The organism is uncultured Gilvimarinus sp. (genome assembly GCF_963975215.1).
Classification (GTDB): Bacteria; Pseudomonadota; Gammaproteobacteria; order Pseudomonadales; family Cellvibrionaceae; genus Gilvimarinus.
In genome coordinates, this window is record NZ_CAXBFW010000012.1 from 56,721 (window position 1) to 103,343 (window position 46,623).

Annotated in this window: 46 protein-coding genes; 27 read left to right on the top strand and 19 right to left on the bottom strand. The window is 54.8% G+C overall.

What is annotated here, in order from left to right:
* Positions 1 to 73: 73 nt before the first annotated feature.
* The 5 genes from AAC019_RS09895 to AAC019_RS09915 all read right to left on the bottom strand — a co-directional run bounded on the left by AAC019_RS09895 (position 74) and on the right by AAC019_RS09915 (position 3,394).
* Complete coding sequence (locus tag AAC019_RS09895; protein WP_339898642.1) at positions 74 to 832, bottom strand: pyridoxine 5'-phosphate synthase; 759 nt, start codon at positions 830 to 832, stop codon at positions 74 to 76.
* Positions 829 to 1,467, bottom strand: coding sequence for a peptidylprolyl isomerase (locus AAC019_RS09900; protein WP_339898644.1), 639 nt, complete (start codon positions 1,465 to 1,467; stop codon positions 829 to 831). Before AAC019_RS09900 ends, AAC019_RS09895 begins: the two co-directional genes overlap by 4 nt.
* A 45-nt stretch (positions 1,468 to 1,512) precedes the next feature.
* Positions 1,513 to 2,214 carry a TIGR04211 family SH3 domain-containing protein gene (locus tag AAC019_RS09905; RefSeq protein ID WP_339898646.1) on the bottom strand — a complete coding sequence of 234 codons (702 nt, stop codon included), beginning with the start codon at positions 2,212 to 2,214 and terminating at the stop codon, positions 1,513 to 1,515.
* Between the two features lie 82 nt (positions 2,215 to 2,296).
* Positions 2,297 to 2,596, bottom strand: coding sequence for a YciI family protein (locus AAC019_RS09910; protein ID WP_339898647.1), 300 nt, complete (start codon positions 2,594 to 2,596; stop codon positions 2,297 to 2,299).
* A 27-nt stretch (positions 2,597 to 2,623) separates the two neighbouring features.
* Positions 2,624 to 3,394, bottom strand: coding sequence for a VC0807 family protein (locus AAC019_RS09915; protein WP_339898648.1), 771 nt, complete (start codon positions 3,392 to 3,394; stop codon positions 2,624 to 2,626).
* Between the two features lie 178 nt (positions 3,395 to 3,572).
* Here AAC019_RS09915 and AAC019_RS09920 point away from each other — a divergent pair, with 178 nt between their 5' ends.
* The 5 genes from AAC019_RS09920 (at position 3,573) to rluB (ending at position 8,009) form a co-directional block, all read left to right on the top strand.
* The gene (locus AAC019_RS09920) at positions 3,573 to 4,409 is read left to right on the top strand and encodes a PHP domain-containing protein (protein WP_339898649.1); all 837 of its coding nucleotides are present in this window, start codon (positions 3,573 to 3,575) and stop codon (positions 4,407 to 4,409) included.
* Positions 4,410 to 4,509: 100 nt separating this feature from the next.
* On the top strand, positions 4,510 to 5,136 hold the full coding sequence (locus AAC019_RS09925; protein WP_339898650.1) for an L-threonylcarbamoyladenylate synthase: 627 nt from the start codon (positions 4,510 to 4,512) through the stop codon (positions 5,134 to 5,136).
* Positions 5,137 to 5,299: 163 nt separating this feature from the next.
* Positions 5,300 to 6,133, top strand: a complete 834-nt coding sequence (locus AAC019_RS09930; protein ID WP_339898694.1) for a ScpA family protein — start codon at positions 5,300 to 5,302, stop codon at positions 6,131 to 6,133.
* Entirely contained in the window at positions 6,133 to 7,053 is a 921-nt protein-coding gene (gene scpB, locus AAC019_RS09935) for an SMC-Scp complex subunit ScpB (RefSeq protein WP_339898651.1), read from the top strand. The genes AAC019_RS09930 and scpB overlap by 1 nt, the downstream gene beginning before the upstream one ends.
* A 29-nt stretch (positions 7,054 to 7,082) precedes the next feature.
* Positions 7,083 to 8,009 carry a 23S rRNA pseudouridine(2605) synthase RluB gene (gene rluB / locus AAC019_RS09940; RefSeq protein WP_339898652.1) on the top strand — a complete coding sequence of 309 codons (927 nt, stop codon included), beginning with the start codon at positions 7,083 to 7,085 and terminating at the stop codon, positions 8,007 to 8,009.
* Between the two features lie 10 nt (positions 8,010 to 8,019).
* Here the strand turns inward: rluB and AAC019_RS09945 are convergent, their stop codons facing one another.
* From AAC019_RS09945 to AAC019_RS09955, 3 genes are all read right to left on the bottom strand, one after another.
* The gene (locus tag AAC019_RS09945; protein ID WP_339898653.1) at positions 8,020 to 8,967 is read right to left on the bottom strand and encodes a GGDEF domain-containing protein; all 948 of its coding nucleotides are present in this window, start codon (positions 8,965 to 8,967) and stop codon (positions 8,020 to 8,022) included.
* Between the two features lie 235 nt (positions 8,968 to 9,202).
* Entirely contained in the window at positions 9,203 to 10,612 is a 1,410-nt protein-coding gene (locus AAC019_RS09950) for an ATP-binding protein (RefSeq protein WP_339898654.1), read from the bottom strand.
* Positions 10,609 to 11,334, bottom strand: coding sequence for a response regulator transcription factor (locus AAC019_RS09955; RefSeq protein WP_339898656.1), 726 nt, complete (start codon positions 11,332 to 11,334; stop codon positions 10,609 to 10,611). The genes AAC019_RS09950 and AAC019_RS09955 overlap by 4 nt, the downstream gene beginning before the upstream one ends.
* 197 nt (positions 11,335 to 11,531) lie before the next feature.
* Between AAC019_RS09955 and AAC019_RS09960 the strand changes: the two genes are divergently transcribed.
* Positions 11,532 to 12,065 (top strand): flavodoxin, encoded by a 534-nt coding sequence (locus AAC019_RS09960; protein WP_339898658.1) that lies wholly within the window; start codon positions 11,532 to 11,534, stop codon positions 12,063 to 12,065.
* Positions 12,066 to 12,081: 16 nt separating this feature from the next.
* Here the strand turns inward: AAC019_RS09960 and cmoB are convergent, their stop codons facing one another.
* Both cmoB and cmoA read right to left on the bottom strand, forming a co-directional pair.
* Complete coding sequence (cmoB, locus tag AAC019_RS09965) at positions 12,082 to 13,050, bottom strand: tRNA 5-methoxyuridine(34)/uridine 5-oxyacetic acid(34) synthase CmoB (RefSeq protein ID WP_339898695.1); 969 nt, start codon at positions 13,048 to 13,050, stop codon at positions 12,082 to 12,084.
* The gene (cmoA, locus tag AAC019_RS09970) at positions 13,050 to 13,784 is read right to left on the bottom strand and encodes a carboxy-S-adenosyl-L-methionine synthase CmoA (RefSeq protein WP_339898696.1); all 735 of its coding nucleotides are present in this window, start codon (positions 13,782 to 13,784) and stop codon (positions 13,050 to 13,052) included. The genes cmoB and cmoA overlap by 1 nt, the downstream gene beginning before the upstream one ends.
* 214 nt (positions 13,785 to 13,998) lie before the next feature.
* Here cmoA and AAC019_RS09975 point away from each other — a divergent pair, with 214 nt between their 5' ends.
* The 3 genes from AAC019_RS09975 (at position 13,999) to AAC019_RS09985 (ending at position 16,952) form a co-directional block, all read left to right on the top strand.
* Positions 13,999 to 15,738: an EAL domain-containing protein gene (locus AAC019_RS09975; protein WP_339898659.1), complete on the top strand. Its 1,740-nt coding sequence runs from the start codon at positions 13,999 to 14,001 to the stop codon at positions 15,736 to 15,738.
* 61 nt (positions 15,739 to 15,799) lie between these two features.
* Positions 15,800 to 16,669 carry an FHA domain-containing protein gene (locus AAC019_RS09980; RefSeq protein WP_339898660.1) on the top strand — a complete coding sequence of 290 codons (870 nt, stop codon included), beginning with the start codon at positions 15,800 to 15,802 and terminating at the stop codon, positions 16,667 to 16,669.
* 43 nt (positions 16,670 to 16,712) lie between these two features.
* Entirely contained in the window at positions 16,713 to 16,952 is a 240-nt protein-coding gene (locus AAC019_RS09985) for a glutaredoxin family protein (protein ID WP_339898661.1), read from the top strand.
* Positions 16,953 to 16,957: 5 nt separating this feature from the next.
* Here the strand turns inward: AAC019_RS09985 and AAC019_RS09990 are convergent, their stop codons facing one another.
* Together AAC019_RS09990 and AAC019_RS09995 are read right to left on the bottom strand one after the other, a co-directional pair.
* Positions 16,958 to 18,190, bottom strand: a complete 1,233-nt coding sequence (locus tag AAC019_RS09990) for an HDOD domain-containing protein (RefSeq protein WP_339898662.1) — start codon at positions 18,188 to 18,190, stop codon at positions 16,958 to 16,960.
* A 269-nt stretch (positions 18,191 to 18,459) separates the two neighbouring features.
* Positions 18,460 to 20,460, bottom strand: a complete 2,001-nt coding sequence (locus tag AAC019_RS09995; protein ID WP_339898663.1) for a transglycosylase SLT domain-containing protein — start codon at positions 20,458 to 20,460, stop codon at positions 18,460 to 18,462.
* Positions 20,461 to 20,806: 346 nt separating this feature from the next.
* Here AAC019_RS09995 and AAC019_RS10000 point away from each other — a divergent pair, with 346 nt between their 5' ends.
* Positions 20,807 to 22,753, top strand: coding sequence for an ATP-binding cassette domain-containing protein (locus AAC019_RS10000; protein ID WP_339898664.1), 1,947 nt, complete (start codon positions 20,807 to 20,809; stop codon positions 22,751 to 22,753).
* 52 nt (positions 22,754 to 22,805) lie between these two features.
* Here AAC019_RS10000 and AAC019_RS10005 read toward each other — a convergent pair whose 3' ends face one another.
* On the bottom strand, positions 22,806 to 23,249 hold the full coding sequence (locus tag AAC019_RS10005) for a universal stress protein (protein ID WP_339898665.1): 444 nt from the start codon (positions 23,247 to 23,249) through the stop codon (positions 22,806 to 22,808).
* Between the two features lie 91 nt (positions 23,250 to 23,340).
* On the opposite strand from AAC019_RS10005, the gene AAC019_RS10010 reads away from it, so the two are divergent.
* The 4 genes from AAC019_RS10010 (at position 23,341) to AAC019_RS10025 (ending at position 27,842) form a co-directional block, all read left to right on the top strand.
* Entirely contained in the window at positions 23,341 to 23,799 is a 459-nt protein-coding gene (locus AAC019_RS10010; RefSeq protein ID WP_339898666.1) for a hypothetical protein, read from the top strand.
* Between the two features lie 463 nt (positions 23,800 to 24,262).
* A complete protein-coding gene (gene topA, locus AAC019_RS10015; RefSeq protein ID WP_339898667.1) occupies positions 24,263 to 26,887 on the top strand; it encodes a type I DNA topoisomerase in 2,625 nt (874 codons plus the stop codon).
* A 23-nt stretch (positions 26,888 to 26,910) separates the two neighbouring features.
* Complete coding sequence (locus AAC019_RS10020) at positions 26,911 to 27,405, top strand: DUF6586 family protein (RefSeq protein WP_339898669.1); 495 nt, start codon at positions 26,911 to 26,913, stop codon at positions 27,403 to 27,405.
* 176 nt (positions 27,406 to 27,581) lie between these two features.
* The gene (locus tag AAC019_RS10025; RefSeq protein WP_339898670.1) at positions 27,582 to 27,842 is read left to right on the top strand and encodes a hypothetical protein; all 261 of its coding nucleotides are present in this window, start codon (positions 27,582 to 27,584) and stop codon (positions 27,840 to 27,842) included.
* A gap of 251 nt (positions 27,843 to 28,093) precedes the next feature.
* Here the strand turns inward: AAC019_RS10025 and AAC019_RS10030 are convergent, their stop codons facing one another.
* On the bottom strand, positions 28,094 to 28,504 hold the full coding sequence (locus AAC019_RS10030; protein WP_339898671.1) for a hypothetical protein: 411 nt from the start codon (positions 28,502 to 28,504) through the stop codon (positions 28,094 to 28,096).
* Positions 28,497 to 29,099: a transcriptional repressor LexA gene (gene lexA, locus AAC019_RS10035; protein WP_339898673.1), complete on the bottom strand. Its 603-nt coding sequence runs from the start codon at positions 29,097 to 29,099 to the stop codon at positions 28,497 to 28,499. Before lexA ends, AAC019_RS10030 begins: the two co-directional genes overlap by 8 nt.
* A 240-nt stretch (positions 29,100 to 29,339) precedes the next feature.
* Here lexA and AAC019_RS10040 point away from each other — a divergent pair, with 240 nt between their 5' ends.
* From AAC019_RS10040 to AAC019_RS10050, 3 genes are all read left to right on the top strand, one after another.
* Positions 29,340 to 30,470, top strand: coding sequence for a mechanosensitive ion channel family protein (locus tag AAC019_RS10040; protein WP_339898674.1), 1,131 nt, complete (start codon positions 29,340 to 29,342; stop codon positions 30,468 to 30,470).
* Positions 30,467 to 31,021, top strand: coding sequence for a hypoxanthine-guanine phosphoribosyltransferase (locus tag AAC019_RS10045; RefSeq protein WP_339898675.1), 555 nt, complete (start codon positions 30,467 to 30,469; stop codon positions 31,019 to 31,021). The genes AAC019_RS10040 and AAC019_RS10045 overlap by 4 nt, the downstream gene beginning before the upstream one ends.
* Before the next feature lie 193 nt (positions 31,022 to 31,214).
* Positions 31,215 to 31,427: a cold-shock protein gene (locus AAC019_RS10050; RefSeq protein WP_339898676.1), complete on the top strand. Its 213-nt coding sequence runs from the start codon at positions 31,215 to 31,217 to the stop codon at positions 31,425 to 31,427.
* Positions 31,428 to 31,481: 54 nt separating this feature from the next.
* Here the strand turns inward: AAC019_RS10050 and AAC019_RS10055 are convergent, their stop codons facing one another.
* Positions 31,482 to 32,357, bottom strand: a complete 876-nt coding sequence (locus AAC019_RS10055; RefSeq protein WP_339898678.1) for a CsiV family protein — start codon at positions 32,355 to 32,357, stop codon at positions 31,482 to 31,484.
* Between the two features lie 81 nt (positions 32,358 to 32,438).
* The gene (gene mfd, locus AAC019_RS10060; RefSeq protein ID WP_339898679.1) at positions 32,439 to 35,903 is read right to left on the bottom strand and encodes a transcription-repair coupling factor; all 3,465 of its coding nucleotides are present in this window, start codon (positions 35,901 to 35,903) and stop codon (positions 32,439 to 32,441) included.
* Between the two features lie 470 nt (positions 35,904 to 36,373).
* Here mfd and AAC019_RS10065 point away from each other — a divergent pair, with 470 nt between their 5' ends.
* From AAC019_RS10065 to sthA, 9 genes are all read left to right on the top strand, one after another.
* Positions 36,374 to 37,717 carry a Na(+)-translocating NADH-quinone reductase subunit A gene (locus AAC019_RS10065; RefSeq protein ID WP_339898680.1) on the top strand — a complete coding sequence of 448 codons (1,344 nt, stop codon included), beginning with the start codon at positions 36,374 to 36,376 and terminating at the stop codon, positions 37,715 to 37,717.
* A gap of 3 nt (positions 37,718 to 37,720) precedes the next feature.
* Complete coding sequence (locus AAC019_RS10070) at positions 37,721 to 38,926, top strand: NADH:ubiquinone reductase (Na(+)-transporting) subunit B (RefSeq protein ID WP_339898681.1); 1,206 nt, start codon at positions 37,721 to 37,723, stop codon at positions 38,924 to 38,926.
* Positions 38,919 to 39,701, top strand: a complete 783-nt coding sequence (locus tag AAC019_RS10075; protein WP_339898682.1) for a Na(+)-translocating NADH-quinone reductase subunit C — start codon at positions 38,919 to 38,921, stop codon at positions 39,699 to 39,701. Before AAC019_RS10070 ends, AAC019_RS10075 begins: the two co-directional genes overlap by 8 nt.
* Positions 39,702 to 39,705: 4 nt before the next feature.
* Positions 39,706 to 40,368 carry an NADH:ubiquinone reductase (Na(+)-transporting) subunit D gene (locus AAC019_RS10080; RefSeq protein WP_339898683.1) on the top strand — a complete coding sequence of 221 codons (663 nt, stop codon included), beginning with the start codon at positions 39,706 to 39,708 and terminating at the stop codon, positions 40,366 to 40,368.
* Positions 40,369 to 40,370: 2 nt separating this feature from the next.
* The gene (nqrE, locus tag AAC019_RS10085; protein WP_041523456.1) at positions 40,371 to 40,979 is read left to right on the top strand and encodes an NADH:ubiquinone reductase (Na(+)-transporting) subunit E; all 609 of its coding nucleotides are present in this window, start codon (positions 40,371 to 40,373) and stop codon (positions 40,977 to 40,979) included.
* Between the two features lie 15 nt (positions 40,980 to 40,994).
* Positions 40,995 to 42,215: an NADH:ubiquinone reductase (Na(+)-transporting) subunit F gene (nqrF, locus tag AAC019_RS10090; RefSeq protein WP_339898684.1), complete on the top strand. Its 1,221-nt coding sequence runs from the start codon at positions 40,995 to 40,997 to the stop codon at positions 42,213 to 42,215.
* Positions 42,216 to 42,360: 145 nt separating this feature from the next.
* Complete coding sequence (locus AAC019_RS10095; protein WP_339898685.1) at positions 42,361 to 43,278, top strand: FAD:protein FMN transferase; 918 nt, start codon at positions 42,361 to 42,363, stop codon at positions 43,276 to 43,278.
* Positions 43,279 to 43,311: 33 nt separating this feature from the next.
* Positions 43,312 to 43,563 carry a (Na+)-NQR maturation NqrM gene (nqrM, locus tag AAC019_RS10100; protein ID WP_339898686.1) on the top strand — a complete coding sequence of 84 codons (252 nt, stop codon included), beginning with the start codon at positions 43,312 to 43,314 and terminating at the stop codon, positions 43,561 to 43,563.
* A gap of 66 nt (positions 43,564 to 43,629) precedes the next feature.
* Positions 43,630 to 45,027, top strand: a complete 1,398-nt coding sequence (gene sthA / locus AAC019_RS10105; protein ID WP_339898687.1) for a Si-specific NAD(P)(+) transhydrogenase — start codon at positions 43,630 to 43,632, stop codon at positions 45,025 to 45,027.
* Between the two features lie 90 nt (positions 45,028 to 45,117).
* On the opposite strand, the gene AAC019_RS10110 is transcribed toward sthA, so the two are convergent.
* Both AAC019_RS10110 and AAC019_RS10115 read right to left on the bottom strand, forming a co-directional pair.
* Positions 45,118 to 45,423: a hypothetical protein gene (locus AAC019_RS10110; protein WP_339898688.1), complete on the bottom strand. Its 306-nt coding sequence runs from the start codon at positions 45,421 to 45,423 to the stop codon at positions 45,118 to 45,120.
* A 29-nt stretch (positions 45,424 to 45,452) separates the two neighbouring features.
* On the bottom strand, positions 45,453 to 46,022 hold the full coding sequence (locus AAC019_RS10115) for a PilZ domain-containing protein (protein ID WP_339898689.1): 570 nt from the start codon (positions 46,020 to 46,022) through the stop codon (positions 45,453 to 45,455).
* Positions 46,023 to 46,187: 165 nt separating this feature from the next.
* Between AAC019_RS10115 and AAC019_RS10120 the strand changes: the two genes are divergently transcribed.
* On the top strand, positions 46,188 to 46,623 hold a 436-nt coding region (locus tag AAC019_RS10120; protein ID WP_339898690.1), incomplete at its 3' end, for an ABC transporter permease.

The window sequence follows — 46,623 nt, forward strand, 5'->3', positions numbered from 1 at the left end:
TAGTGCCACGCAGATGAGCGTGGCACACCGGGCAATGCCCGGCGCTTACCCTAAGTGTAGTTCAGGTTGCAGGCTATTGCTGGCAGATGGTCCGGTAGGCGGCAACGGCTTTAGAGAGGCCCATATTAAGTGCATCGACGGTTAGCGCATGGCCGATGGAAACCTCGGCAATGTTGGGGATGGCGAGAAACGCGGGCAGGTTGTGTAGGTTTAGATCGTGCCCGGCGTTCACCTCAAGGCCGCATTGCGTGGCTATGTCGACGGCGGCGCGGTAGCGTTTAAGGTCTGCCTCGGTTTGCTTGCTATTTGGGCTGAAGCGCTCGGCGTAAGGGCCGGTATAGAGCTCAATGCGTTCCACCCCAAGGGCACTGGCAAGGCGTATTTGCTCGGGCTCCGGATCCATAAACAAGCTAATACGCACCCCTAGCTGATGCAGCCTGGCGATGATGGGTTCGAGCTCTTTGGTGCTGGCCGTTAAATCAAAGCCGTGGTCTGATGTCAGTTGATCGTTAGAGTCGGGCACCAGTGTGCACTGGTGGGGACGGGTTTCTTCAACCAACTGTAACAAGCCCGGGTAGCTGCCTTGGGCGGCGGCAAAAGGGTTGCCCTCGATATTAAATTCGATGCGGTCATGCTGCGCGACTAGATCGGCGAGTTGGTAAACATCTGAGGGACGAATATGACGCTGATCGGGTCTGGGGTGCACTGTTAGTCCGTCAGCGCCGGCATCAAGGCATATTTTTCCATGCTCAAGCACGCTCGGGAAGTCCCCTTCGCGAGAGTTGCGCAGTAAAGCGATTTTGTTGAGGTTAACACTCAGTGCGGTGCTCACTGGGCAATCATCTCCTTCAGCTTAGAGCTCGAATTGGCCGGAGCTTTAACTTTGCCGCGGCTGGATTTTAAGATACGCACGGCCGCGTTAGGTGCATCGGGATAAGAGCGGAATACACCGCGAGGTTCGGCGACAATTTTTTCTACCACTGACTCGCCATCAATCACTTTGCCAAATACCGCATAACCGGCTTTGTCTTCGGTGGCATCGAGCGAGGGGTTGTGTTTTAGGTTGATAAAGAATTGGCTGGTGGCACTGTCGACCCGACTGGTGCGCGCCATCGAGAGGGTCAGGTATTGGTTTTCCAGGCCGTTGTCGGACTCGTTCACAATCGGCGGCTGGGTTTCTTTTTGTTTAAAGTCAAAGGTAAAACCGCCACCTTGAACCACAAATCCCGGAATAACCCGGTGAAAAATAGTGCCGTCGTAAAAGCCGCTGTCGACATACGCTAAAAAGTTGGCGACGGTTACCGGGGCCTGCTCGGGGTACAACTCGATAATCAGTGTGCCTAGGTCAGTTTCAAAGGTGACGTACTTGTCTTCGGCTTTGCCGGCCGCCACACTGACACTGCTGTATAAAGCGCAAAGCGTTAGGGTTGCCCAAAATGCCAGCACTTTTGATGGAAATTTTATCATGATATGGACTCGTATTAACGGTGTGTTTGGTGACTTGCGGGGCGCTTAACCCCACTCCGAGCGGCGCTTGCGACGACCAAAAGATTGCAAGATAAGCGATAAAATAACCCCGCCCAGTAGGATGCCCGCTCCGACAATCCACTCCTGGTAGCGCTGGCTGTTTTTTAATCGCTCGTTGTCGGTTTTTAAGACTTCGGCGCGAGTTTGCAGCAGCTGGTAGTTTTCGTTGAGCTTTTTGTACTGTTCGTTAAGGGCTACAGTACTCGCCGATAGCTTGCGCAACTCGGCAAATTCACTGTTGGTTTGTTGGTAGTCGTCCTGCAGCTGCGCGAGCTGTTCTTCAAGCTGGTTGTTTTTGCTCTCAAGTGCCTCGTTAGTATCCAATAGCTCGGTTTGGTCGCCGTCTAGCTGGCTCATTTTTTGTTCGAGGTTGGCAAGCTTGATCGCCGCGGTGGGCTCGTTTAATAAATACTGGGTGCGAATCCAGCCCTCAAGCCCACCGCTGGTGCGAACCTGAGCCCACTCGACATCAGAGTCGTCAGAGGCGGTTTTAATCAGCTCAAGCTTTGTGCCGCTGGGTAAGCCTCGGTGCACGATGCGGTATTGGTTTCCCATCCCGCTGCGCAGGGGCACTTGCAGTGTGTCGGCCACGTATTGTGTTTCGGCGTGAGCTTGGATGCTAAAAATGCTGACGCTGAGTACGGCGGCGCTCACCAGAGTCTTGAAGTAAGTCGTTGGTTTTATCACTGGAGTACCTATTGGATCTGAGTTGCAAAAGCGGATTATTGTACCCTAAGACGATCACCCTACCTGTCAACCGGATCACGGGTTAGGGCAGCACCCTCTTAAAGGGCTTGACGGTTACTTTAGCGTAAACACCCGCGGCAATGTAGGGATCGGCATCGGCCCACTGTTGCGCCTCGGCCAGTGAGTCGAATTCTGCGACGACCAGCGAACCGGTAAACCCGGCATCACCGGGCTCGTTGCTGTCGACGGCCGGGTGAGGGCCGGCGATGATAAGGCGCCCGGCGTCGTGCAGCGCATTGAGGCGCGCAATATGATCGGCGCGTGCGGGTTTGCGCTTGGCGAGGCTGTCGGTAACGTCTTCGCTGATGATGGCGTAAAACATAGGCTAGGGTCCTTTATCTGTCACGGTTTAACTGTTTACAACTTCTTCAAAGTCGAGCTGAGTTAACTGTTTGATGCGTTTAAATAAATACATTAAAGCGCCGGCCATGACGATCGTCGCCGGCAGGGCGATAACCGGAAAGCTCAGGGCGGTCATCTTGCCCAGCTCTTCGTTAAAGGCGACGGTGCCCGGGTCACTTACCAGTAGCCATTTGGCCAGCGCGTAATTGAGAAAAGACGATAAAAAGAACGACAGCGCTACCAAATAAGAGGCGTTGCGCAGAGCTTGGTTAAAGTGTGCGGTGTTTTGCTGTTGCTCAAGCCGCTCGGCGATTAAGTCCACTTTAAGCACTTTGTCGTTGTACAAAAACGTTTTTACCAGAGGGAAGCGGGTTTTCATCGAGAGCAGGGTAGCAAGACCAATTAGGCCCGGAATGGCGGCCTCTTTGATGGCAATATACTGCGGATCGAGCTCTAACAGGCTGATTCCACCGGTCAGTAAGATACTGATCGCCCCCAGTGCCGAAAACACGTTAAACTCACGTCTTACCAGAAAATCCCGTAAACCGTAGGCCAGCGGAAAAGCTAAAGCCACCACCAGCGCCCAGCGGGTGCCTAAATATTCGTCGCCACTGAGCTTGGTTAAAATCAGCGTTGGGATCACGATGTTGAGCAGGATATTGCCCAGCAGGCTTTCGCGCTTTTTAGGGGCCGGTTTGGTCAGCTCGCTATTGCCCGGAGCCACAGGGGTAGTTTGAGAGCGGCTTTGCTCACCATTTGATGGAGCTGAATCATTCATACGAAAGGTGTCCGCCTTACCAATTAATGTTGTACGCCATCGAGGTACGCTTTGGCTGCAATGCTCCGTTGCAGGAGCTGGCCGGGCAGTGCACGATGGCGTATTAGAAAAACTGCGATTATACGGTATTCAACCCGCTTAATGTTATTCGAGGTTCGGCTTGAAGATTGATTTGCATATGCACAGTACTTGCTCCGACGGGGAGTTAACCCCCGAGGCGCTGGTGATGCGGGCCAAAGAGGCGGGCCTCGATGTTATCGCGCTGACCGACCACGACACTGTCGAGGGGTTGGCCCGGGCCCGCTCTGCCGCCGAGCGTGAAGGTATGACACTTATCAATGGCATCGAGTTCTCTAGCCGCTGGGGTAAAATTGGTGTGCACGTGGTGGGATTGGGCCTGGATACGGCTAATGAGGCCTTAAAAGAGGCGGTTGCCGCCCAGCAAGCGGCGCGCGTCGAGCGCAATTTAACCATTGCTGCCCGGCTGGAGAAGCTCGGTGCTCGCAATATTTATCAGCGAGCCGTGGATCTTGCCGGAGGCACCCAAATTGGTCGCCCGCATTTTGCTCAGCTGTTGGTGGATGATGGCTTGGTGAAATCGGTGGCGAGTGCGTTTAAAAAGTATCTGGGGGCGGGAAAAGTTGGCGATATTCGGCAGCAGTGGCCGCCGTTGCCCGAGATTATTGCTGTGATCCGCGCCGCCGGCGGCGTGGCGGTACTTGCGCATCCGGCAAAGTATCGCTTAACCCGCACTAAATTAAGGGCTTTAATTACCGATTTTGCCGAGGCCGGTGGCGGAGCGCTGGAGGTGATTAGCGGCTATCAGCCCAGTGGGCTTGCCCGCGACTTGGCGGGAATGGCTAATGAGGCTGGCCTTGCCAGCTCCTGTGGCAGTGATTTTCATCGCCCCGGCGGTATCTGGCAAGAGTTGGGGAGGTTTGAGGCTATGCCCACGAACGCGCGCCCGGTATGGTCTTTGTGGCCCGAACTGGCCGCAGTGGGCGACCATAAATAGGCGATCATCGTTGAAGGTGTTTGTATCTCGCTTACGTGAAAATTATAATGGCGATTCATCGGGCCGCGAGGCCCCATAGCTGGCAACAAAGGAAGGCTCAGTGGCACAGTTTTTTCAGATACACCCCGAAACGCCCCAGGCGCGTTTAATCTCGCAGGCGGTTGATATTATCCGGCGCGGCGGCATTGTCGCGTACCCCACTGACTCCGCCTACGCGCTCGGTTGCCACATCGGCGATAAAATGGCGCTCGATCGCATCCGTTTGATGCGCAAGCTCGATAAGCACCATAATTTCACCCTGATGTGCCGCGATCTGTCTGAGATTGCGACCTACGCCCGTGTGGATAATCAAGTGTTCCGCTTGCTAAAAGCTCATACGCCGGGCCCCTATACCTTTATTTTGGAGGGTACCTCGGAGGTGCCGCGCCGGTTGCGCCACCCCAAGCGTAAAACCATCGGGTTGCGCGTACCCGACAACCCCATTGCGCTGGCGCTGCTGGAAGAGCTTAACGAGCCTCTGATGAGCAGTACCTTGCTGTTGCCCGGCGATGAGTATCCGCTAACCGACCCCTACGACATTCGCGATCTGCTTGAGCATCAGGTCGAGCTGATTATCGACGGCGGTTACTGCGGCCTGGAGCCCACTACCGTGGTCGACTTAACCGAGGGCGTGCCAGAGCTTATTCGGCAAGGTAAGGGCGATTTTTCTGTCCTGCTGGCCGATTGAGCACCCTGATGGCGCTGTTCCCGAGCTTGGTTCCTCTTTATAATGCGGCAAACATTGCTGCATGGCCGCTTGCCATTAGCGTCATCGATGACCGGACACAGGGGAGGCTTGTGTGAATAACCAAAACCTAGACCCTGAGATAGCCGCCGATAACGCCGGTGAGCTGGCCGAGCTGGAACTTCCCGCGGCGCCGGCGGAAACCAAAGCAGCACCCAGCCAGGGCGAAATGCCGTTTGCGATGGTGCAGGGCAAAGCCTATACCGAGCTGCCCAAAGATCTGTACATTCCGCCGGATGCTCTCGAGGTGTTTCTTGAGGCCTTCGAGGGGCCGCTTGACCTGCTTTTGTATTTAATTCGCAAGCAAAATCTGGATATTCTCGATATCGATGTGTCTGAGATTACCTCTCAGTACATGTCTTACGTAGAGTTGATGGACGCCGCCCATTTTGAGCTGGCCGCCGAGTATTTGGTGATGGCCGCGATGCTGGCCGAGATCAAATCACGCATGTTACTGCCGCGCAGCGTCGAGGAAGAAGAGGAGGGTGAAGACCCGCGCGCCTCGCTGATTCGCCGCTTGCAAGAGTACGAGCGCTTTAAAATGGCGGCCGAGGACATAGACGAGCTGCCGCGTGTGGGGCGCGACGTGTTTGCCGCCAGCGCCGAGCCGCCGGATCGCAACCTGACGCGCCCGGACCCGGACGTAGAGCTGCAAGAATTGCTATTGGCTTTATCTGAGGTGTTGCGCCGCGCCGATATGTTCGAAAGTCACCACGTCGAAAAAGAGCGGCTCTCCACCCGCGAGCGTATGGCTCAAGTGCTGGATAAGCTCGCCGGGCGCAACTTTATGCCCTTTGTGAGCCTGTTTACCGTCGAGGAGGGGCGGCTGGGTGTGGTGGTCACCTTTTTGGCCATTATGGAGCTGATCAAAGAATCTTTGGTAGAGATCGTCCAGAGCGACAACTTTGGCCCGATCCACGTTAAGGCAAGAACACAATAATGATAGCGAACGAGCAACTGCAAGCGATCGTAGAGGGCGCCTTAATGGCTTCCAGCGAGCCGCTCTCCGTCAAGCGTTTGATGAACCTGTTTGAAGAGGACAACACGCCAGATAGCGCGGCCTTTGATGCGGCGCTGAGTGCGATAGCCGACTCCTGTGAAGGCCGCGGCTTCGAGCTCAAGCAAGTGGCCAGTGGTTGGCGGATACAGGTGCGCGAGGAATTAGCCCCCTGGATCAATCGCCTGTGGGAAGAAAAACCGCAAAAATACTCCCGCGCACTGCTTGAGACTTTGGCTCTGATCGCTTACCGCCAGCCAATTACTCGCGGTGATATCGAAGAAATACGCGGCGTTGCCGTTAGCTCGCACATTATTAAAACCCTGGTTGAGCGCGACTGGGTAAAGGTGGTGGGGCAGCGGGATGTGCCAGGGCGGCCTTCGCTGTATGCCACCACCCGGGATTTTCTCGATTACTTTAACTTAAAAAGCTTAGATGAGCTGCCCACCTTAAGTGAGATACGCGATCTGGACGAACTGAACGCCGAGCTCGATTTAGGCGCCGCTCTGGCAGCCACCACCGGTGGTGATGATGCCGAGCCCACATCGGGCGCCGACGAGACTGTGTCAGAGGGCGGTGATCATCCGCAAGCGGCGAGCGACGAAGCCGATAACCTCACCGGGGCGGTGGTGTATGAGTCGGATGCCTATGAGCAAGATGACGCCGAGTCACACACTGGCGTCTGGCCGGATGATGAAACTGAGCCGGTTCACGAGACTGAGACTGAAGCATCCGAACCGCACGAATCGAGCGTAGGGGAGACCCCTCACACGTCTGCGGCGGAGGCTGCCGGCACCGATGATAGCGACGGTGATGACGTGGCGGAACTTATTGACAATCAAGAGTGCGACCGCCAGGACTAACCCGGCGGCGCCCACCCAGCGAATTATTTATGGCAAAACGAACACCAGATCAAGCCCCTCCTGAGGCGGACAAAACGGCCGAGGCAGTAGCGCCGGCGACGGATGAAAAGCTGCAAAAAGTCCTCGCGCGCGCCGGTTGTGGTTCGCGGCGGGAGATGGAGCGCGCTATCTCGGCAGGTGAGGTCAGTGTCAATGATCGCGTTGCCACTTTAGGCGATCGCGTCACCGAAAGCGATAAAATCACGTTGCGGGGCAAGCCGGTATCCGCGCAAAAAGATACCTCTAAACGGCGTGTTATTTTGTATAACAAGCCCGAGGGTGAAATTTGCTCCCGCCACGACCCCGAAGGCCGGCGTACCGTTTATCAGGCGCTGCCTAAAATCTCTGGCGAGCGCTGGATCTCGGTGGGGCGGCTGGACTTCAACACCAGCGGGTTGCTGCTTTTTACCAACGACGGTGATTTGGCCAATAAGCTGATGCACCCGTCGTCGGTTATCGACCGTGAGTATCTGGTGCGCATCCAGGGTGACGTCGACGACGATATGCGCAAACGCTTACTGGATGGCGTTATGCTGGACGACGGTGTTGCCCGCTTTACCGATATCGTCGACGGCGCCGGCGAATCCCGTAACCGCTGGTTTTATTGCGTGGTAATGGAGGGGCGCAACCGTGAAGTTCGACGCCTGTGGGAGAGCCAGGGAGTACGTGTAAGCCGCCTCAAGCGGGTGCGTTACGGTAATATTTTTATTCCTTCTCACGTGCGCGTGGGCCAGTGGCTTGAACTCGACTACCGCGAGATCGCCGATCTTTGTCAAACGGCCGGGCTCGAGGTGGAGCGGGTTGCCAAGCCTAAGACGAGCCGCGAGGCGACGACTCAACGCGAGCGGCACGAGCGCAAGCTGCGCGCCGGCAAAGGGCGCAAGCCACCACGCCTGAAAAAAGGCCCGCGTCGCTAATAGGCTAACGTTAGAGGCGCTGCTGTGTGTCGCTGTGCACCAAGCGCGCCAGCTCTGGCACCGGTGGTTCACAGCTGCTGCGGTTGCGGCCAGATTTTTTGGCGCGGTAAAGCGCTCGGTCGGCGCGGTCAATCAGTGCGCCGGCTGTCTCTTTGGCGTCAAGACAGGCGCTGATTCCCAAGCTGATGGTGGGCCGAATGATCGCCTCGTCGTGGGTGATGTGCAGCGCCTCGACGGCGCTCCTTAAGCGCTCGGCGGTAATGAGCGCGCCCGCCGCTCCTGTCCCGCTCAGCAACAGGGCAAACTCCTCTCCGCCGTAGCGAAACGTCATATCGGTGCCGCGGCTTACGTGATCGATGGTATCGGCAACAACGCGAATAACCTTGTCGCCGCGGCGGTGGCCGTGCTGGTCATTAATCTGCTTAAAATGATCAATGTCGATCAAAATCAAGGCAAAAGGCTCGCCTTTACGCATCAATAATTGCCGCTCGCGCTCTAGCGCATTATCGAGTGCTGTACGGTTACCCACCCGGGTGAGTGGGTCGATAAGCGCTAGCTGCAGTGCCTCTTGATACTGTTGCGCATTGCGCAGCGGAAAGGCAAGTGATGCCAGTAACGTCTCAAGGGTTTGCTGCTCCGACTCGCTAAAACGCTGGCGGCGGTAAAAGGTGAGCTCGCCTAAGCGGTGGTCGGCCAGGCGCATGGTGTAGTGGCACTGATGGGTCGCCTGCCTGCCCAGTTGCAGGGGCTGCTCACTGCCGGCGGTACTGGCGCAATAGCGTAAGCCGTTAAAGCCAATCAGCGGCTGGGCGTGCTCAAAAAACAGTCGAATAATGGTGTTGCTATCCAGCGAGGTTTGCAATGCGTGAGCGAGCTTAGTGCGCAACTGCAGCAGCTCGGTGGCTGCCGGGCTGCTGGCCAGCGCTGCTACACCGCTTGTGGATGACAAATCTCGCATAATAGTGCGCCCAATTCACGCTCGGGCGACAGGCCCGGCTTACCAATGTATTCGTTGGCTTGGGTTGTTGCGATTTTTGTGCCAAATTAATGGGCTGTTAAACTTCTTGTTATATAACAAAGAGTTGCGTGCTTTCTTGGGCTGCCGGCAACACCCGGCGTGTCATGTTTTTGTCGGTTTTTGGCCGCGGTGGCGGAAGCGTGTTGCCGCCAGTCAAAGTGTTGTCGCGAGGGTTTTATGCCTCGCGGGTGTTGCCATTGGCCTCATAGGGGAGGCAGATAGTCACGCACAGTCCGCCCTCGGGACGGTTCTCGGCCACGATGTGGCCGCCGTGTAAGGCGGTGGTGCGCTGCGCTATGGCCAGCCCCAGGCCGTAGCCACCGCTCTCACGGTCGCGCGCTTGGTCGGTGCGATAAAAGGGCTGAAATATATCGCTCAGTTGATCGGCCGGAACACCGGGGCCGGTATCTTTTATCTGTATTTGATATTCCGCGTCGGTCAGGGTGAGCTCGGTAGTAATACTGCCCCCGGCTGGTGTGTAGCGCAGCGCGTTGCGGGTGACGTTATCAAAAACGCCGTACAGCATATTGCCATGGGTAGCCAAAAGCGCCTCTTCGACCGGCAGTTGCAGTAACAGCGCAATATGACTGCGGGCCGCTTCTGGCTGCAAGTTTTCGTCCAGGGCTCTGAGTAGGGCGACCACATCGGTGGTGTCATCAAGCGTCCAGCCGCCGTCGTCCAGCACCGGCAGGGCCAGAATATCGGTAATGACATCATTGAGGTAGTCCGCCGCCTGTTTAATGCGGGCCAGCTCGCGGTCCACTTCACCGGCGCTGCGCTGCTGGGCTAGCGCCAGTGCCACCTGCAGGCGGGCCAGTGGGGTGCGCAGCTCGTGGGATACGTCTTTTATCAGGCGCTTTTGCTCGGCCATGGCCCGCTGTAAGCGCTCGGTCATATGATCGAAATCGTGGGCGAGCGAGGCGATCTCGTCGCGGCGATTGTTAAAGCGCTGGCTGATGCGCACGCTCAAGTCGCCTTTGGCGATGCTGCGAGTGGCTTTTTGTAGGGCAGATAGCCCGTGGGCAAAGTGTCGCGCGAGAAAAAAGCAAGCGGTACCGCTGACCAGAATGGATGCCAGTAGTAGGGGCCAGATGTTGTTGATAAACAGTTGCCAGACAATGTCGCCGGAGGATTTAGCGCCTTGGCCGGACGAAATGGTAAACACTTTTAGGCTTTTGCCGTCGTTTAGTGTGACGTGTCGGCCCCAGGTTTTATGATTGTCGCCCACGACCTTATTAAACGGGTGACTGGGGGAAATCTTGGGAATTAAGTACTGCACGCCTTCGGGCAGTGGGCGCCCGAGCAGGTCTTCGTTGTGGGAGTCGACGATATAAAAGTACTGCCGGCTCCACTCGGGCATGGCGCGCATGTCCGCCAGTACCTGAGCTGAATTGCGGTTGACGATGGAGCCGGCCATCTGAAACAAAAAGCGTTGCGCCGGCTCGTACTCCTGGCCGCCGCGCAGCTGTTGCAGGGTGTTGTCGGGGTTGTCGCCGCGCCAGTGAACAATCACGTTGGTGGTGACAATAATCACCGCGGTGATACACCAGAAGGTGAGGAAGACCCGGAGGTAAAGTCGAGTCATCCGCGTTGCTGGGTTTCACTCGCACGGGTCAGCATATAGCCGGCACCGCGTACGTTGATGATTTGGTCTTTGCCGGCACCGGCGCTGGCAAGCTTTTTACGGATGTTGCTTACGTGCACATCAATGCTGCGATCGTAGGGGGTAAGTTTTCGCCCCAGTGCCTGCTCGGTGAGCTCGTCTTTACTGATCACCTGGCCCGCCTGGCGTACCAGTAGCTCCAGCACGCTGAACTCGGTGCCCGTTAGGGGCAGTAACGTGTCTTGCCAATAAGCGGCGCGGCTGCCGATTTGTAGCAGCAGTTTGTCGACTTCGAGATCGCTGGTTTCGGGCAGTGTTTGCGCGCTGTTTGCGGTGCGTCGCAGTACCGCACGCAAACGGGCGACCAGTTCGCGGGGGTCACAGGGTTTGGGTAAGTAGTCATCGGCGCCAATCTCCAGGCCAATAACCCGGTCGATGGTATCGCCCTTAGCGGTCAGCATAATGACCGGGGTATTTTGCTGCCCCAGATCGGCCTGCTGGCGCAGTTTTTTCAGGACGTCAAAACCACTGTGGCGCGGCAACATAACGTCGAGGATCATGGCGGAGTATTGGTTTTCACCAGCCATTTGCAGCGCCTGGTCACCATCGTAGGCGGCGGTGACCGTAAAACCTTCCGAGCTGAGGTACTCCTGGAGCAGTTCTGAGAGTTCTTTATCGTCGTCAATCAGTAGAATATCTGTCATTGGAACCTCTTACTGGTTATTCTGGCGCGCTGGCCGCCGCAAGTGTGCAACAGTGGGCGGTTGCTGTCATGGGCCCCTCTCACTTATTAACCTTTCTTAACTTCAGGTGCAAGTTTGCGTGCTGCTTGCACCACCTTGAAATAGCTGGGAAAATTCGCGCGCTGTTTTATTCACTTGTTAGTTATAAAGGTACTTCTGTGGCCATTATAGGGCTTTTTTTCGGCAGTGATGAAGGTAATACCGAAGCCGTAGCGCGGCGTATTCAAAAGCGCCTGGGCGCTGACGTTGTGGACGTGCATGATATCGCTGACGTTACCCAGCTAGAGTTTACCCAATATGAGCGGATTATTCTCGGCATTCCCACCTGGGATTTTGGCCAGATTCAGTCCGACTGGGAAGAGTTTTGGGACGATCTGGGTGATATTGATTTTAGCGATAAAACCATTGCGCTGTTCGGTTTGGGAGATCAGTTTGGCTATGGCGATTACTTTCTCGATGCGATGGGTATGATGCACGAGGTAATCGCGCAGCATAACCCGATACGCATTGGCTATTGGCCCACCGATGGGTACGAGTACGACGCCTCCAAAGCCGAGTACGATGGGCAGTTTGTCGGCTTGGCTATCGATGAAGATCAGCAAGAAGATCTAACCGCCGAACGCCTCGATCGCTGGTGCGAGCAAATTCACCGTGAGTTTGGTTTGGATACGCCCCTGACGCCGGGAGATTAACACTGGTTTGCGCCCCTTAGGGCGCTTCCGCCAAAAACACCGCCCGTACCGGAGCGGGGTGTCCCTCAACCGTTAGGGCGGGGTTGTCGGCGTCGAGAAACTTGTCCAGCGAGTGAAAGTGCATCCAGTCGGTGCTGCGTTGCTCGTCCAGTGTTGTCGTGCAAACATCTACCACGCGTGGGTTTTGCAAGCCGCATTTGCGCATCCAGCTGAGCATGGTGGGTACGCTGGGCAAAAACCACACGTTGCGCATCATCGCGTAGCGATCTTCGGGTACCAGCACCTCGCCCTCGCCACCCTCAATAATCAAGGTTTCTAACACCAGCTGCCCACCGGGACGCAAAGTTGCCCTCAGCTCACGCAAGTGGTCCATAGGTGAGCGGCGATGGTAGAACACTCCCATAGAGAAGGTCGTGTCAAAGGCGCCGAGCTCGGTGGGTAAGTGCTCGATACCCAGTGGCAGCACATCAATCGGGTGGTGCTGGCCAAAAAAATGTTTAATGGCCTGAAACTGCACCACAAAACGCGGGGAAGGGTCGATGCCGATCACCCGCTGGGCGCCGTCGCCCAGCATGCGCCAGCCGTGGTAGCCATTGCCACAGCCCACATCCAGCACCAGGCGGTGTTTGAGCGGGGCGATTTTGTCGCGAATACGCTGCCACTTCCAGTCAGAGCGCCACTCGGTGTCAATGTCGATGCCGTGTATCGAATAGGGCCCTTTGCGCCAGGGGATAAGCGCGCGCAAGCCTTCGCGGGCCTCGCTCACGAGGTGAGGGTCGGCCCCGCCGCTGACGGTCACGCTATCGCTTAAGTCAATTGCGCCGGGCTCGATGCGGGGCAGATTGTCTAACGTGGTAAGCCAGCCGGGTAAATCGCCAAAGCGCTTGGTATCGAGGCCACGCTCAATATCCAGCGCCAGGGTGTCGGCCCAGGTATGGAGAGTCTCATGGTTTTTTACATACTCTAACAGCGTCGTAAAAGTCATCATTTAATGGCGATAATGGAGGCAAAGTTAAGGCACTGAAACCAAACGTCGACGCTCGAAAAGCCCGCAGCGCGCAAGCGTTGGCGGTGTACGGTGAGCGATTCGGGCAACAGCACATTCTCGATGGCGGCACGTTTTTGCGCGATCTCCAGATCGCTGTAACCGTTGGCGCGCTTAAAGTTGTGATGCAGTTCGATCATTAGCTCTTGGTGGGGTTGGTCATCAAAGGCGACTTTTTCAGACAAGATCAAGACCCCGCCGGGGTTGAGCCCGCGGCCTATTTTTTTAAGCAGCGCCGGGCGCTCGGCCACGTCGATAAACTGTAAGGTAAAGTTCAGCACGGCTAATGAGCCGTTCTCGATGGCGACATCCTGAATCCGTCCCTCGACAAACTCCACCGGAATCTCGTCCTGCCCGTCGGCGGCAATAACTTGTCTGGCGCGCCGGATCATCGCCGGTGAGTTATCTACCGCGATAATTTTACAGTTGGCATTTTGGATGCGGTGACGCATGGCCAGTGTCGCCGCCCCCAGTGAGCAGCCCAAATCGTAGCAGCGGCTGCCGGCAGTGACATAGCGCTCGGCTAGCGAGCCGATCATATTGACAATGGTGGGGTAGCCAGGCACCGAGCGCTTGATCATATCGGGAAAGACATCGACCACTTGCTGATCAAAACTAAAACTGTCGACCTGCGCTAGCGGGTTGGCGTATAGGGTGTCTTTTGGCTCGGTCATCGGTGCTGCGTCTCGGGCGAAGGCGATAAAGGCGTTTGCATCCCACGGGGGCGCAGGCATTCTAGCTTGCTCAGCGATTTGGCTCAATTGCCAGGGCTTGCGTTGTCACAAATTTGTCACCTGCGGTGCCGATAATGCCGCAATGCAAAATCCGCCAAAATCATTTTCAACGCTCGCAGCTTTGCCCGGCAATTTGTCCCGGGCCGAGGCACTATTGCAAGCGATTATTGTAGATAAACAGATAAGCGTTGTGTTTCAGCCGGTCATCAATATTAATAGTCACAGTATTATTGGCTATGAGGCCCTGGCCCGCGGCCCACAAGGCACTGAGTTGGAGCGGCCGGATCAGCTGTTTAGCGTGGCCGCCGAGTTAGGTGTGCTGGCGCGTTTAGAGTATGCCTGTCGCGAGGTGGCCTGCCAAAGTTTTGTACAGCAGCAGTTGCCGGGTAAGTTGTTTTTAAATATGTCGCCGCTGTCGTTTACCGATAGCCATTACCGCGATGGTGTGACATTGGCGATTTTACAGCGCCTGAACTTAAGCCCTGAGCGGGTTGTGTTTGAACTTACCGAAAAACAACCCATGGATGATTGCGATTTGCTGCGCGATGCCTGTGAGCACTTTCAGCGCCAGGGTTTTGCCGTGGCGATTGACGATTTAGGGGCGGGTTACGCCGGGTTGCGAATTTGGAGTGAGATCAACCCCGACTATGTCAAAATTGACCGACATTTTATCAGCGGGGTAGAGCGCAGTGCGGTAAAGCGCGAGTTTGTCCGGTTTATGCTGGATATTGCCCAGCGAATTGGCAATAAAGTGATTGCCGAGGGCATCGAAACTGAGCAGGAATTTACCACTCTGGCGGCACTGGGTGTGGAGTATATGCAGGGCTACTATCTGGCCCGGCCGGCTCGCAAGCCGCCGCTCGAGGTGCCAGTACACATTACCACGGCACCCACCGCGCCGCGCTGGCACGATCCGTTTCGGCAGACGCTGCGCGAGGTGACCGTATATGAAGCCGCAATAAGCCCCGGTTTATCGGCGGCCGAGGTGGTAAATATGCTGCGCTCTGATGTGCGTATCAGTTGTTTGCCGGTGGTGAGTGACAGTGGCGCACCGGTGGGTATGATCAGTCGCGCCGAGTTGCTCAACACCTTCTCTTGGCGCTATTCCTACGAGCTGCACGCCAATAAGCCCATCGCTGAGTTTATTAGTCCGCGCACGCTAACGATGGAGATTGATGCCGAGTTACATGCCGCCGGGCGGCTGGTTACGGAAGATCCGGCGCAAAATTTGAGTGTGGATATTTTGGTGCAAGAGCAGGGGCGCTATGTCGGGGTGGTTAAGGTACGCCGCTTGCTGCGCAGCATTGCCGATGAAAAGTTACGTGCCGCGCGGCACTCCAATCCGCTTTCGGGGTTGCCGGGCAATGTGCCTCTGTACGAGTGGATTGACCGGTTGCTGGATCAGCGCGCTGATTTTGCCGTGGCTTACTGTGATATTAATCACTTTAAGCCTTTTAACGACGCTTTTGGTTACAGTTGTGGCGATGATGTGATCATTATGTTGGGCCAGCTGCTGTGCGATGTAGTAGACCCGGACTGTGATTTTGTCGGTCATGTGGGGGGCGATGATTTTGTCGTGGTGCTGCAAAGCGCCGATTGGCGCGAGCGCTGTCAGCGGTTGCTTGACGGTTTTGCGCGAGAGGTTGCGCAGCGGCTTTCGGCGGCTCAGCGAGATTACTGGACGCCCGATCGCGAGGGCCGCCGACGCCGGTATGGCCCGCTGACGTTGGCCATTGGTTGCGTCCTGCCGGACTCGACGCAAAACATGACACATCATCATGTCGCGGTGATGTTGGCTGATGCCAAACACCGGGCCAAAGAGCTGGGAGGATCGCAGTTGTTTGTGTCTCGTCGCCGGGTTCCGGTTACTTTGATGGGAAGTGACACGGCTTGAAAACTTTTTGTCTGTGTAGCATTATCAAACCCCGTTGATAAGCAGGCAAAAGGATCTATGAATGCTGAAAATCCGCTTTAAAAATAAAAAATACAGTGCGGTATGGCTTGTAGAGCCCAGCGTAGTGATCGGACGTGATAAGTCGAGCCAGTTGGTTGTCAGTGCCCCTAACGTTGCCGATCATCATCTAAAAATCAATGTTAATCACGAGCAGTTAGAGCTGGTTAATCTGGTGCCTGAGAGCGAGGTCCTGCTTAATGGCGCGCCAGTTAAGGCGCCGCGCCCGTTAAAGGCACGCGATACCATACTGTTGGCGGGTATCGAACTTGAAGTGATCGACCCCAAGGCCGATCCGATAGCGGCGCCCGAAGTGGCTACCGTTAAAACCGGCACCACTAACCCCCGAGTCCCTAAATCGACCGGTTGGGCGCTAAAGGCGAATCATTCGGCGCTGAAGAGCCGGGTGTTTCCACTGCGTCAGGCCAATACCGTGGGCCGCTCCAGTGAGTGTGATATATCGCTGGCGGCGGCTCATCTGTCCCGTCGGCACGCCGAGCTTAATATCGTCGATGGTGTCTTGTACGTGAAGGACTTAGGCTCTGCCAACGGCACCTTTGTCAACGGGCGCCAGGTGAGCGAGGCGCGGGTGAAGCGCGGCGATGAGCTGCGCTTTGACACCTTAAGCTTTGGCGTGATTGGTCCGGCCGATGATATGTCTCAAACCACGGTGCGGCAACCGGGCAAACCACCGCTTAACAGTGCCAAAAGCAAACCGCGCACCGCACGCCCGGCGCCAGCAGCCTCCCCCCGGCAGGCGCGCAGCGAATCCCCCGCGGTAGAAACTAAACCGCGTTATGGGGCGGCGGGCCTGTTGGTGCTGGCGGTACTGACGGCAATTGTGGTGGCGGCCTTATACCTAACCCGGGGTTAAGTTTAACGAGCGTTGTATTGTCTGTCCGGTGTATCGAAACGTCATGACCGAATCGATTATTTTATTTACCACCGCTGGTTGTCATCTGTGTGATGAGGCCAGCGCACTGCTGTCGCAATACCCTAGCGTACGGGTGAATAAGGTGGATATCGCTATCGATGATGCCTTGATTGAGCGCTACGGTGTGCTTATTCCGGTGTTGCGCGCCGCTGATGGGCGCGAGCTCAATTGGCCCTTTGATGCCGGGCAGCTACAACGCTGGCTGGCCGATGAAGACAGTTAAGCCGGTTAACTGATCTCGGACTGTAGCGTCAGCATCGTTTCATCGACCCACGCCAGAGTTTGTAAGTACAGCGATGTTAAGGTGTGTGGGTCGAGTTGTTGCCCGGCTAAAAACGCCCAGTCTATGTCTTGCCACTGACCGTGTTCATAGTGCATAACCACTTTAAGAACTTGCCCTTCACTACCGGTGAGCTCGAGCAGGGCGTTGCGCAGCGCGGGGCTTAACTGAATATCCTCAAGAACCTTGGGCAGTGGAGCGTCCATAAATGCCCCCAGAGTTGAGAGCAGACCGGCGGTAAAAAAAGTATCGCATTGCGTGTGAGGCCGGGTTTGGCTGGCGATTAATTCGCACAGCTTAGCCCGTGTCAGTGCTTTTACCGACAACTCGGCCGGCTTGTCTCCGAGCTTTGCCATCGCCAGCAGGCCAATCCAGTTACGGATGATTTTCAGGCCAAGTAACGTCAAAGCCTGACGCAGTGACTCAATAGTACGTGGCAACGCAAAGGCGGCGGAGTTAACCAACCTTAATAATTTGTAACTCAGTACCGGGTCGCGGGCAATAATAGTTTCGATGTCTTCGAAGGCCGCATTGGGGTCGTTGAGCCTGGCAAGTAATTGCAATACGGCTTGTTTGCTTTCGTTTAGTCTTTGGCCTTTTAGTACCTGAGGTTTTTCTAAAAAATAACCCTGAAACATGTCGCACCCCAGCTTGCGGCAGTGTTCGAGCATTTCAAAGGTTTCGATTTTTTCGGCGATTAACTGCACGCCCAGAGGCTTTAAGTACTTAATGTGTGCGGTTAGCTGGCTATCACTGAGGGCTAATACATCAAGCTTGACGATATCCGCGTAGGGAATCAACGCGGCGCTTTCTTTGGTTAACACAAAGTCATCGAGTGCTATGGCAAACCCGTCTTCGCGTAATCTTTTTAATTGATGCAGTAAGTTGGCGTTAATGGCCTCGCTTTCTAACACCTCAATAACAAGCTGAGAGGTATCAAAGGGAAAGCGGGTTTCCATCAGTGCGGCGGTAAAATTAATAAAGGCGCGGTGGTTGCCCACCACCTTTTCGATGGACAGTTCGGCAAAGGTGTTGAGTAAAACTTGAGTGCTGGCCGAATTCCCGTCGGTGAATTGCGCTCGGTTTCCATGGTCGGCGCGATACAGTAGCTCATAGGCGACAACCTCCATGGTGCGATTGAAAATAGGTTGCCGTGCCAGCAGCGGAAATTCTTGGGGCATTAATACGACCGTATAGTCCGTGGTGCCTTGTTTTAGCGTTTAGCTGTGCCACTCCATTGTGGCCTTGCTGCGCAGCGATTGCGAGTCGCGAACGAGGGACCTCCGGAGCGACTCATTGAGCTCGTTATCGTTTTTCACTCGCCATCGCAGAGTGCTCGGCCAAGTAATTCTCTACAAACTCTATTGTAAGGTAAATTGAAGTTCTTTGGCATATAAAATTGTATTCACCACTGAGACGCCCGGCGCTAGAGCGCCGGTAGGAGCAGCCACTATAGTGAACTGCGCGCTTCGCTTGGGGTAATAAACGGCTTTTCTTCACCGAGGCGATAGCCGTAAATTACGGAGTACGACAGCACATTTTGCACGTAGCCGCGAGTTTCGCGGTAGGGGATGGTTTCGATCCACACATCGTAGGGCAGGCTGGTACTTTTGCTTTTACTTAGCCACTGCTTAACACGATTGGGGCCGGCATTGTAGGCGGCGGCGGCCAAAATGCGGTTGCCGTCAAATTGAGTCAGCAGTTGGTTGAGGTAGCGCCCGCCCAGAGCGATATTGGTGGCCGGCTCTAACAGATCGTAGGTTGAGAAGCTCATGCCCGAGCGGTGCGCCGTTTGTTTCGCAGTGGAGGGCAACAGTTGCATTAAGCCCAGTGCCCCGGCCGATGAGCGGGCATCGGCGGTAAACGCACTTTCTTGGCGGGCGATGGCAAATAGCAAGTGCGGCGCCACCGATAAATCTTTAGCCGTGGTGTTGACGTGCTCTTGGTAGGCGAGCGGAAAGCGCAGCTCCAGATCGTCCCAATAGCGCACCTGAATCATGGCCTGGATGCCGTTGCGGTGCCAGCCCCAGCTCTCGGCGAGCTTGCCGGCGGCGATGATTTGTGTCTCGTCCAGCTGCTTGGTGGTGTGATACCACTCGCGGCGGGCATCCAGAGCCTTACCTAGAATAAAGAGTTCGCGGGCGCGCTGTACGCCTCCAAGAGTCGCGACCTGATCCCGTGTTACCGAGTTTACGGTGACCGGCTTATCGACCAGCTCATAGGGTATGTTTAGATGGTCGGCCGACAAAAAACCGTAAAAACTGCGGGTTTGCGCCACCAGTTGATAAAGCGCCTTAATTTGTTCGGCGCTGCCGCCGGTGTGTTCCAGGGCGCGAGCCTGCCAATAGCGCCAGCGCTCGGAGGCGCGCGCCTCGGTTGGCAGCATGGCGATCCACTTATTGACCCGGTGCCAATCCAAATTGCGCAGCGCATCGCGTACCAACCACTCCGTTAAATCCTCTGAGCTCAGCGCGGGCGTCGCTTTAATCAGGGCTTCGGTTTCGCTGGTGTGCCCTTGGCGCAAAAGGCGAACGGCAATGTAGCGCTGTGTCTCCAGGCGGGCTTTGTCGGCAAACAGCTGTTGCGCGTCGTAGCGCTGCCACAGTTTGTGGGCAAGCTCAGCGTCGCGCAGCGAGAGGCGCTGCAGGCCGTGCAAAATGATCTGCTGCATATCGGCGCTTTGCTCGCCAAAGCGTGACATATCACTTAATACTCGCGGGTTGCTGTCTACTTCATCGTAGAGCTCGGCGAGCTTTTTCTTTTCGGGTGACATCTTCTTGGCGGCGTAACGTGCCAGCGAGCGCTGGCGCGAGTCCATCGCTTTTACAAATCGCTGCCATGCGATGGCGTCGGTCATGCCGCCACGATCCATCCAATTAGCAAACAACGGATCACAGGCCTTGGGTTGTGAGTGGCCCACGGACCATAGCTCTGGCACCTCTTTATAGGCGCTTTGGTCGCCTTCGATGATTCGGCCGCGAAGGTAGTAACAGGTAAGCTCGGTAGTGGCGTTGTCGGCCCGGTATTGCGTTACCACATCGGCCCATTTACCTTGCTGGGCTAACTTTTCGACCCAGCGGCGATTGAGTTTATCGGCCAGATACGAGCGCGGGTAATCGCGCTCGAACTCGGCGATGTCCTCGGCGGGTAAGGTGGAAAAGCGGCGATTAATGTAGTTGTACTCGAGGTAGGGCTTAAGCGGGTAGTGCTCAAGCTCGGCGAGTAGCTCGCGGTACTCGGTATAGCGGCCACTGCGGATTGCCTGTTGCGCGTCATTGTAGAGTTTGCGCTGTTCGGTTTTGTCGGCAATTGACGGTGGCGCCGCAATACTGGTGGGTGCGGCGTGCGCCTGTGTCAAGGCGATCAAAAGCCCCAGAGCAGTTGCTCCGGCCAGACGTCCGGCTCTGCGTGCGCCGGTGTAGGGAGTCATTGCAGATCGCAAAAACCGCATTGCGGTACCTCTTAAAATTAAATCGCTGCGATTGATACCGTCCTGTGGCAGGGGTTGTGACAACATCCGTTGCCGGGCGGCGCTGGCGTCAACGTCATCTGCGTCGCCTAAGATCCCCCAACAAGGCTTACGATTGGTGTTCGATCGTTTATTATTGTGTTGTTTTTGCCGACAGAAGCCTGTCTGTCGGTAGTATTTACAGGTATCATGCTGCCACTTTTTTGATCTCGAATGCAACTATTTCTGTCCTTATTCCCTACGTTAATTGCTTTTCGTAAGAGTTTGTTTTTTTAGCTATAAGTTGCAATGAGCGACACGCACACAATACACAGGTAATGGAACCTATATGGCACTGTTAACAGTAGATGGCGCCCAGTTGAATTACGGCTTACAGATTCTGCTTGATAAAGTCGATTTTGTCGTCGAGCGAGGCCAGCGCTGGTGTCTTATTGGGCGCAACGGCGCCGGTAAGTCCAGCTTACTTAAAGTACTGGCAGGAGACGTCACCCTAGATGGGGGCAGTGTCACGGTCGATCGCGGGGTGCGGGTAGCACGCCTCGCGCAGGATCTGCCCGAAGCCGATGGCCGCAGTGTGTTTGATGTGGTCGCTGAAGGCTTGCCGGGAGTGGGGCAGTTGTTGGCGCGCTACTATCAGTTAACTGAGGGGGCCGGGCAGCTTGCCGAGGGCGCCGATACGGTCGCCTCAGAGGCTTGGGTTGAAGAGTTAACGCGCATTCAGGGTAAATTAGAGGCGCTGGACGGTTGGGCGCTGCAGCAAAAGGTCGATGCAATTTTAACCCGTCTGGAGCTTACCGGCAGCGCCCCTATGGCATCCTTGTCGGGTGGTTGGCGCCGCCGGGTGGCGCTAGCGCAGGCGCTGGTGGTAGAGCCCGATATCCTGTTGATGGACGAGCCGACCAACCATTTGGATATCGCCGCAATTGAATGGCTTGAAAAAGAGCTTAAGGCGTTTACCGGTGCGCTGATTTTTATCACGCACGACCGCGCTCTGTTGCGCTCGGTAGCCACGCATATTGCCGAGCTCGACCGTGGTCATCTGCGTACCTGGTCGGGTAATTATCAAAGCTATCTGGAGTACCGCGAGCGCGCGCTGGCCGAAGAGGCGCGTCACAACGAGCTGTTTGATAAAAAACTGGCGCAAGAGGAAGTGTGGATACGTCAGGGTATTAAAGCCCGTCGCACCCGCAACGAGGGCCGCGTGCGCGCCCTAAAAGATATGCGTGAAGAGCGTCGTGCGCGCCGTGAACAGCAAGGTAACGCTACTTTCGACCTGGGTAAGGCAGGGTTATCGGGCAAGCTGGTGGCAGAGCTCGATAATGTCAGCTTCCGCTATGGCGAGCGCACAATTATTGACTCGTTTTCCACGCGAATCATTCGCGGTGATCGTATCGGCTTAGTGGGCCCCAATGGTGCGGGTAAAAGTACCCTGCTCAAGTTGGTATTGGGGGAGTTAAACCCCGATAGCGGTAAAGTGAAGCTCGGCACCAATTTAAGTGTGGCTTACTTCGATCAGTTGCGCGACCAGCTCGATCTGGATAAAAGCGCCGTCGATAACGTCTCTGAAGGGCGCGATAGCATTGAGATTAATGGTAAATCGAAACACGTTATCTCCTATTTAAGCGACTTTTTGTTTTCCGGCGAGCGCGCCCGAACGCCGGTGCGGGCTCTGTCGGGCGGCGAGCGCAATCGGGTGCTATTGGCTAAGCTGTTCAGTAAAAGTGCCAATATTTTGGTGCTTGATGAACCGACCAACGATCTCGACGTGGAGACGCTGGAGCTGCTGGAAGAGGTGCTAGGGCAGTTTAATGGCACCGTGCTGCTGGTTAGCCACGACCGGGCATTTTTGAACAATCTGGTCAGCAGTGTATTCGCCTTTGAAGGGCAAGGTCAGGTGCGTGAGTATATTGGCGGCTACGATGACTGGCTGCGTCAGGGCGGGCGTTGGGTCGAGCCGGGTGCCGCGGCTGGCGGGGCTCCGGCGCCACAGCAAACAGCGACAAAACCCGCTGGGTCAACGCCAGAGCCAAGTGCACCTGCGGCCAAAGCCAAAAAGCTATCGTATAAGTTACAGCGCGAGTTTGACGCACTGCCGCAAAAGATAGAAAAACTCGAAGCTGAGATCGAGCGGTTACAACTGCAAATGGCAGAGCCTGACTTTTATAGTTTGCCCGCCGATCAGGTCGACGAGCACTTAAAGCAGGTGGCCGAGGTACAGCAGCAGTTGGATGACTGTTTTGAGCGCTGGGCTGAGCTTGAAGATCTGGGGGGCTAACCCCCGCGTTCATCTGCATGCTGGAGCGCGGGGTGAGCTAAGCTAAGCGGTGTTATTCCTCCTGACGCTCGACCCGAATTGCCAGTACATCGCAGCTGGCGCCGTGTAATACGCTGTTGGAGGTAGAGCCCAACAGCAGTGCAAAGCCTTTGCGGCCGTGGCTACCCACGGCGATTAAATCGGCGCTTATTTGCTTGGCCAGGTGGTGCAGCTCGGTGGCGGGCTGCCCGACCAATACGTGCTCTTGCTCAATAGGGCAGTCGGCATTTTTAATCAACCGCAGTAGCTCTTGCTCGGCTTTGATTTGCAGTTGATCCTGAACCTCGGATAAATCAATCGGCATGTCGCCGCCGTAGGCAAACGTTAATGGCTCAATAACGTGGGCGACGGACAGCCTGGCGCCGCAGGCCTGGGCCAAAATCGCGGCTTTGTGCAAGATGTCCGGGCACTCTGGGGTTAAATCCAGGCCCACCAGTATATGTTGATATGAAGTCATACAGGCTCCTTGCGGCTGCGCTTGCGTCTGATCCCCTAAGCATGGATGATTTCCCCAAATTTCGCCAGTGAGTAATTCTATGAGCGCTACCGTGATCATATTGATCGTACTTGTGGCTGCCATGGTGGTCGGACCGGTGGCCATGATGCAGCCAAACCGCGGCCAGCGGCGGCGTGAACGGCTGCGTCAATATGCCCGCGAAGTCGGTATATCGGTGCGATTGTTGCCGCCGCCGCGGCTGCCAACCGATACCGCAGCACCCTCTGCGATGCCGGTTTACTCGCTTATTGCCGATACTCTGCAACCGGCTTGGTCACTGATGCGTGCGCCCTATGCGCACGAGAGCCATGTGCAGGGCTGGTGGCAGTTTCTTGGGCCCAAGCCGACCGAGGCGCGGCGCCAACAAATTGAAGCGGTGCTGGATGAGCTACCAGAGGGCGTGGTCGGGCTGCGCTCTGGTGCGCGACAACTGGATATTTTTTGGCGAGAAAACGGCGACGAACAAGATATTGATCAACTTCTTGTGTGTTTGCAAAAGCTCGCCGCTTAGGCGCGGGCACAGAGGTGGTTGTCCCGTGTCTTTGTGTTGTGCAGCGCTGGCAACCCGGGCGAAAAAGGTGCCGCTGGCTTTAAGCGAAAGAAAATTTCATTTTTTTCGATTTATTTTATGCGGTATTTAAAGGACGCTTAGTCGGCACTGCCGCCGGGCGTTAAGAGTTTGAAAAATATCTCGTAAAAACAAATGCTTGCGCCTGTAGGTGGGCCTGCTCTGCAATGTGTCTGCGAACTTGAAATTGACACTTAGAACCTATATTAACTACGCCCAGTGGTGGACGGTCGAGTCGATCCGCGCTTGACCGACGTGCGTACAGGACTTATATATGCCCACCTTGATGGCGTCGTTTGCACTTAATCTTGCACTGATAAAGTGCGCCTGCGCCCCGTACTCCAACACTGTCACTGGGCTGGATTACACACAGTTGCCGATGTAACAAAAGGAAAGAAGAGCGCTTATGGGTAAATCGTTGGTTATTGTAGAGTCACCTGCAAAAGCGAAGACCATTAATAAATATCTGGGTCGCGACTATATTGTGAAGTCCAGTGTTGGTCATATCCGCGATTTGCCTACCAGTGGCAGTGGCAAAAAAGTTGACCCTAAAGAGCGCGCTAAGCAGGCTGCAATCACCCGGAAGATGTCGCCCGAGCAAAAGGCGCGGCATAAGGCCGAGAAAAGCCAGCAACAGTTAATCAGCCGTATGGGAATCGACCCGACTCACGATTGGGCGGCTCATTACGAAATATTGCCCGGTAAAGAAAAGGTTGTGGCCGAGCTAAAACAACTGGCTGCCGATGCCGACACTATCTATCTCGCGACGGATTTGGATCGCGAGGGAGAGGCCATTGCCTGGCATTTACGCGAAGCGATTGGTGGCGACGACGAGCGCTACCGCCGTGTGGTGTTTAACGAGATTACCAAAACCGCGATTCAAAACGCGTTTGAAAAACCCGGCCCGATTGATATTGATCGGGTCAACGCTCAGCAGGCGCGCCGGTTTCTCGACCGGGTGGTGGGCTATATGGTGTCGCCGCTGTTGTGGGCCAAAATCGCCCGCGGTTTGTCCGCCGGGCGAGTACAATCGGTAGCGGTTAAGCTGGTGGTCGAGCGCGAGCGTGAAATTCGCGCCTTTGTACCCGAGGAGTACTGGAACCTATTTGCCGATTTAGTGGCAAAAGGCGGAGATCAGATCCGCTTTGAGGTTAAAAAGCAGGCGGGCAAAGCGTTTAAGCCAAACAACGAAGCGGATGCGATGGCCGCTGTTGCCAAGCTTAAAGATGCCAGCTTTGCCGTTGCCCAGCGCGAAGACAAGCCGACCCAATCGAAGCCTTCGGCGCCGTTTATTACCTCGACGCTGCAGCAAGCGGCCAGTACCCGGCTGGGTTTTGGCGTTAAAAAGACCATGATGCTGGCGCAGCGTTTGTACGAAGCGGGCTACATCACCTACATGCGTACCGACTCGACCAATCTGAGCAAAGAGGCGGTAGAGTCCTGTCGCGACTATGTGCAGGAAACCTACGGTGAGCGTTATTTGCCATCGAGCCCCAATAGCTACTCCAGTAAAGAGGGGGCACAAGAGGCGCACGAGGCGATACGTCCCTCCAGCGTTTCGGTGCTTACCGCTCACTTAAAAGGTATGGAGCGCGACGCCGAGCGCTTGTACACGTTAATTTGGTCGCAGTTTGTGGCCTGTCAGATGAGTAACGCCGAGTACACCAGCACCTCTATTACGGTTGAGGCCGGCGACTTTGAGTTGCGCACCCGCGGGCGAGTGATTCGTTTTGATGGTTTTACCCGGGTCATGCCGCAGATCAGCAAAAAAGACGAAGACGTGGTACTGCCGGAAGTCAGTGTGGGCGATCAGTTACCGTTAGAGAAGCTCGATCCGTCACAACACTTCACCAAGCCGCCGGCGCGTTTCTCCGAGGCGAGCTTAGTTAAGGAGCTTGAAAAGCAGGGTATTGGCCGCCCTTCGACCTATGCCTCGATTATCTCAACCATTCAGGATCGCGGCTATGTACGCCTGGAGAATCGTCGCTTTTACGCCGAAAAAATGGGCGATATTGTTACCGAGCGCTTGAGCGAAAGCTTCTCGGATTTAATGAGTTACAGCTTTACGGCCAACATGGAGCAGTCGCTGGATGTGGTCGCCGAAGGCGGTAAAAACTGGCGTGTGTTGCTCGATGAATTCTACGCGGACTTTATCGGTCAGTTGCAAAAGGCGCAGGGTGAAGAGTCGGGTGGTATGCGCCACAATGATCCGACCAACACCGATATTGAGTGTGAAAAGTGCGGTCGCCCAATGCAGATTCGCACCGGCTCCACCGGGGTGTTTTTGGGTTGCTCAGGTTACGGCTTGCCTCCCAAAGAGCGCTGCAAGCACACCATGAATCTGGTCTCGGGGGACGAGGCGGTCGATGTCGAGGCCGATGAAGAAGCCGAATCACGACAGTTACGCTCTAAGCGCCGCTGCAAAATTTGTAACACGGCCATGGATAATTATCTGCTGGACGAAAAGCGCAAACTGCACATTTGTGGCAACAATCCTGACTGTCCGGGCTATGAGGTGGAGCTGGGCACCTTTAAGCTCAAAGGCTATGAAGGCCCCACGCTGGAGTGCGACAAATGCGGCAGCGAGATGCAGCTAAAAACAGGCCGCTTTGGCAAGTATTTTGGTTGCACCAACGAGGACTGTAAAAACACCCGCAAGCTGCTTAAAAGCGGTGAGGCGGCACCGCCGAAGATGGACCCGGTGCCTATGCCGGAGCTTGCCTGCGAAAAAGTTGATGACACTTATGTGTTGCGCGATGGCGCGTCCGGGCTGTTTTTGGCCGCCAGTGGCTTCCCTAAAAACCGCGAGACACGCGCGCCTTTGGTCGCAGAGATCCTGCCCCATAAAAAAGAGATCGACCCGAAGTATACGTTTTTGTTCTCGGCGCCCGTGGCTGACCCGGATGGCGTGCCCACCGTAATTCGTTTTTCGCGCAAAACCAAAGAGCAGTATGTGCAATCGGAGGTTGACGGTAAGGCGAGCGGCTGGAAGGCGTTTTATCAGGGTGGCAAATGGGTGCCAAATAAGTAAGTTGCAGCGCTAGGAGAAGGGCAATGGCATCGTTAGCTGCGCAGGTAAATCGCCGAATCGCCAGTGCGCGCGTTATTTTGGCGGAGCTGGCTGGGGCAGAGCGGACTCCGTTCGCCCGGCAGGCTCTATTGGAGGCGGCACTGTTCCACCTTTACTGTGGCTATAATCATTATCTTCGCGAACTGTGTGCTTATTACGGGGTTAAGTCTGTTGCGTCCATCAAGAGTGCGTCGGACGCGGCTCTGGCGCTTAAACGTCTGGATAAGCAGCCCGCCGAAATGAGTGAAATTAGCGAGCTGGCAGCTCGCCCGGACTCTTGGCTGAGCCAGTTGGCGGCGGGCTATCAGGCCTGCTGGGCTTCAGACTCCGGGGCGGATGCCGCCGCTGACAACTTGATTCAGGTCCACCATCTGGATGATCAGGTGCTGGAAGCGCTTGATGAGTCACTACTGGTACAGTGGCTGGCTCAGATGCAAGCGCTGGTTGAGAGGCACCGACAGTCGACGACCGAGTATTAACGCTTTAAACGGGCTTTTAGGGCTTGTCAGGCGCCGCTCAGAGTGTGTCTGGCCGTTATGGCGTGCCCTGCGCGTTTAATGCGCAGACCAAAAGTGTTAAGATAGCGGCTGAACATAGGGTTTAGAGCCCACGTTGATCACTTAAGTACCTGCGCCGTAGCTCAGGTGGAGACTCCATGTCAGCCTCTTTGTATGAAATTGTCGAGCTATCCAATGGCGATGTTGTACTGCAGCGCGCCGATGAGAACGGTGAGCCTCTGGTTAGCATTCGTTTCTCAGCTGAGTCTTTATCGTTTATGCGTGACGGTAAATTTGACGTCGCCAAAGCCATGATCGAGGCGGGAATGGAGGTAGCCGGAGATTTGGCCGATATGCCGCCCGAAGATTGGTCCGAGGAGGGCGAGTCAGAGCTTTACGATAAGCGCACCTTGCACTAAAGCAGTCTCTGCTACGTTAGCCACATACTCTCGAATGCCACCTGACCTCAGTTTGACCTGATCTTATCGCTGTACCCTCGTCAGGAGCGACACTTTTCGCTTTGCTCTCAAACGGTATCGATGACAGCCGTATTAGGCATGAGCTTTCTGCCCGTAAGAGTTGTCGCCTCCGTTTCTTCTCGATATTTTACCACCTCTCTTAGTGCCTGAAGCGATATTTACGCCTCGCATTGCAAGTGGCCGTGTGTTGTTTATCGATAGCGCAATATCAAGGCCTGACAGTTGCCGGCGTAAGCCGCTTGCTCCAGGTAGTGCTCCTGTCCCTGGCTTAGCAGGCCCGGGCTGGCAATCACGGTGTGGCTGTTGCCCATCTCTAGCGCATCCCAGGTCACCCAAAGCTGTTGGTCGGCATCGCGGCAATGTATTTGCCGCAGTTGCAGCGGATTGATGCCAAAGCTTATCAGCAGGGCCGCGGGTAACGGCTCGGAGGTGATCCAGGTAAGCCAGCGTTGAGTGTCTTGCCGGCACAGGTGGGCAACCATAGGCAGTATCATGCTCCAGCTGCTCGAGGCTCCCTGGGCAAGTACCAGTTCGGTTAGGCCCACATTGCTATTGTTTGCGGCGGTGTTGTGTGCCTGGGGCAAACTCTGAAAATTATTCACGGCGTATGACTCCTACACTTAAACCTTCGATGCTAAAGCTTTGGTCCCGCAGGTCGACGTGAATAACGTCAAAGTCGGGGTTTTCGGGCCAGAGCTCAACCTGGGCGCGGTTGCCTTCGCGCTTAAAGCGCTTAACGGTGACTTCATCCTCGATACGAGCCACTACAATTTGGCCGTTGTGTGCTTGATCTGTGCGGTGTACCGCCAGCAGGTCGCCATCGAGAATGCCGGCGTCCTTCATGCTCATGCCTTGTACGCTTAGTAAATAGTGGGCTTGAGGGCTGAAAAAGCTGGGGGGGATATCACAGTAGTTTTCGATGTGTTCCTGCGCCAATATCGGGCTGCCCGCCGCTACACGGCCAACAATAGGCAGGCCCTCTTGTCCCTCGGGAAGCTTAATACCGCGCGAGGCGCCAGGAATCAGCTCGATAGCACCTTTGCGCGCCAGTGCTTTAATGTGCTCTTCCGCCGCATTAGCCGACTTGTAGCCCAGCATGCGCGCAATTTCGGCGCGGGTGGGAGGGTAGCCGGTCTCGTCGGAGTAGCTTTTTATAAGCTCCAGAACCTGTTGCTGGCGTGCCGTTAGGTTTTGCATATCCCTTACCTTTGTGTTGGATGGCTGTGTACGCTAAAGCCGTAACCATTTATAGCCATAACCATCGCAAATGAGTGTTGTCGTCTCATGCACTGTTTGGCTGTACAGTATCTGTGATTATATACAGTTATAATCACTGTGCAAGTATCCAGTTGTCGGCAATAACATTTATTTCATCGGTTGGTTATACTTGCGGCCCAGTAATGGTCTTACAGGGCAGGGTAATCAGGAGTGTTTTGGATGGAGCAATTGCAAGGTTGGTATAACGAGCTAGTCGATCATGAGCGCCTATGGGTGTTTGAGGTCTTTTTCGTCGTATTAATTACGTTAATTTTGGCATCGCTGGCGCGGGTTATTTTAAATTACCTAATGCGCCATGCTCATAAAACCCGTAACCGCTGGGACGATACCTTAGTTGAGGCCGGAATCCCGCCGTTGCGCTGCTTAATTTGGTTGGTGGGGTTGTGCCTGGCCGCGCAAATGGCGCAAAGCGCTACGCAGGAATCGGTATTGGACTTTGCTGATACCGTGTTGCGGGTGGGTGTGGTGGTACTGTTGACCTGGTTTTTGGTGCGCTTGGTGAAATATGGTGAGCGCAATTTTCTCGAGCCGCCCGACGGTAAGCCGGCCGATCCGACCACCGTTATGGCGGTGGGTAAGCTTATGCGGATTGCGATTGTTATTACCTCCGCGTTAGTGCTGTTGCAGTCATTGGGTTACAGTATTTCAGGTGTCTTGGCGTTTGGTGGTATCGGCGGTATAGCCGTGGGTTTTGCGGCAAAAGATTTGTTGGCTAATTTTTTTGGCGGACTGATGATCTACATGGACCGCCCCTTTAAGGTGGGCGACTGGGTACGCTCACCGGATCAAAATATTGAAGGCACGGTCGAGGAAATCGGCCTGCGCTTAACCCGTATTCGCACTTTCGATAAGCGCCCACTGTATGTGCCCAACCAAACCTTTACGCAAATCTCGGTGGAAAACCCCTCGCGCATGTTTAACCGCCGGATATACGAAACGATTGGCGTGCGGTACGAAGATGGCGACAAAGTGGCGGCGATTGTCGCCGATGTGAAGGCGATGCTGGAGTCTCACGACGAGATCGACGCCAGTCAAACCCTGATTGTTAATTTTAATGAATTTGCCAATTCATCGCTTAATTTCTTTGTCTACACCTTTACCAAGACGGTTAACTGGGTGCATTTTCACTCGGTTAAGCAAGATGTCTTGCTAAAAATAATGGCGATTGTCGAGCAGCACGGTGCGGAATGTGCCTTCCCGACCCGCACCTTGCATATCCCCGATCAACTGCAAATGGTATCGGCCGAGGCCGCCGCAGAAGCATTGCCGGCGGCGGGGGAGCAGCGGTGAGCCCGTTAGACACGGACGCTCAGCACTGGCATGTTGATGGCGCTGAATGCCTACTAGACGCCAGCACGATACGCGCCGCGACGGCCGAGCTCGGCGCCCGAATCAGCGCCGATTACAGCGATTTGTCACAGCCGTTGGTGGTGCTGCTGATTATGAATGGCGCGGTAGTGTTTGGCGGTGGTTTGCTGCCGGCGCTGGCACTTGATGTCGAGCTGGATTATGTCCACGCCAGCCGCTATCGGGGCGATGAGGCAACCGATACGCTTGCCTGGCAACGCCAGCCGCCAGAGTGGGTGCGCGGCCGGGAGGTATTGTTAGTGGATGATATCTTAGACGCTGGCGCCACGCTTGCGGCTGTCACCGAGCGCTGTCTTGCGCTGGGCGCTACCGGAGTTCGATCGGCGGTATTGTTACACAAGCGCACGCCCCTGCCGGCCGTTATTGCGGCGGATTATGTCGCCTTTGAAATTGCCGACCGGTATGTTTACGGTTGGGGGATGGACTATCGCGGGCGAATGCGCAATGCTCCGGGAGTTTTTGCGTTGCCATAAAACCGGCGTTGCACTGATTCACAACATTTGCCGTCGCATGTGGACAAAAACCATTCAATCGCGTAAAAAAGGCTGGGGCGTTTACGCTTACTGCTCAATCGTAATGGCAGCTGTTGGGGGCTGCCGCTGTGGTTGTGCGCTAGGCGCCCGTTTGTATTGGAATACAAGTACATAAAAATAAGAGAGGTTAGGTATGTCAGAACGATTGTCAGGCACGGTCAAGTGGTTTAATAACGCTCGCGGTTATGGCTTTATCACTCAGGGTGAAGGTAGTGAAGATGTGTTTGTCCACTATCGCAGCATTCGGGGTGAGGGTTACCGCTCGCTGACAGAGGGGCAGAGCGTACTATTTGCTGTGCAACAGGGCGAGAAAGGTTTGCAGGCTGACGACGTCGAAGTGTGCTAACACTGAGTGCGGTATCTGAACGGCAGATACCGCACACCTCACGGGTAAGGTCGTTTAGTTGGGTTGCGCAGGTGCCTTATTTGGCGCCGCCTGCGGCGGTGTATAAGGCAGTATTTTAATCAGTACGCCCATTCTGGGGTGGTCTAAAAAGTGCAGTTCGTCACTGCGCATCCGGCGGGTTTGCGCCATGGTAATAATCTCACTGGGCACGTAAGGTGCCGCCAAAAAATCCCCTAGGGCTGCATTTAAATCGCTGTTTTTAAAGCCCAGCGAGTTTGTGTCTGTGCCCGCGCCCGAGAACGAGCCGCTGTTGCTGCCGAATAAATTGTCGTTTTGCCCTGAGCTGGCTTGTTGGGCAATGCGCTTTTGCGGTTGCTGCGGTAATAGCGGCCACTGCTTGCGGCTCTGCCCGGCGTTGGTTTGGAACTGGCTTAGCCACAGGTTGGTTTTGATGTGCAGGTAGCGCGAGACGTTAATGTTGACGCTGCCTTCCAGTTCATTGTGTTCGCCGTAGGTTTCTCCGCCGTAAATCAGAATGGATGGTGCGCGATCTTCGCTCACCACAATTTGTCGCCATGCTTCGTGAAACAGCACGTTAAATCCCGGTTGCGCATCCAGCCGATCACTTACGGCATTCAGGTTGCGGGCGTCTCTGGGAAGGCGGTAAAACGGTGTGCGCGCTAAATCGATGGCGGTTTCATTCGGGGTTGCAGTGCCGTCTTGCGCCGTTGGCGGCTCCGGGCGCTGAAGCTGCTGCCAGTTGAGCGGATAACTAAGCTCGATATTTTTAGGCCACAGTTCAACACTGTTTTGTTGGGGGCGGCTGTAGACGATCATTTCGATCTGATACCAGCCCTCAAAGGTTCCTTGGGCCGCACAGAGGTTACCAGTCAGTAGTAGGGCGATAAAAAAGGCGGCGCGTACTTTCATAATGTTATCGGATTCCGGTTGGTCGGGCCGTCGTTAGTTGCGGACAGCCCGGAGTGTCTCTGGCCTGAGTCTAGCGTTTTTTTACGCCTCAGTGTTAGCCGGCTTTAGCAATCGCAGTAAATCGTTTATGTGCTCCAGGCGAGATTCGGCGTCGGGCATGGGCAGCGTAAACTTTAAAAGGTTGGCGCCTTCCAGGCGAAATACCTGCGGTTGTGTTTGTACCAGTTGAACAATGTTGTAGGGGTCGACCGTGGTGTCGGCACTAAACTCGAGTTTACCGCCGGTGGCAGAGGCCTCGAGCTTTTTGATGCCGAGTTCGGCGGCGGTTAGTTTAATTTGCGTTACGTTTACCAAATTCTTAACGGGCTCTGGCAGCAGGCCAAAGCGGTCGATCATTTCTACTTGCAGCTCGCGCAGCGCCTCGGCACTGCTGGCTCCGGCGAGGCGCTTATACATCACCAGCCGCGAGTGCACGTCGGGTAAATAATCGTCGGGAATGAGCGCCGGGATGCGCAGGTTGACGTCAGTATTGTCCTCTAGCGGCTGATTGATATTGGGCTCTTTGCCGGCGCGCATGGCTTTTACCGCGCGATCGAGCATATCCATATAAAGCGAGAAACCAATGGTGTGGATCTGGCCGCTTTGCTCATCGCCCAATAGCTCGCCAGCGCCGCGAATTTCCATATCGTGCGTGGCCAGTGTAAAGCCGGCTCCCAGGTCTTCGGCGGCGGAGATCGCCTCAAGCCGCTTGAGCGAGTCGGCGGTCATGGCGCGTCGCTCGGGCGTGAGCAAATAGGCATACGCCTGGTGGTGCGAGCGACCGACACGGCCACGCAGCTGGTGCAGTTGTGCCAGGCCGAACTTGTCGGCCCGGTGGATAATAATGGTGTTGGCGCTGGGGATATCGATACCGGTTTCGATGATTGTCGAGCACACCATGACGTTAAAGCGCTTGTGGTAAAAGTCGGACATGACTTTCTCCAGTTCGCGCTCGCGCATCTGCCCGTGGCCTATGCCAATACGTGCCTCGGGCACCAGCTCCTGCAGGGCGCGGGCGGTGCGCTCGATGCTTTTTACCTCGTTGTGTAGGTAGTACACCTGGCCGCCGCGCAAAATCTCGCGCAGTATGGCCTCTTTGATGGTGGCGTTGTCGTGCTGGCGAACAAAGGTTTTTACCGATAGGCGCCTGGCGGGCGGTGTGGCGATAATCGATAAATCGCGAATACCGGCCATGGACATATTTAAGGTCCGCGGGATCGGGGTGGCGGTCAGGGTTAGGATGTCAATTTCAGCGCGGAGCTTTTTTAGCTGCTCTTTTTGGCGTACGCCAAAGCGGTGTTCTTCGTCGATGATTAACAGCCCGATGTCTTTATACTTAATATCCGGCTGAATTAATTTGTGGGTGCCCACTACGATGTCGACTTTGCCCTCGGTGAGGCGCTCTTTTACTGTCTCGACTTCTTTATTGGTGCGAAACCGGCTCATTACCTCGATAACAAACGGCCAGCTGGCAAAGCGATCTTTTAAGGACTCGTAGTGCTGTTGGGCGAGCAGGGTGGTCGGGGCCAATATCGCCACCTGTTTGCCGGCGTGGGCGGCAACAAACGCCGCGCGCATAGCGACCTCGGTTTTGCCAAAGCCCACGTCGCCGCACACCAGACGGTCCATGGGCTGTGGCGATAGCATGTCTTTAACCACCGCCTCGATCGCCAGCTGCTGGTCGGGGGTTTCTTCAAACGGAAAGCCGGCCGCAAACGAGAGGTAGTCGGCCTTGGGGTCGGCAAAGGCCAGGCCCTTGCGCGCGGCCCGCCGGGCGTAAATGTCGAGCAGCTCGGCGGCGGTGTCACGCACTTGCTCGGCGGCTTTGCGCTTGGCTTTTTGCCAGACTTCGGAGCCGAGCCGGTGCAAAGGTGCCATCTCTTCATCGGCGCCACTGTAGCGGCTAATAAGGTGCAGGCTGGTCACCGGCACGTACAGCTTGGCCTCGTCGGCGTATTCCAACATTAAAAATTCGCTGGTGTCGCCCTCGATGCTAATGGTTTCCAGGCCGCGGTAGCGCCCGACGCCGTGATCGATATGGACGACAGGTGCCCCGACTTTAAGCTCGGTCAGGTTTTTAACGACGTTTTCGGCGTTATCCTGCCCCTGGCGGCGCCGGCGTGTTTGCTGGATGCGCTCGCCAAACAGCTGCGACTCGGCAATCAGGGCGAGTGCCCCATCGGCGATAATCAGCCCCTGATCAATGCCGCCGACGGTTATGCCAATTCGCTCATCCGAGTCGATAAACGCCTGCCAGCTACTGAATGTGGTGGGTTTTACCCGGATGCGCCCAAGTAGCTCGAGCAGGGTTTCGCGGCGTCCGGCGGACTCGGCGCAGAAGAGGGCCCGACCGTCAAATTCCAGTAAAAAAGCCTCGATACTGGTCAGGGGGTTCTCGGCGTGGGCGTGAATGGGCAGCGATGGCGGCAGGCTGGTGTTGAAGTTAAGCTGACCGGCCTTGCCCTCGAGTTGCTCGGCGCCGATTTGGGTGCGGCTCATTCCCTTCAGGCCGGCAAATAGCTCTTCTTCTCGCAAGTAAATTTCGGGTGGTGCCAACAGTGGCCGGGTTGGGTCGACGCCACGGGATTCGTAGCGGGCCCATAGCTCTTGCAAAAAGTGGCTGGCAGCACCTTGTATGTCGCCCAGGGTGTAGGCGATGGTGTTGCCCGGCAAAAAGTCGAACAGTGTGCTGCTGTGAGCAAAAAACAGCGGCAAATAGTATTCGATGCCGGGCGGGGCGATACCGTCGCTCACATCGCGATATAATGAGCAGGCGCTAGGATCTACGTCAAAGCGCTGGTGCCACTGATTTTTAAAGTGGCTGATACCGCTTTTATCCAGTGGGTACTCGCGCGCCGGCAGCAGCTCTAATGCGTCGATTTTGTCTTGGGTAAGCTGGGTGTCCGGGTCAAATGTTCGCAGTGTGTCGATTTCGTCATCAAACAGGTCGATACGCAGGGGCAAATCGCTGCCCATGGGGAAGATGTCGATCAGCGCGCCGCGCACGGCAAATTCACCGTGTTCGTAGACGGTGTCAACGACCCTATAGCCGGCTTGAATCAGGTTGTCGCGCAGGGTGGCAAGGTCGAGCGTCTCTCCGATCTTTAACAGCAGGCTGTTTTGCACCAGGTAATCTTTTGGCATTAGGCGCTGTAATAGGCTGGTGACGGGCAGTACCAGTATCCCGTGGTGGGTGTTAGGTAGGTGGTACAGGGTGCGCAGCCGTTCAGAGATAATATCCTGGTGGGGCGAGATGCTATCGTAGGGTAGTGTCTCCCAGTCTGCCAGGTGCAGGATGTTAAGCTCGTGGCCGGCAAAAAAGCGCAGTTCAATCTCAAGCCGCTGGGCGCTGGCGGTATCGCTGGTGATGGCGAGGGTTAAGCCCGGGTGTTTTTGGGCTGCGTTGGCCAGCGCCAGCGCCTGCGCCGAGCCGTATAGTTGTCCCCAGTGACGGCGCTCTCCGGGCCGGTCGGTGACATCGGGTTGGCGAGGGTCAAATATAGTCATAGCGATCGGTAGCGTGTTGTTGGGCGTTGCCGGTTTTACGGTTGCTGCGCGCACGTAGCAATATGAGGCGGCATTGTACCCGCTTTTATCCCTTTTGTAGGTGGTGGTTATCCCCCGCCAGAGGGTGAATACGGTGATTTAGGCAAAGATGCGCTAAAATTGTGCCACGACACTGGTCATTGGCAGCCCTGATCTTTATAATTGCCGCGATTTTTTAGTAGGTTCTGGTTTGTTATTTTGCGCTCAGACTCGCTGTTGGCCGCAAGGCTCAGGCTAAGTTTGAGCGGTATTGCCTCAAAACTGCGCCGATGTGGATAGATTCTGCATTACCGGATGCGTCAGACCAGACTGAAACAATCAATAAACTTCAACTAATAGAAGTGGTTGGCGCACAGTCAACACAGCGACATTGCGGCTCAGCGATTGAGTCGTGCTACTTATTAATCCAACGAGTGATTAGGCAGAGACGTATGATAAAGATTCGTCGGGGATTGGATTTACCTATATCCGGTGCACCCGAGCAGACGATCGCCGATGGGCCAGAAGCCCGCTCTGTGGCAGTCATCGGCCCAGATTATCACGGCATGAAGCCGACTATGGCCGTGGCCGTAGGCGATAAAGTCAAGCTCGGACAGCTGTTATTTACCGATAAAAAAACCGAAGGCGTGCGTTATACCGCGCCAGCTGCGGGTACAGTCGCGGCGATTCATCGCGGCGAGCGCCGGATGTTGCAGTCGGTTGTGATTGACGTCGAGGGCGATGAGTCTGAGACTTTTACCGCGTTAGGCGAGTCTGAGCTTGGCAGTGCCAGCGCCGAGAGTGTGCGCGAGTTGCTAAACGAGGCCGGCTTGTGGACCGCTTTGCGCACTCGCCCTTACAGTAAGGTTCCGGCTATTGATTCCGCGCCACATGCGATTTTTGTGGCGGCGATGGATACCAACCCGCTGGCCGCTGACCCTCAGGTTGTGCTGCGCGAACGCGCGGATGACTTTATTAACGGCTTGAAGGTGTTGGCTCGCCTGACCGAGGGTAAAGTCTATGTCTCTAAGGCGCCCGGCGCTGATATCCCGGTAGCGAGCGGCGATCAGTTCTCTGTCAATGAATTTGCCGGTGTACACCCGGCCGGTAATGTCGGCACTCATATCCATCATCTGGATGCCGTGAGTGCGACCAAAACCGTGTGGACGATCAACTATCAGGATGTCGTTGCCTTTGGTGCGTTTGCCACTACCGGCCGTATTGATACCCGCCGCGTCGTAGCGCTGGCAGGCCCTGGCGTAACGGAGCCTCGCTTGGTGCGTACCCGTGTGGGTGCCAGCCTGGAAGAATTAACCGCCGGCCAATTGAATGGCACGGGTAACCGTATCGTGTCGGGCTCGGTATTTGGCGGTCGCACGGCTCGTGGCCCCTACGCGTTCCTCGGCCGTTACCACACCCAAGTCAGTGTTTTGCCCGAGGGTGACGATCGCCCGATGCTGCACTACTTGCGCGCCGGTATCAATCTCTTCTCGGTGTTGAATATCTATCTGTCTAAGTTGACCCCCTCTAAGCGCTTTGCGTTTACCACCAGTACGAATGGTAGTGAGCGTGCGATGGTTCCCGTCGGTGCTTATGAAAAGGTAATGCCACTTGATATTTTACCTACCCAGTTGCTGCGTGCGCTGGTGGTGGGTGATAGCGAGTCGGCGCAACAGCTTGGCTGTCTTGAGCTTGATGAAGAAGATTTGGCTCTGTGTACGTTTGTCTGCCCGGGTAAGTACGAGTACGGCCCAATCTTGCGCGACAATCTCACCTTGATCGAGCGGGAGGGTTAAGACATGAAAGCACTGCGTAATTTCCTCGATAAAATCGAGCCCAACTTTCACAAAGGCGGCAAGCACGAAAAATGGTACGCGCTGTACGAAGCCGTCGATACCATTTTTTACCGCCCGGCGGATGTTGCTAAAACCACCTCTCATGTGCGCGACGGTATCGACCTGAAGCGTATTATGATCACTGTGTGGATGTGTACCTTCCCCGCAATGTTCTTTGGTATGTATAACGTCGGTCATAACGCCAATGTTATTTTGGCCGATATGGGCATGGCCGGTGTCGAAGGCTGGCGCATCGCGCTGATCTCATCGATTGCCGGCTTTGACCCCAATAGTGTTTGGGACTGCCTGGTTCACGGCGCCGCTTACTTTCTGCCTATATACGCCGTTGTCTTTATTGTGGGCGGCTTTTGGGAAGTATTGTTTGCCATGGTGCGCGGTCACGAAGTTAACGAAGGCTTCTTTGTTACCTCGGTACTGTTTGCGCTTATCTGCCCTCCCGATCTACCGTTGCTGTACGCCGCACTGGGTATCAGCTTTGGTGTGGTGCTGGGTAAAGAGGTGTTTGGTGGTACGGGTAAAAACTTCTTAAACCCCGCCTTAACCGGTCGTGCATTTTTGTTCTTTGCTTACCCCGCCAGTATGTCGGGCGATACCGTCTGGACCGCTGTTGATGGCTACACGGGTGCAACCGCGCTGTCAGTGGTGGCGCAAAACGGTGTCGAAGCACTTGAGGCACAACTGAGCTGGATGGATGCCTTTTTAGGGTTTATGCAGGGCAGTATTGGTGAAACCTCCACCTTGGCTATCTTTATTGGCGGTGCTGTGCTGCTGGTAATGGGTATTGCATCGTGGCGTATTGTGGCCGGCGTTATGCTGGGCATGATCGCAACCAGTTTGCTGTTTAACTTAACCGGTGACGCGAGCTCGAACCCGTCCATGGCAATGCCCTGGTACTGGCACATGGTTGTGGGTGGTTTTGCGTTCGGTATGATCTTTATGGCGACCGATCCGGTTTCGGCCTCTATGACTGATACCGGTAAATACTGGTTTGGTGCTTTGATTGGCTTTATGGTGATTATTATTCGTGTGGTAAACCCTGCCTTCCCGGAAGGCATGATGTTGGCGATCTTGTTTGCTAACCTGTTTGCTCCGCTGATTGATTACCTTGTAGTTCGCGCAAATATCAAGCGGAGGTTGGCACGTGGCTAGTAATGATTCCATTAAGAAAACAGTCACAGTAACGCTGTTACTGTGTATTGTCTGCTCAGTGGTAGTGTCCACAGCAGCCGTACTTTTGCGTCCGGTGCAGGAAGTAAACAAGTCGCTGGATTTTAAGCGCAATATTCTGTCGGCTGCCGGCCTGCTCGAGAAATCGGACAAGGCAAGCGTCGAAAGCCTGTTTGCTGAGCGCGTGACCACGCAAGTGGTTGATTTGGCGTCTGGCACATTCACCGATGCGGTTGACCCTGCCAATTACGATCAGCGCAAGGCCAGCAAAGATCCGGCTCGCTCAACCGATTTGAGCCCCGATGAAGACATCGCAAAAATCTCTCGTCGTGAAGAGTATGCCGTGGTGTATTTAATTGAGGGTGATTCGGGCCTTGAGACACTGGTATTGCCGGTGCGTGGGTATGGTCTTTGGTCGACTTTGTATGGCTTTTTGGCGTTGAAGTCTGACTTAAATACCGTTGAAGGCTTTGGTTTTTACGAGCACGGTGAAACCCCTGGGCTTGGTGGTGAAGTTGATAATCCATCGTGGAAAGCTCAGTGGGAAGGCAAAGAAGTTTACGACGAAGACGGCAATGTTGAGCTGACTGTTATTAAAGGTACAGTTGACCCCCAGTCTAAAAATGCTGATCACCAGATTGATGGCTTGTCAGGTGCGACACTGACCAGCCGTGGAGTGACGAACTTGGTTCAGTTTTGGCTGGGTGAGGATGGCTACAAGTCCTTCATCACCAACCTAAAGAACGGGGAGGCCTAAGATCATGAAAATCAAAGAACTCTTATTTGCGCCGATTTTCTCCAATAACCCGATTGCCCTGCAGATCCTGGGGATTTGTTCGGCACTGGCGGTTACTAGCAGCTTGGCGGTTACCGTGGTTATGTGTATTGCACTGACCTCGGTGGTGGCCTTCTCAAACCTGTTTGTCTCTTTGGTACGTAATCACGCCCCGGGCAGTATTCGTATCATTATTCAGATGACTATTATTGCCTCGCTGGTAATTGTGGTTGATCAGGTTCTGAAAGCGTACGCGTTTGAAATCAGTAAGCAGCTCTCTGTGTTTGTTGGTCTGATCATTACTAACTGTATCGTGATGGGCCGGGCCGAAGCATTCGCCATGAAAAACCCGCCACTGCCAAGCTTTTTAGATGGTGTGGGTAACGGCTTGGGCTACAGCGCTATGCTGTTGGGCTTGGCGTTTATTCGTGAGCTGTTTGGTTCCGGTAGCCTGTTTGGTACTCAGGTGTTGCCACTTGCCACTGAAGGCGGCTGGTATATTCCTAATGGTCTGTTGCTGTTGCCACCCAGTGCGTTCTTCCTGATTGGTTTGTTTATCTGGGCGATTCGCGTTTGGAAGAAAGATCAAATTGAACAGCCCGATTATAAAATTGCGCCTAACACCAAGCCGCTAGCGAAGGAGGCCTGATCATGGAAGCGTATTTGAGCTTATTTGTTCGGTCGATTTTTATCGACAACATGGCCCTGGCGTTCTTCCTGGGCATGTGTACCTTGCTGGCTGTATCGAAAAAAATTGGTGCGGCGTTTGGTTTGGGTATTGCTGTTATTGTGGTGCAAACCATTACCGTACCGGTGAACAACTTGTTGTACACCTACGTACTGGCCGATGGTGCGCTGGCCTGGGCGGGTTTACCCGATGTTAACTTAAGCTTTTTGGGGCTTATTTCTTACATCGGTGTTATTGCCGCCTTGGTACAGATCCTTGAAATGGTACTGGATAAATATGTGCCTGCACTGTACAACGCGCTGGGCGTGTTTTTGCCTCTTATTACCGTAAACTGCGCCATTTTAGGTGGCTCGCTGTTTATGGTAGAGCGCGATTACAACTTTGGCGAGAGTGTTGTTTTTGGTGTTGGCTCTGGTGTGGGTTGGGCGTTGGCCATTACCGCACTGGCCGGTATCCGCGAGAAGATGAAGTACAGTGATGTGCCCGAAGGGCTTCGCGGCCTGGGTATTACTTTTATTACCGTGGGCTTAATGTCGCTTGGCTTTATGTCATTCGGCGGCATTGATCTGTAATCAGCGAGGATTCACATGAACGAAATTATACTTGGCGTAGCCATGTTCACGATCATCGTGCTTGTGCTGGTGATTGTGATTTTGAGCGCGCGTGCACAATTGGTATCGACGGGTGATGTCACCATTGATATCAACGGCGAGAAAAAACTCACCGTTCCTGCGGGTGGTAAACTGTTGCAGACGCTGTCTGGAGCGGGCTTGTTCTTGCCGTCAGCCTGTGGCGGCGGCGGTACCTGTGCCCAGTGTGCCTGTGTTGTGACCGATGGCGGTGGCTCTATGCTGCCTACCGAAGAGAGCCACTTTACCAAGCGTCAAGCGGCAGAGGGCTGGCGCTTATCCTGTCAAACCCCGGTTAAACAGGATATGGTGGTTGAAGTTCCGGAAGACGTATTTGGTGTTAAGCAGTGGGAGTGTACCGTTGAGTCCAACCCCAATGTGGCAACCTTTATTAAAGAGCTGACCCTAAAGTTACCCGAGGGAGAGAACGTAGACTTCCGCGCCGGTGGTTATGTCCAGCTTGAGTGCCCCGCTTACCATATTAAGTTCTCTGATTTTGATATCGAAGAGCAATTCCGTGGTGACTGGGAGCGTTTTGGCTTTTTTAATTTAGAAACCAAAAATTCCGAGCCCGTTCAGCGCGCTTACTCAATGGCTAACTACCCCGAAGAGCGCGGTCTGGTTAAGTTTAATATCCGTATCGCGACACCGCCTCCGGGCTCTAAAGACATTCAGCCGGGCATTATGTCCTCGTATGTGTTTAACCTGAAGCCGGGTGACACAATCACCGTATTTGGCCCCTTTGGTGAGTTCTTTGCCAAAGATACCGAGGCTGAGATGGTGTTTGTGGGTGGTGGTGCCGGTATGGCGCCAATGCGCTCGCACATTTTTGACCAGCTTAAGCGCCTTAACTCTAAGCGTAAAATATCATTTTGGTATGGCGCACGCTCTTTGAAAGAGCTGTTCTATCAAGATGAATACGACATGCTCGCCGAAGAGAACGACAACTTTACCTGGCATGTTGCCATGTCGGATCCGCAGCCGGAAGATAACTGGGAAGGGTTAACCGGGTTTATTCATAACGTATTGTATGAAGAGTACCTGAAAGATCACCCCGCACCGGAAGATTGCGAGTTCTACATGTGTGGGCCGCCAATGATGAACGCGGCGGTTATTAAGTTGCTCCACGATCTGGGTGTAGAAGATGAAAACATTATGCTGGACGACTTTGGTGGTTAAACGTTTCATACCAATGCCTGACATAATGATAATAAAAAAGAGGCTGACATTTCTGTCAGCCTCTTTTTTGTTTCTGTGTCTGCTACTGAGTGGTTGTACCCCCAGTGGTACTGAGCGCCCCAATGTAAAGTTCTCGGGTCGTACCATGGGTACGCACTATCATATTACTGTCGTTGGGCCGGCGTCCGGAGATTTTGACATTAATGTGGATGCGTTACAGGCCGCCGTCGATGAGCAGTTGGTGCACATTAACCAGATGATGTCGACTTACATCGAAGACTCAGAGTTGATGCGCTTTAATCGCGCACCGGTCAATGAGTGGGTTGAGCTCTCGGAGCCGGTGATGGAAGTGTTGGCTATCAGTGAAGACATCAGTAAGCGCTCTCACGGCGCATTTGATGTTACGGTGGGCCCACTGGTTAACCTTTGGGGCTTTGGGCCCCAAATGCAGCCCGAGCAGGTTCCTGATGATGATGCGTTGGCGGCCGCACTGGCGCGTACGGGGCATAAGTTTTTGCAGCTTGATGTAAACCGGGCACGTCGCACCAACGATATAAGCGTCGATTTATCCGCGGTTGCCAAGGGCTATGGTGTCGACTGGATTGTTAATTTCTTAGTGGATCGTGGCTTTGATAACATGATGGTTGAGATCGGTGGTGAAGTGCGTGTTGTGGGCGAGAGCCCGCGCAGTACGCCGTGGCGAATTGCCATAGAGCAGCCATCGGTACTGGCCGGAGGCGCCAGACTCGCCCTGAATATCGATAATCACGCGGTGGCGACCTCGGGTGACTATCGCAATTATTTTGAAGTCGATGGCGTGCGTTACTCGCATACAATCGACCCCACAACCGGTCGGCCTATTAGACACAACCTGGCTTCGGTGACGGTAGTGGCTGAAACCGCAGCCCGCGCCGATGCCTGGGCAACAGCCCTGAATGTATTGGGCCCGGAAAAAGGCATGGCGCTCGCAAACGCTGAGCAACTCGCCGTTTATATGATTGTCAAAGACGGTGACGGCTTTACTGACACTCAGTCGGTGACGTTTTCACAGTTGTTGCAGTAGCGCCAAAGCGCTGCAACACAGGAGGGTAAAGCGATGGCAGTATTTTTAGTGGTTTTAGTGGTGATGCTTACCGTGGTGGTAGGTATGTCTGTGGGTGTTATTTTCGGGCGCAAACCCTTAACGGGCTCGTGTGGCGGAGTTGGTAAAGCGCTGGGCGAAAAAGATTACAGTTGTGAGCTTTGTGGCGGTGATGAACAAAAGTGCGAAAGTCTTAAAAACGGCGTAAGCTCACCGGCTGCGACAGATTTAGCTGTAGATGCGACGGCGAAACAGCCGCGCGATTAACCTGCAGGCAGTGCTCTGCGCAAGTTGTGGAGTATCACCTGCGAAGTAGGGAAGTGGGGGCTTATTGTGGCGACATATACATACGACGTAGTAATTATTGGTTCTGGTCCGGCAGGCGAAAGCGCTGCCATGGCATCGGCCAAGGCGGGTAAACGAGTAGCGGTTATTGAGGGGCGGGGCCTGGTTGGTGGCAACTGTGCCCATAAAGGGACCATTCCGTCTAAATCTTTGCGGCATGCGGTTAAACAAATTATCCAGTTTAAAACCAGCAGCTTGTTTCGTGAAAATGGCGAAAGTTGGCGTATTACGTACCCGCGTGTGCTGGCGGCAGCAAACCAAGTTATCCCCAAGCAGGTAGAGCTGCACACCGACTTTTACGTGCGTAACCGAGTGGCTGTGTTCACTGGGTTTGCGTCCTTTTTGGATGCCAATACCGTTGAGGTGAAATTCAGCGAAGGCTCTACTGAAACCATCCACGCCGAGCATTTTATTATCGCCACCGGCTCACGCCCTTATCAGCCAGCCGATGTAGACTTTACTCATCCGCGTATTTACGATTCTGATTCGATTTTAGAGATGAAGCATACCCCGCGTCATATCTTAATTTATGGGGCCGGCGTTATCGGTTGTGAGTACGCGTCGATCTTTTCAGGGCTGGGGGTCAAGGTTGACCTAATCAACAACCGCGATCGGTTGTTATCATTTTTGGATGATGAGATCTCTGACGCGTTGAGTTATCACCTGCGCGATAACGGCGTACGGGTTCGTCACAGCGAAACCTACGAAAAAATCGAAGCCACTGACCGCGGCGTGACGCTTTATTTGCAGTCGGGTAAGCGCATTAAAGCCGATGCCTTGCTGTGGTGTAATGGCCGCAGCGGTAATACCGATCAGCTTAACCTTGATGCCGTTGGCCTGACTCCCGATCACCGGGGCAATTTGACGGTGAATGAGCAGTATCAAACGGATGTTGAGAATATTTATGCCGTGGGTGATGTGGTCGGGTGGCCGAGTCTGGCCAGTGCCTCTTACGATCAGGGGCGGGCCTTAGCCGCCGTTATTTTAGGTGAGCCGGCCAACGATGTGAGCGAAGTGCCCACCGGTATTTATACCTTGCCCGAGATTAGCTCGGTGGGTAAAACCGAGCGCGAGTTAACCGAGGCGCGTATTCCCTATGAGGTAGGGCGGTGCCTGTTTAAAAATACCGCGCGCGGGCAAATCAGTGGTGAAGATGTCGGTATGCTGAAGTTATTGTTTCATGTCGATACCGGAGCGCTGCTGGGTGTGCATTGCTTTGGTGCTGAGGCCGCCGAGATTATTCACATCGGGCAAGCGATCATGAGTCAGCCTGGTGAGAACAACAATATCAGTTTCTTTTTGAATACTACGTTTAACTATCCCACCATGGCTGAGGCTTATCGTCTGGCGGCGCTGGACGGTACCAACCGTATCAATCGTCAATAACGACAAATGCTATGCCATAAAAAAGGCCACCTAGTTAGGTGGCCTTTTTGGTTGTAGGCTTTGCCGATGCCTTTTGGGGCGCTGGCAGCGTTAAGGTGTACTTCCGGCATCTGTTACCTTGGGGGTAAACTTGATCACTGAGTGCACCACGCGGTCGCTCTCAAAATAGACAACAAAGTCGCTGTAAGTCCAGGTGTAAATGGGTGGTTCGCCAACCGGCCCTTGCTGCGTCATGGGCTCACCGTACTTGGTTTTTACGCTGGCTTTAGTTGTGCCCGTCGCGGGCGTAGAGATGAACTCGCCCGGTTTTTCCTGCTGCCCAACCGGGATGCGTACCGTCTCGGCGTGAGACTGAAAAGCGAAAAGCATGAATAACATGGCGATAGCAAACTTCATGAGAGATCCTAATAGGGTAATAAGTCGGTTTAAAACGCCGGTTGTTGCGGCTTTTGCCGTGCCGAAACCATTTGTGCCCGCATAATATGCTGGCTTATTTGTTGTCGCTCGGCGGCATTAAGGTAAAGGAATTCTGCCGCAATTTGGCAGCCGTTGCCGCGATCCGGTTCACACCGAATGACTTGCGCGTGCAGGGCGATGGCCATTAACGGCGAGTCAAAGCTCAGCATTAGGGCGAGCCATTGCTGTTCGGCCAGCGGAGTAGGGTGAACAAACTGGAGGCCGCCCTCGCTAAGCTCAATGGTTTGGGGGACCTTAAGCCCGGCGATTTGGCTGTTTAAGCAAAACTGCGCGAGAGTGTCGATCTTGCGGGTAAGAATACTCAGGTAATCCCCCAGAGCCCGATCGGCGTCTTTAATCTGTTGCTGCAGCTGGCTGCCGTCCAGGTCCAGCCGCTTAAGCTCTGCCATCGTGTGCAAAATATGGCTGGCGGTAAAATGCGAGGAGGCATCCGCGTTGGCCTCTGGCTGCTGGGGCAGTGCTGCTAGCTCAACGTTTGCGCTTAACGCTAGGCGAAAATAATCCCGTCGTTCATCCATAGTCTACTCGAACTCTAAAAGAGGTTGAGATGGTCATTTTTAACGATAGCACACCCAACGTTCGTCGGCACTAGGTGAGTTTTTGCTCGGCTGGGGTTGTGGTCTTGGCGGGCGGGGCAGTGCGTCGCTCTTGTAGTCCACAGGCCGTTGGGGTTAAATGCGCAGATGTTAAAAATCATCCCTTTGGCCATTGGCTTGCGGTATATCCGCGCTAAACGCCGCAATCAGTTTATCTCGTTTGTCAGTGGCTTTTCGCTGCTGGGAATGGCGTTGGGTGTGATGGCACTTATTGTCGTGATGTCGGTGATGAACGGCTTTGATCGCGAGATGAAACAGCGGCTGCTGCGCGTCATTCCGCACGGCTTTGTTACCCAAGAGCCCGCCATGAAAAACTGGCAGGTGCTGCGCGAACAACTCTTAAGCAATACCGATATTGTGGCGGCAGCCCCTTTTGTCGAAGGTTTTGCGCTGGCGGGCTTTCAATCGCAGGTTCAGGGTGTTCAGGTATCCGGCGTAGACCCGCAGCTACAAGGCGGCGTTTCGGCTGTGGTTGATAATATGCTGATTGGCGAGTTAGGCGATTTGCAGGCCGGGCAATTTG

Bases quoted from the DNA above. Each gene is read 5' to 3' on its own strand.
- rluB (WP_339898652.1), top strand. From the start codon at position 7,083: ATGGCAAAACGAACACCAGATCAAGCCCCTCCTGAGGCGGACAAAACG.
- AAC019_RS10000 (WP_339898664.1), top strand. From the start codon at position 20,807: ATGGCACTGTTAACAGTAGATGGCGCCCAGTTGAATTACGGCTTACAG.
- AAC019_RS10080 (WP_339898683.1), top strand. From the start codon at position 39,706: ATGAAAATCAAAGAACTCTTATTTGCGCCGATTTTCTCCAATAACCCG.
- AAC019_RS10095 (WP_339898685.1), top strand. From the start codon at position 42,361: ATGGGTACGCACTATCATATTACTGTCGTTGGGCCGGCGTCCGGAGAT.
- AAC019_RS09950 (WP_339898654.1), bottom strand. From the start codon at position 10,612: ATGACTCGACTTTACCTCCGGGTCTTCCTCACCTTCTGGTGTATCACC.
- cmoB (WP_339898695.1), bottom strand. From the start codon at position 13,050: ATGACTTTTACGACGCTGTTAGAGTATGTAAAAAACCATGAGACTCTC.
- AAC019_RS09900 (WP_339898644.1), bottom strand. From the start codon at position 1,467: ATGATAAAATTTCCATCAAAAGTGCTGGCATTTTGGGCAACCCTAACG.
- AAC019_RS09985 (WP_339898661.1), top strand. From the start codon at position 16,713: ATGACCGAATCGATTATTTTATTTACCACCGCTGGTTGTCATCTGTGT.
- AAC019_RS09955 (WP_339898656.1), bottom strand. From the start codon at position 11,334: ATGACAGATATTCTACTGATTGACGACGATAAAGAACTCTCAGAACTG.
- topA (WP_339898667.1), top strand. From the start codon at position 24,263: ATGGGTAAATCGTTGGTTATTGTAGAGTCACCTGCAAAAGCGAAGACC.
- AAC019_RS10115 (WP_339898689.1), bottom strand. From the start codon at position 46,022: ATGGATGAACGACGGGATTATTTTCGCCTAGCGTTAAGCGCAAACGTT.
- nqrM (WP_339898686.1), top strand. From the start codon at position 43,312: ATGGCAGTATTTTTAGTGGTTTTAGTGGTGATGCTTACCGTGGTGGTA.
- AAC019_RS09980 (WP_339898660.1), top strand. From the start codon at position 15,800: ATGCTGAAAATCCGCTTTAAAAATAAAAAATACAGTGCGGTATGGCTT.
- AAC019_RS09995 (WP_339898663.1), bottom strand. From the start codon at position 20,460: ATGCGGTTTTTGCGATCTGCAATGACTCCCTACACCGGCGCACGCAGA.
- AAC019_RS09910 (WP_339898647.1), bottom strand. From the start codon at position 2,596: ATGTTTTACGCCATCATCAGCGAAGACGTTACCGACAGCCTCGCCAAG.
- AAC019_RS09915 (WP_339898648.1), bottom strand. From the start codon at position 3,394: ATGAATGATTCAGCTCCATCAAATGGTGAGCAAAGCCGCTCTCAAACT.
- AAC019_RS10110 (WP_339898688.1), bottom strand. From the start codon at position 45,423: ATGAAGTTTGCTATCGCCATGTTATTCATGCTTTTCGCTTTTCAGTCT.
- AAC019_RS10055 (WP_339898678.1), bottom strand. From the start codon at position 32,357: ATGAAAGTACGCGCCGCCTTTTTTATCGCCCTACTACTGACTGGTAAC.
- AAC019_RS10040 (WP_339898674.1), top strand. From the start codon at position 29,340: ATGGAGCAATTGCAAGGTTGGTATAACGAGCTAGTCGATCATGAGCGC.
- AAC019_RS10065 (WP_339898680.1), top strand. From the start codon at position 36,374: ATGATAAAGATTCGTCGGGGATTGGATTTACCTATATCCGGTGCACCC.
- AAC019_RS10025 (WP_339898670.1), top strand. From the start codon at position 27,582: ATGTCAGCCTCTTTGTATGAAATTGTCGAGCTATCCAATGGCGATGTT.
- AAC019_RS09990 (WP_339898662.1), bottom strand. From the start codon at position 18,190: ATGCCCCAAGAATTTCCGCTGCTGGCACGGCAACCTATTTTCAATCGC.
- AAC019_RS10070 (WP_339898681.1), top strand. From the start codon at position 37,721: ATGAAAGCACTGCGTAATTTCCTCGATAAAATCGAGCCCAACTTTCAC.
- AAC019_RS09945 (WP_339898653.1), bottom strand. From the start codon at position 8,967: ATGCGAGATTTGTCATCCACAAGCGGTGTAGCAGCGCTGGCCAGCAGC.
- AAC019_RS10005 (WP_339898665.1), bottom strand. From the start codon at position 23,249: ATGACTTCATATCAACATATACTGGTGGGCCTGGATTTAACCCCAGAG.
- nqrF (WP_339898684.1), top strand. From the start codon at position 40,995: ATGAACGAAATTATACTTGGCGTAGCCATGTTCACGATCATCGTGCTT.
- AAC019_RS10020 (WP_339898669.1), top strand. From the start codon at position 26,911: ATGGCATCGTTAGCTGCGCAGGTAAATCGCCGAATCGCCAGTGCGCGC.
- AAC019_RS10050 (WP_339898676.1), top strand. From the start codon at position 31,215: ATGTCAGAACGATTGTCAGGCACGGTCAAGTGGTTTAATAACGCTCGC.
- mfd (WP_339898679.1), bottom strand. From the start codon at position 35,903: ATGACTATATTTGACCCTCGCCAACCCGATGTCACCGACCGGCCCGGA.
- nqrE (WP_041523456.1), top strand. From the start codon at position 40,371: ATGGAAGCGTATTTGAGCTTATTTGTTCGGTCGATTTTTATCGACAAC.
- lexA (WP_339898673.1), bottom strand. From the start codon at position 29,099: ATGCAAAACCTAACGGCACGCCAGCAACAGGTTCTGGAGCTTATAAAA.
- scpB (WP_339898651.1), top strand. From the start codon at position 6,133: ATGATAGCGAACGAGCAACTGCAAGCGATCGTAGAGGGCGCCTTAATG.
- cmoA (WP_339898696.1), bottom strand. From the start codon at position 13,784: ATGACCGAGCCAAAAGACACCCTATACGCCAACCCGCTAGCGCAGGTC.
- AAC019_RS09920 (WP_339898649.1), top strand. From the start codon at position 3,573: ATGCACAGTACTTGCTCCGACGGGGAGTTAACCCCCGAGGCGCTGGTG.